The sequence below is a fragment of the Actinoplanes italicus genome, assembly GCF_003001815.1.
GTDB lineage: Bacteria > Actinomycetota > Actinomycetes > Mycobacteriales > Micromonosporaceae > Actinoplanes > Actinoplanes italicus.
The window spans coordinates 1-56,158 of record NZ_PVMZ01000024.1; the positions used below are offsets into that span (position 1 = coordinate 1).

Annotated in this window: 54 protein-coding genes and 1 pseudogene (1 of these 55 cut by a window edge); 27 read left to right on the plus strand and 28 right to left on the minus strand. The window is 71.6% G+C overall.

Annotated features, from left to right (window positions below):
• The coding region (locus CLV67_RS53915) for an ATP-binding protein (protein WP_249037983.1) at window positions 1–287 on the minus strand (287 nt) is incomplete at its 3' end.
• 275 nt (window positions 288–562) lie between these two features.
• On the opposite strand from CLV67_RS53915, the gene CLV67_RS41105 reads away from it, so the two are divergent.
• From CLV67_RS41105 to CLV67_RS41120, 4 genes are read left to right on the plus strand one after another with little or no spacing between them, the layout of a single operon-like run.
• The gene (locus tag CLV67_RS41105) at window positions 563–1,354 is read left to right on the plus strand and encodes a 2-amino-3,7-dideoxy-D-threo-hept-6-ulosonate synthase (protein WP_106328628.1); all 792 of its coding nucleotides are present in this window, start codon (window positions 563–565) and stop codon (window positions 1,352–1,354) included.
• Complete coding sequence (locus tag CLV67_RS41110) at window positions 1,351–2,472, plus strand: 3-dehydroquinate synthase II family protein (protein ID WP_239166972.1); 1,122 nt, start codon at window positions 1,351–1,353, stop codon at window positions 2,470–2,472. The genes CLV67_RS41105 and CLV67_RS41110 overlap by 4 nt, the downstream gene beginning before the upstream one ends.
• On the plus strand, window positions 2,457–3,755 hold the full coding sequence (locus CLV67_RS41115) for an AMP-binding protein (protein WP_239166973.1): 1,299 nt from the start codon (window positions 2,457–2,459) through the stop codon (window positions 3,753–3,755). The genes CLV67_RS41110 and CLV67_RS41115 overlap by 16 nt, the downstream gene beginning before the upstream one ends.
• A gap of 12 nt (window positions 3,756–3,767) precedes the next feature.
• Window positions 3,768–4,871, plus strand: coding sequence for an FAD-dependent monooxygenase (locus tag CLV67_RS41120; protein WP_106328632.1), 1,104 nt, complete (start codon window positions 3,768–3,770; stop codon window positions 4,869–4,871).
• Here the strand turns inward: CLV67_RS41120 and CLV67_RS52910 are convergent.
• Window positions 4,796–5,890 (minus strand): helix-turn-helix domain-containing protein, encoded by a 1,095-nt coding sequence (locus tag CLV67_RS52910; protein ID WP_203737891.1) that lies wholly within the window; start codon window positions 5,888–5,890, stop codon window positions 4,796–4,798. The genes CLV67_RS41120 and CLV67_RS52910 overlap by 76 nt on opposite strands.
• A 190-nt stretch (window positions 5,891–6,080) precedes the next feature.
• Here CLV67_RS52910 and CLV67_RS41130 point away from each other — a divergent pair, with 190 nt between their 5' ends.
• On the plus strand, window positions 6,081–7,229 hold the full coding sequence (locus tag CLV67_RS41130) for a cytochrome P450 family protein (RefSeq protein ID WP_106328634.1): 1,149 nt from the start codon (window positions 6,081–6,083) through the stop codon (window positions 7,227–7,229).
• Between the two features lie 10 nt (window positions 7,230–7,239).
• Here the strand turns inward: CLV67_RS41130 and CLV67_RS41135 are convergent, their stop codons facing one another.
• On the minus strand, window positions 7,240–7,686 hold the full coding sequence (locus CLV67_RS41135; RefSeq protein WP_106328636.1) for a nucleoside triphosphate pyrophosphohydrolase family protein: 447 nt from the start codon (window positions 7,684–7,686) through the stop codon (window positions 7,240–7,242).
• 808 nt (window positions 7,687–8,494) lie between these two features.
• Between CLV67_RS41135 and CLV67_RS41140 the strand changes: the two genes are divergently transcribed.
• On the plus strand, window positions 8,495–9,547 hold the full coding sequence (locus tag CLV67_RS41140; protein ID WP_239166974.1) for an LCP family protein: 1,053 nt from the start codon (window positions 8,495–8,497) through the stop codon (window positions 9,545–9,547).
• 68 nt (window positions 9,548–9,615) lie between these two features.
• Here CLV67_RS41140 and CLV67_RS41145 read toward each other — a convergent pair whose 3' ends face one another.
• Window positions 9,616–10,095, minus strand: coding sequence for a hypothetical protein (locus CLV67_RS41145; RefSeq protein ID WP_106328640.1), 480 nt, complete (start codon window positions 10,093–10,095; stop codon window positions 9,616–9,618).
• Between the two features lie 22 nt (window positions 10,096–10,117).
• Entirely contained in the window at window positions 10,118–10,531 is a 414-nt protein-coding gene (locus CLV67_RS41150) for an iron chaperone (RefSeq protein WP_106328865.1), read from the minus strand.
• Between the two features lie 508 nt (window positions 10,532–11,039).
• Here CLV67_RS41150 and CLV67_RS41155 point away from each other — a divergent pair.
• From CLV67_RS41155 to CLV67_RS41190, 8 genes are all read left to right on the plus strand, one after another.
• Window positions 11,040–13,082, plus strand: coding sequence for an ATP-binding protein (locus tag CLV67_RS41155; RefSeq protein ID WP_239166975.1), 2,043 nt, complete (start codon window positions 11,040–11,042; stop codon window positions 13,080–13,082).
• 43 nt (window positions 13,083–13,125) lie between these two features.
• A complete protein-coding gene (locus CLV67_RS41160; protein ID WP_106328644.1) occupies window positions 13,126–13,623 on the plus strand; it encodes a hypothetical protein in 498 nt (165 codons plus the stop codon).
• 108 nt (window positions 13,624–13,731) lie between these two features.
• On the plus strand, window positions 13,732–15,348 hold the full coding sequence (locus CLV67_RS41165; RefSeq protein ID WP_106328646.1) for an RICIN domain-containing protein: 1,617 nt from the start codon (window positions 13,732–13,734) through the stop codon (window positions 15,346–15,348).
• 108 nt (window positions 15,349–15,456) lie between these two features.
• Complete coding sequence (locus CLV67_RS41170) at window positions 15,457–15,930, plus strand: hypothetical protein (protein WP_106328648.1); 474 nt, start codon at window positions 15,457–15,459, stop codon at window positions 15,928–15,930.
• Window positions 15,931–16,117: 187 nt separating this feature from the next.
• Window positions 16,118–16,753: a hypothetical protein gene (locus CLV67_RS41175; RefSeq protein ID WP_106328650.1), complete on the plus strand. Its 636-nt coding sequence runs from the start codon at window positions 16,118–16,120 to the stop codon at window positions 16,751–16,753.
• Window positions 16,750–19,770 carry a helicase HerA domain-containing protein gene (locus CLV67_RS41180; protein WP_203737894.1) on the plus strand — a complete coding sequence of 1,007 codons (3,021 nt, stop codon included), beginning with the start codon at window positions 16,750–16,752 and terminating at the stop codon, window positions 19,768–19,770. The genes CLV67_RS41175 and CLV67_RS41180 overlap by 4 nt, the downstream gene beginning before the upstream one ends.
• Window positions 19,771–19,829: 59 nt before the next feature.
• Window positions 19,830–20,699, plus strand: a complete 870-nt coding sequence (locus CLV67_RS41185) for an ion transporter (protein WP_239166976.1) — start codon at window positions 19,830–19,832, stop codon at window positions 20,697–20,699.
• Window positions 20,700–20,787: 88 nt separating this feature from the next.
• The gene (locus tag CLV67_RS41190; RefSeq protein ID WP_106328652.1) at window positions 20,788–22,050 is read left to right on the plus strand and encodes an alkaline phosphatase; all 1,263 of its coding nucleotides are present in this window, start codon (window positions 20,788–20,790) and stop codon (window positions 22,048–22,050) included.
• A 172-nt stretch (window positions 22,051–22,222) separates the two neighbouring features.
• Here the strand turns inward: CLV67_RS41190 and CLV67_RS41195 are convergent, their stop codons facing one another.
• The gene (locus CLV67_RS41195) at window positions 22,223–23,242 is read right to left on the minus strand and encodes an arabinan endo-1,5-alpha-L-arabinosidase (protein WP_170154206.1); all 1,020 of its coding nucleotides are present in this window, start codon (window positions 23,240–23,242) and stop codon (window positions 22,223–22,225) included.
• A 68-nt stretch (window positions 23,243–23,310) separates the two neighbouring features.
• On the opposite strand from CLV67_RS41195, the gene CLV67_RS41200 reads away from it, so the two are divergent.
• A complete protein-coding gene (locus CLV67_RS41200) occupies window positions 23,311–23,787 on the plus strand; it encodes a hypothetical protein (protein WP_146169503.1) in 477 nt (158 codons plus the stop codon).
• Between the two features lie 119 nt (window positions 23,788–23,906).
• Here CLV67_RS41200 and CLV67_RS41205 read toward each other — a convergent pair whose 3' ends face one another.
• From CLV67_RS41205 to CLV67_RS41230, 6 genes are read right to left on the minus strand one after another with little or no spacing between them, the layout of a single operon-like run.
• Window positions 23,907–26,714 carry a fumarate reductase/succinate dehydrogenase flavoprotein subunit gene (locus CLV67_RS41205; protein WP_106328656.1) on the minus strand — a complete coding sequence of 936 codons (2,808 nt, stop codon included), beginning with the start codon at window positions 26,712–26,714 and terminating at the stop codon, window positions 23,907–23,909.
• On the minus strand, window positions 26,711–27,454 hold the full coding sequence (locus tag CLV67_RS41210; RefSeq protein WP_106328658.1) for an ABC transporter ATP-binding protein: 744 nt from the start codon (window positions 27,452–27,454) through the stop codon (window positions 26,711–26,713). The genes CLV67_RS41205 and CLV67_RS41210 overlap by 4 nt, the downstream gene beginning before the upstream one ends.
• Window positions 27,451–28,275, minus strand: a complete 825-nt coding sequence (locus CLV67_RS41215; protein ID WP_106328660.1) for an ABC transporter permease — start codon at window positions 28,273–28,275, stop codon at window positions 27,451–27,453. The genes CLV67_RS41210 and CLV67_RS41215 overlap by 4 nt, the downstream gene beginning before the upstream one ends.
• Window positions 28,272–29,621, minus strand: coding sequence for an ABC transporter substrate-binding protein (locus CLV67_RS41220; RefSeq protein ID WP_106328662.1), 1,350 nt, complete (start codon window positions 29,619–29,621; stop codon window positions 28,272–28,274). Before CLV67_RS41220 ends, CLV67_RS41215 begins: the two co-directional genes overlap by 4 nt.
• Complete coding sequence (locus tag CLV67_RS41225; RefSeq protein ID WP_106328664.1) at window positions 29,618–29,845, minus strand: 4Fe-4S dicluster domain-containing protein; 228 nt, start codon at window positions 29,843–29,845, stop codon at window positions 29,618–29,620. The genes CLV67_RS41220 and CLV67_RS41225 overlap by 4 nt, the downstream gene beginning before the upstream one ends.
• A gap of 35 nt (window positions 29,846–29,880) precedes the next feature.
• Complete coding sequence (locus tag CLV67_RS41230; protein WP_239166977.1) at window positions 29,881–30,618, minus strand: GntR family transcriptional regulator; 738 nt, start codon at window positions 30,616–30,618, stop codon at window positions 29,881–29,883.
• Window positions 30,619–30,835: 217 nt separating this feature from the next.
• Here CLV67_RS41230 and CLV67_RS41235 point away from each other — a divergent pair, with 217 nt between their 5' ends.
• On the plus strand, window positions 30,836–31,471 hold the full coding sequence (locus CLV67_RS41235) for a TetR/AcrR family transcriptional regulator (RefSeq protein ID WP_106328668.1): 636 nt from the start codon (window positions 30,836–30,838) through the stop codon (window positions 31,469–31,471).
• Window positions 31,468–31,905 carry an acyl-CoA thioesterase gene (locus tag CLV67_RS41240; protein WP_106328670.1) on the plus strand — a complete coding sequence of 146 codons (438 nt, stop codon included), beginning with the start codon at window positions 31,468–31,470 and terminating at the stop codon, window positions 31,903–31,905. The genes CLV67_RS41235 and CLV67_RS41240 overlap by 4 nt, the downstream gene beginning before the upstream one ends.
• A gap of 356 nt (window positions 31,906–32,261) precedes the next feature.
• Here CLV67_RS41240 and CLV67_RS41245 read toward each other — a convergent pair whose 3' ends face one another.
• The 3 genes from CLV67_RS41245 to CLV67_RS41255 are packed head-to-tail and all read right to left on the minus strand — an operon-like array spanning window position 32,262 to window position 35,613.
• Window positions 32,262–33,107 (minus strand): geranyl diphosphate 2-C-methyltransferase, encoded by an 846-nt coding sequence (locus CLV67_RS41245; protein WP_106328672.1) that lies wholly within the window; start codon window positions 33,105–33,107, stop codon window positions 32,262–32,264.
• A complete protein-coding gene (locus CLV67_RS41250; RefSeq protein WP_106328673.1) occupies window positions 33,104–34,180 on the minus strand; it encodes a family 2 encapsulin nanocompartment cargo protein terpene cyclase in 1,077 nt (358 codons plus the stop codon). The genes CLV67_RS41245 and CLV67_RS41250 overlap by 4 nt, the downstream gene beginning before the upstream one ends.
• Window positions 34,180–35,613, minus strand: coding sequence for a family 2B encapsulin nanocompartment shell protein (locus tag CLV67_RS41255; RefSeq protein ID WP_106328675.1), 1,434 nt, complete (start codon window positions 35,611–35,613; stop codon window positions 34,180–34,182). The genes CLV67_RS41250 and CLV67_RS41255 overlap by 1 nt, the downstream gene beginning before the upstream one ends.
• Window positions 35,614–35,786: 173 nt before the next feature.
• Between CLV67_RS41255 and CLV67_RS41260 the strand changes: the two genes are divergently transcribed.
• Window positions 35,787–36,398 (plus strand): VOC family protein, encoded by a 612-nt coding sequence (locus CLV67_RS41260; RefSeq protein WP_106328677.1) that lies wholly within the window; start codon window positions 35,787–35,789, stop codon window positions 36,396–36,398.
• Between the two features lie 60 nt (window positions 36,399–36,458).
• Here CLV67_RS41260 and CLV67_RS41265 read toward each other — a convergent pair whose 3' ends face one another.
• A complete protein-coding gene (locus tag CLV67_RS41265) occupies window positions 36,459–36,905 on the minus strand; it encodes a hypothetical protein (protein ID WP_106328679.1) in 447 nt (148 codons plus the stop codon).
• 118 nt (window positions 36,906–37,023) lie between these two features.
• Here CLV67_RS41265 and CLV67_RS41270 point away from each other — a divergent pair, with 118 nt between their 5' ends.
• The gene (locus tag CLV67_RS41270) at window positions 37,024–39,717 is read left to right on the plus strand and encodes a helix-turn-helix transcriptional regulator (protein WP_106328681.1); all 2,694 of its coding nucleotides are present in this window, start codon (window positions 37,024–37,026) and stop codon (window positions 39,715–39,717) included.
• Here the strand turns inward: CLV67_RS41270 and CLV67_RS41275 are convergent.
• Complete coding sequence (locus CLV67_RS41275; RefSeq protein ID WP_106328683.1) at window positions 39,706–40,497, minus strand: alpha/beta fold hydrolase; 792 nt, start codon at window positions 40,495–40,497, stop codon at window positions 39,706–39,708. The two genes, CLV67_RS41270 and CLV67_RS41275, sit on opposite strands and share 12 nt — an antisense overlap.
• Before the next feature lie 54 nt (window positions 40,498–40,551).
• Between CLV67_RS41275 and CLV67_RS41280 the strand changes: the two genes are divergently transcribed.
• From CLV67_RS41280 to CLV67_RS41290, 3 genes are all read left to right on the plus strand, one after another.
• The gene (locus CLV67_RS41280; protein ID WP_106328685.1) at window positions 40,552–40,869 is read left to right on the plus strand and encodes a hypothetical protein; all 318 of its coding nucleotides are present in this window, start codon (window positions 40,552–40,554) and stop codon (window positions 40,867–40,869) included.
• A 37-nt stretch (window positions 40,870–40,906) separates the two neighbouring features.
• Complete coding sequence (locus CLV67_RS41285; RefSeq protein ID WP_106328687.1) at window positions 40,907–43,162, plus strand: putative bifunctional diguanylate cyclase/phosphodiesterase; 2,256 nt, start codon at window positions 40,907–40,909, stop codon at window positions 43,160–43,162.
• A 97-nt stretch (window positions 43,163–43,259) separates the two neighbouring features.
• Complete coding sequence (locus CLV67_RS41290) at window positions 43,260–43,601, plus strand: STAS domain-containing protein (RefSeq protein ID WP_106328689.1); 342 nt, start codon at window positions 43,260–43,262, stop codon at window positions 43,599–43,601.
• On the opposite strand, the gene CLV67_RS41295 is transcribed toward CLV67_RS41290, so the two are convergent.
• From CLV67_RS41295 to CLV67_RS52915, 6 genes and pseudogenes are all read right to left on the minus strand, one after another.
• Window positions 43,598–44,377 (minus strand): GAF and ANTAR domain-containing protein, encoded by a 780-nt coding sequence (locus CLV67_RS41295; protein ID WP_203737896.1) that lies wholly within the window; start codon window positions 44,375–44,377, stop codon window positions 43,598–43,600. The two genes, CLV67_RS41290 and CLV67_RS41295, sit on opposite strands and share 4 nt — an antisense overlap.
• Before the next feature lie 55 nt (window positions 44,378–44,432).
• Window positions 44,433–44,993 carry a hypothetical protein gene (locus tag CLV67_RS41300; RefSeq protein WP_146169504.1) on the minus strand — a complete coding sequence of 187 codons (561 nt, stop codon included), beginning with the start codon at window positions 44,991–44,993 and terminating at the stop codon, window positions 44,433–44,435.
• 355 nt (window positions 44,994–45,348) lie between these two features.
• Window positions 45,349–46,335, minus strand: coding sequence for a permease prefix domain 1-containing protein (locus CLV67_RS41305; RefSeq protein WP_106328695.1), 987 nt, complete (start codon window positions 46,333–46,335; stop codon window positions 45,349–45,351).
• A 154-nt stretch (window positions 46,336–46,489) separates the two neighbouring features.
• Window positions 46,490–46,742: pseudogene (locus tag CLV67_RS41310) on the minus strand (PadR family transcriptional regulator); the annotation flags it as partial.
• A gap of 847 nt (window positions 46,743–47,589) precedes the next feature.
• Window positions 47,590–47,850, minus strand: coding sequence for a hypothetical protein (locus tag CLV67_RS51420; protein WP_146169505.1), 261 nt, complete (start codon window positions 47,848–47,850; stop codon window positions 47,590–47,592).
• Window positions 47,851–47,973: 123 nt separating this feature from the next.
• On the minus strand, window positions 47,974–48,567 hold the full coding sequence (locus CLV67_RS52915; RefSeq protein WP_203737722.1) for a restriction endonuclease: 594 nt from the start codon (window positions 48,565–48,567) through the stop codon (window positions 47,974–47,976).
• A 154-nt stretch (window positions 48,568–48,721) separates the two neighbouring features.
• On the opposite strand from CLV67_RS52915, the gene CLV67_RS41320 reads away from it, so the two are divergent.
• Window positions 48,722–49,186 (plus strand): Asp23/Gls24 family envelope stress response protein, encoded by a 465-nt coding sequence (locus CLV67_RS41320; protein WP_106328697.1) that lies wholly within the window; start codon window positions 48,722–48,724, stop codon window positions 49,184–49,186.
• Between the two features lie 77 nt (window positions 49,187–49,263).
• Window positions 49,264–49,854 (plus strand): hypothetical protein, encoded by a 591-nt coding sequence (locus tag CLV67_RS41325; RefSeq protein WP_106328875.1) that lies wholly within the window; start codon window positions 49,264–49,266, stop codon window positions 49,852–49,854.
• Here CLV67_RS41325 and CLV67_RS41330 read toward each other — a convergent pair.
• The 4 genes from CLV67_RS41330 to CLV67_RS41340 all read right to left on the minus strand — a co-directional run bounded on the left by CLV67_RS41330 (window position 49,829) and on the right by CLV67_RS41340 (window position 51,299).
• A complete protein-coding gene (locus tag CLV67_RS41330) occupies window positions 49,829–50,041 on the minus strand; it encodes a PfkB family carbohydrate kinase (protein ID WP_203737724.1) in 213 nt (70 codons plus the stop codon). The two genes, CLV67_RS41325 and CLV67_RS41330, sit on opposite strands and share 26 nt — an antisense overlap.
• 67 nt (window positions 50,042–50,108) lie before the next feature.
• On the minus strand, window positions 50,109–50,282 hold the full coding sequence (locus tag CLV67_RS52340) for a hypothetical protein (protein WP_170154207.1): 174 nt from the start codon (window positions 50,280–50,282) through the stop codon (window positions 50,109–50,111).
• A 102-nt stretch (window positions 50,283–50,384) separates the two neighbouring features.
• Window positions 50,385–50,882, minus strand: coding sequence for an RDD family protein (locus CLV67_RS41335; RefSeq protein WP_106328701.1), 498 nt, complete (start codon window positions 50,880–50,882; stop codon window positions 50,385–50,387).
• A gap of 9 nt (window positions 50,883–50,891) precedes the next feature.
• Complete coding sequence (locus CLV67_RS41340) at window positions 50,892–51,299, minus strand: DUF2752 domain-containing protein (RefSeq protein ID WP_106328703.1); 408 nt, start codon at window positions 51,297–51,299, stop codon at window positions 50,892–50,894.
• 161 nt (window positions 51,300–51,460) lie between these two features.
• Here CLV67_RS41340 and CLV67_RS41345 point away from each other — a divergent pair, with 161 nt between their 5' ends.
• Both CLV67_RS41345 and CLV67_RS41350 read left to right on the plus strand, forming a co-directional pair.
• Complete coding sequence (locus CLV67_RS41345) at window positions 51,461–52,267, plus strand: protein kinase family protein (RefSeq protein ID WP_146169506.1); 807 nt, start codon at window positions 51,461–51,463, stop codon at window positions 52,265–52,267.
• Between the two features lie 21 nt (window positions 52,268–52,288).
• Entirely contained in the window at window positions 52,289–53,932 is a 1,644-nt protein-coding gene (locus tag CLV67_RS41350; protein WP_106328707.1) for a protein adenylyltransferase SelO family protein, read from the plus strand.
• Between the two features lie 393 nt (window positions 53,933–54,325).
• Here the strand turns inward: CLV67_RS41350 and CLV67_RS53920 are convergent, their stop codons facing one another.
• Window positions 54,326–55,858: an aminotransferase-like domain-containing protein gene (locus CLV67_RS53920; RefSeq protein ID WP_106328709.1), complete on the minus strand. Its 1,533-nt coding sequence runs from the start codon at window positions 55,856–55,858 to the stop codon at window positions 54,326–54,328.
• Here CLV67_RS53920 and CLV67_RS41360 point away from each other — a divergent pair.
• Window positions 55,857–56,158: the start of a DMT family transporter gene (locus tag CLV67_RS41360; protein WP_106328711.1), read on the plus strand. Its footprint extends 715 nt past the window's final position; 302 of the gene's 1,017 nt are visible here — the first part of the coding sequence; it begins with the start codon at window positions 55,857–55,859; its stop codon lies off the right edge, out of view. The two genes, CLV67_RS53920 and CLV67_RS41360, sit on opposite strands and share 2 nt — an antisense overlap.

The following is a 56,158-nucleotide window of genomic DNA, read 5'->3' on the forward strand; positions in this document are numbered from 1 at the left end:
TCACGCTGTGTGAGCCAGCCGAACGCCGCCGTCGGCGGCGTGCAGTCACGCAGCGCCCCGGCCAGCGTCACCAGCGGCGCCGCCTGATCCAGCAGGAACGCCTCCCGGGTCGCGACCGCGATGTCACGTTCGGCAGCGAGGCCGATCACGACACGCAGCAACCGCGACTTGCCGATGCCCGGAGATCCGGTCAGCGTGTGCCAGCCGCCGGCGCCGGCGGCGGTGTCGTCCAGGATGCGGGTGAGCAGATCGACCTCGGCGTCACGGCCGAAGTGTCCCCCGCTCACGAGCGCCGACCCAGAGAGATCATCATGCCGCCCCCGTCGAGGTGTCGGACGTGATGGCCAGATTTCCCCCGTGATGGCCGGTCCCGAATATCTATCACAGGCGATCGGACGATGCACCGCCGACGCGCGCCGGCAACTACCCGTTTCATCAGTGCGGCTGACCGCAGCGTCCTGAACTGCGTAAATGCATCCGGCCACCCACTCGGGCAGTGGGCCCGCCGCAGGCGTCGTCATTAGCTTCGCCCTCACGACATTCCGAACAGGAGGGTGAGGCGATGTACCGCAACGAAACCTTCGGTAGGCGGCTGCGCCTGGGGCACCTCGGCCGCCGCGGCGGCTCGGGACTGCTCCTGGTGCCGCTGGACCACGCGGTGGGCGCGGGCCCGCTGCGCGCCGCCGGTGACCTGGACGCCCTGGTCGCCTCGCTGACCGAGCACGGCGCCGACGGTGTCGTGCTGCACAAGGGAGCGGCACGCCGGATCCGCCCGGCCCGGTTCCGTGACCTGTCCCTGACGATCCACCTGAACGCGAGCACCGCGATGGCCGCCGACCCGGACGCCAAGTACCCGGTCACCACCGTCGAGGAGGCCCTGCGGCTCGGCGCCGACGCGGTCAGTGTGCACGTCAACGCCGCCTCGCGTACCGAGGCCGCCCAGATCGCGCACCTGGCCCGTGTCGCCGACGACTGCGACCGCTGGTCGGTACCGCTGATGGCGATGATGTACGTGCGTGGCCCCGCCGTCCGCGACGGCCTCGCCCCCGACCTGGTCGCCCACGCCGTGGCCATCGCCGCCGAGCTGGGCGCCGACCTGGTCAAGACCGCCCTGCCCGACGACGAGGCCGCCACCCGCCGGATCATCACCGGCGCGGGGGTGCCGGTACTGGCCGCCGGCGGGGCGCCCGGATCCGACCCGGACGCCGTCCTCAGCCGGATGGCGGCCGCCATGCGGGCCGGCGCCGCCGGGGTCGCCGTCGGCCGGCGGGTGTTCACCGCCTCCGACCCGGGCGCCGCGGTACGGCAGCTCTCCGCCGTCGTGCACGACCGCACCCCGGCGATCGTCCGATGAGCGCCGCGATGCGTGACCGGGACTGCTGGCTGGACCTGCGCCGGACCGGCGAATGGCGGCGCGAGGCCGTCGAGGAGGCACTGCACCTGCGGTTCGAGGCGGTCGTCACCGACGACCCGGCCGACCTGGCCGGGCTGCCGCCGACCGTGACACGGGTGCTCGTGGTGACCGGCGACGACCTGCCCGCCGACACCGGCGAGGCCGACCTGCTGCTGGTCGACCCGGTCCGGCACGGCGACCCGGCACGGCTCGCCGCCGGGCACGAGGGCCTGCGGTTCGGCAGCCGGATCGACGTCACCGACGCCGAGACCCTGGAACTGGCCTGCGAACGGGTCCGCCGCGACGAACTGACGGTGATCCGCTTCCACGACCCCACGCACATCCCCCTCGAGATCGTGCTGGCCGCCGCCGACGGCGCGCCGGGCCGGATCATCACCGAGGTGAACGACGTCGAGGAGGCGTCCGTGCACCTCACCGTGCTGGAACGCGGCCCTGACGGCATCCTGCTGCGCCCCTCCGGACCCGGTGACGCCACCAAACTCACCGAGGTGGTCCGGCAGGGCTCACCCGACCTCGAACTGGTCACCCTCACCGTCACCGGGATCAGGCACTGCGGATCCGGCGAACGGGCCTGCGTGGACACGTGCTCCCACCTGGGGCAGGACGAGGGCATCCTGGTGGGGTCACGGTCGCGGGGACTGCTGCTCTGTGTGAGCGAGACCCACCCGCTGCCGTACATGCCGATGCGGCCGTTCCGGGTCAACGCCGGGGCGATCATGTCGTACACGCTGGCCGGCCACGAACGCACCCGTTACCTGTGCGAACTCGAGGCGGGCAGCACCGTCCTGGCGGTCCGCGCCGACGGCCGCACCCGGCCCGTCACGGTCGGCCGCGTCAAGATCGAGACGCGGCCGCTGCTGGCGATCGACGCGGTCGCGCCCACCGGCGAACGTCTCAACCTCATCGTGCAGGACGACTGGCACGTGCGGGTTCTCGGCCCCGGCGGAGTGGTGCACAACTCCACCGAGCTGAAACCCGGCGACGAGGTGCTCGGCCACCTGCCCGGACGGGAACGCCACGTCGGCTATCCCATCGACGAACTGTGCCACGAGCTGTGAGCGGCCGGCTGCCCCGGATCGGGGACTGGACCGACTTAGACGGCCTCGCGAAGGTGCAGGATTCGCTGCTGCCGGGCACCCTGGCGGCCGCGGCCGCGTCGCCGTTCTACCGGACCCGGCGAGCCGGGGTGCCGGCGGACCGGGCCGGGCTGGCGGAGTATCCGCTGACCACCAAGGACGATCTGCGCGACGCGTACCCGTTCGGAATGCTCGCGGTGGACCGGTCACGGCTCGCCACCTACCACGAGTCGAGCGGCAGCACCGGCACGCCGACGGCGTCGTACTACACCGACGCCGACTGGGTCGATCTCGTCGACCGATACGCGCGGATGCGGGTCGGCATCGACAAAACCGACACCTTCCTCGTGCGTACGCCGTACGCGCTCATGCTGACGGGCCATGTGGCCCACGCCGCGGCCCGGTCGTGCGGGGCGACCGTGGTGCCGGCCGACAACCGGTCGCTCGCCACCCCGTACGCCAAGGTGGTCCGTCTCTTGAAGGACCTGGACGTCACACTCACCTGGTCGCTGCCCACCGACACCCTGGTCTGGGCCGCCGCGGCGCGCCGGGCCGGACTCCGGCCGGACCGTGACTTCCCGGCCCTCCGGGCGCTGCTGGTGGCGGGGGAGCCGTTGAGCCCGGCACGCCGGGACCGGATCGCCAGGGTGTGGGGCGTCCCGGTCGTGCAGGAGTACGGCGCCAGCGAGACCGGCGGCCTGGCCGGCGAGTGCCCGCACGGCGAGATGCACCTGTGGGCGGATCGGGCGATCTTCGAGGTGTACGACCCGGCGACCGGCCGGATCAGCGCCGACGGCGACGGCGAGCTGGTGGTCACACCGCTCTGCCGGGAGGCCATGCCGCTGCTGCGGTACCACATCGGCGACCGCGTCGAGGTGAGCCACCGGGACTGCCCGTGCGGCTGGGCACTGCCGACCGTACGGGTGCTGGGCCGCTTCTCCGCCGGTGCCGGAATCACCCAGCTCGGTCTCGAGGAGCTGGTGTTCCGCCTGCCCGCCGAGTACGGCGTGCTGTTCTGGCGGGCCCGGCACACCGCGTCCGGGCTGCGGGTGCAGATCGAGGTGGACGACCGGCACGCCGCCGTGGCGAGCGCTGGGCTGCTGGCCTCGATCGGCACCGCCCACGGCCTCGACGCGGCCGTCGACGCGGTGCCGCCAGGAACCCTGGTGCCGCCCGGCGTGCTCACCGCGATGCCGGAGGTGATGAAACCGCGGGGCCTGTTCACCGCGGACGAGGACTGGGACCGGGCCCTGCGCTACTACTGAGAGGAGGCGTCCGTGCGGCGGATCGCCATCGTGGGTGCGGGGATCGGCGGGCTGACCGCGGCGATCGCCCTCACCCGCCGGGACGCCGAGTGCGTGGTCGTCGAGCAGCGGCCCGCACTCGGCGACGAGGGAACCGGCATCCAGATCTCCCCGAACGCGGCCGCCGAGCTGCTCGACCTCGGCGTCCGCCTGGACTTCGCCGTCCCGGTGGCTCAGCGGGAACTGCGCCGCTGGCAGGACGACCGGGTGCTCGGCCGCACCGACCTGGGCCGGTACGACGTGCCGTACCTGACGATGCCGCGCGGCGCGCTGATCGGGGCGCTGCGGGAGGCCGCCGGAGGATCCCGGATCGTTCTCGGCCGCCGCTGTGTGGCGGTCCGCGACGACCGTACGAGTGCGGTCCTCGGCTTCGACGACGGTACGGCCGGCCGGTTCGACGCGGTGATCGGCGCGGACGGGCTCCGGTCGGTCGTGCGTGGACTGACCTGCTCAGCGACGCCGGCCCACAGCGGTCTGGCGGCCGGCCGCGCGGTACTGCCGCGGGCCGCCGCCGGCAGATTCGTGGACACGGACCGGGTGGTGGTGTGGCTCGGCCCCGGACGGCACTGCGTCACCTACCCGATCAGCCACGATCACGTGAACCTGGTCGTGGTGGCCCCGTCGGCCCGCTTCGACGGCTGGCACCCGTCGGTCCGCGGCCTGATCGCGCTCGCCGGGCGGATGCGGCCGCGGCCCCTGTACGACATGCCGCCGCTGCCGGTCTGGCATCACGGCCGGGTGGTCCTCCTCGGGGACGCGGCGCACCCGATCCTGCCGTTCATCGCCCAGGGCGCCGCCCAGGCGATCGAGGACGCGGTGACGCTGGCGGACCGCCTGGACTTCGCCGGGTTCCAGGCGTCGAGACAGGAGCGGGTCCGGCAGGTGTTCGCGATGTCCCGGGCCGGGCTGCGCGTGCATCACCTGCCGGACGGTCCCGAGCAGCGGATCCGGGACCGGGCGCTGGCGGCGGCCCGGCCGGACGCGCACGACTGGCTCTACGGTCACCGCATCGCGGCGGCCTCCCGGCGCCGCAGCGACGACACCAGCTCCACCCGGGACGCGAGACCCAGCTTCTGAAAGATCTGCCGCAGGTGGTAGTTGACGGTGTGCGGCGACAGGCCGACCCGGTCGGCGATCTGCCGATTCGTCAGGGCCTGCCCGACCAGCTCGGCGATCTCCATCTCCCGGCCGCTGAGCGCGCTCCAGTCGGCCTCACGGGAGACGGCCGGGCGGGGCCCGCGGCGGGCGGCGGCGGGGCGCGGGCGGGCGCCCCGCTCGCTGCGCAGCGCGGCCACCACGGCGCACGGCATGGCCGCCTCGACGACCGGCCGGACGAGGTCGTGACTGAACGACAGCGCCTCGCCGGCGGCCGTCAGCAGCCCGGAGTCCAGGGCCTCCTCGATGGCCGGCAGCAGGCCGAGCACGGTGCTGCCGAGCAGCGCGGCCAGCCGGGCCGGCGGGAACGGCGACGGCAGCGCGGTGGCCGCCTGCACCAGGTGCCGGGCGGCGGGGGAGAGCGCCGCGAACCGCCCGGCGAGCCGGGCCCGGGTGCGATCCGGCAGACGGCCCGGCAGCGGTACGGCCGACCCGTCCACGATCCGCAGCAGCCCCTCCTCACGCAGCCCGGCGATCAGCCGTACCACCGCTCCGGGCCGCCCGGCCGCCACCCGGGTCAGGTCGAGCAGCCGCGGTCCGGGCCGTGTTCCCGGCAGCGCGTGTGCCAGCAGGCGGCGTACGTCGGCGGGGGAGAGCGGGCCGAGCCGGATCCGGTGCACCTCGGCCGGGACGTTCTCCAGCCCGGCCGCCGAGGTGGCGACGATCAGGACCGGCGCCGACGCCACGAGACCGCCCGGGGCGTACGCGTCGACCGGCCCCGCATGGTCGCGGACCACCACGACCCGCTCCCGGGTGACGGCCACGGCAGCGCCGAGCCGGCGGCCCTCGGCGGCGCACTCCCGCAGCAGACGGGCCCGTCCGCTGTCCGGCGGCCCGTCGACGAGGAGCACGGCGGCCCGGTCCGGTGCGACCCAGCCGAGCAGGGTGGTGAAGCATCGCATCTCGGCATCCCGGCCGATCAGGGGAAGTGACGTCTCCATCGGTCCTCCTGGACTGTCGGATTCCGATGGTGTGGGCGGCCGCCCGCGAAGACCCGCTAGAAGTAGCGCATTCGCAAGGACCGGGCCTCTCGGGTAGCGCAACGGGTGATGGATGTGGTTCGATTTGCAGCGAAAGGCCGGGCATCTTCCCCCGTGGATGCCCGGCCCTTCTTCGTCACCGGGGGAGACGATGTCGCTACCTGTCTCTGAGGCCTTCTTCACCGACCCGCACGCGGTGTACGCGCGCCTGCGCGACAGCGCTCCGGCCGTCCGGGCGGACCTGCCGGACGGCTCGCCGGTCTGGCTGGTGACCCGCTACGCCGACGTCCGCGCGCTGCTCGCCGATCCGCGCCTGTCGGTGGACAAGGCCAACGGCGACGGCAGCTGGCGCGGCTTCTCGCTGCCGCCGGCCCTGGACGCGAACCTGCTGAACACCGACCCGCCGAACCACACCAGACTGCGCAGGCTCGTGTCGCAGGCGTTCACCCCGCGCCGGGTCGATGAGTTGCGCCCGAAGATCCAGCGAACCGCCGACGACCTGCTCGACCGGCTCGCCGCCCGGGGTCTTGCCGAGGCCGACCTGATCCGCGACTACGCCGGCCCGCTGCCGGTGGCGGTCATCTCCGACCTGCTCGGGGTTCCCGAGGCCGACCGCGGCGACTTCCGTACCTGGACCGACACGATGCTCGTGCCGCCCGGCGGCGACCGGGCCGCCGCTGCCCGTGCCGTCGGCGCCATCCACGCCTACCTCGAGTCGCTGCTCGGCGCGAAACGCGCCCAGCCCGCCGACGACCTGCTCTCGGCGCTGATCGCGGCCCGCGAGGAGGGCGACCGGCTCACCGAGGACGAGCTGACGTCGCTGGCGTTCCTGCTGCTGTTCGCGGGCTACGAGAACAGCGTGCACGCCATCGGCACCGGCATCCTGACCCTGCTGACCACGCCCGGACTGCCGCTCGACGTCGAGGAGCTGCTGCGCCTCGAAGCGCCCGCGCCGGTGTTGCTGCGCCGCTTCCCCACCGAGGACGTCGACCTGGACGGCGTGGTGCTGCCGCGCGGCGAGACGGTGCTGCTCGTGGTGGGCGCGGCCAACCGCGATCCGCACGCGTTCCCGGAGCCCGGCGCGATGCGGCCGGGCCGGGGTGCCGCCCATCTCACATTCGGACACGGCATCCACTACTGCGTGGCCGCGCCGCTGGCCCGCATCGAGCTGGACATCGCCATCCGTACGGCGATGCGGCGTTTCCCCGCCCTGCGCCTTGCCGTGCCACCCGCCGACCTCCGTTGGCGGCCCTCCTTCCGAGCGCGGGGCCTGGTCGCCCTCCCGGTCCGTCTCACTTAGCCGGAGGTGATCAGAACCGGACGCCACCGTGCCGGTATCCGCCCAGCGTGTCCGCGGTCTTGGCCACCAGGGCGGCACCCAGATCGACGCCCAGGTACTCGGACAGCTCCAGCAGCCGGATCATGACGTCGGCGAGTTCGAGGCTCAGCGCGTCGTCCGGCCGGCGGGCCGCCGGATCCAGATCCAGATCCCGGCTGCGGATCTCCTGCAGCGCCTCGCTCACCTCACTCTGCAGCAGCGCCATCCGCGTCGCCGCCACATAGGCGCGCCCACTCGGATGCGCCGACTCGACATCGTCCGAGCCGGAGAAGAGATCAATGCCGCGGGCGTACGCATGCGCGGCGCGCTGCGCCTCCGGCAGCAACGCCGCCAGCACCTCGATGTGGCGCAGTGCCTCAACGTGGCGCAGTGCCTCAACGTGGCGCAGTGCCTCAACGTGGCGCAGTGCCTCACTCAACGTCCGCCACTCCCTCTCCCGTCTCCTCGGCTGTCCTTGGCGAAAGCGGTCAGCAACTCAATCGTGAAGTCGATCAACTCCTCCACCCTCCCAGACCGACACGCCACCTGCCCACCCGCGTGGTGAGCTGTGGCGCGCCCGTGGTCATAGGTCACCACGTTGCGGCCCGGCCCGGCCCGTGTGGTGATGTGTGGCGCGCGGGTGGGTGTGGGTCGCCACGTTGCGGAGCGGCCCGGCCTGCGTGGTGTTCTGTGGCGCGCGGGTGGGCGTGGGTCGCCACGTTGCGGAGCGGCCCGGCCTGCGTGGTGTTCTGTGGCGCGCGGGTGGGTGTGGGTCACCATGTTGCGGAGCGGCCCGGCCTGCGTGGTGTTCTGTGGCGCGCGGGTGGGTGTGGGTCGCCACGTTGCGGAGCGGCCCGGCCCGCGTGGTGATGTGTGGCGCGCGGGTGGGCGTGGGTCACCACGTTGCGGAGCGGCCCGGCCCGCGTGGTGATCTGTGGCGCGCCCGTGGGCGTAGGTCACCACGTTGCGGAGCGGCCCGGCCCGTGTGGTGATCTGTGGCGCGCCCGTGGGCGTAGGTCACCACGCAGTGGGACCGGCCGGGCCGCGTGGTGATCTGCGGTGTGGATCGGGCTGTGGATCGGGCCACACATCACCACGCGGCGAGGTGGCGTCCGCCGGTCGGCAGCTGCGGTCCGCGGGAGAAAAAGGGGCAAGGGGTGTGATCAGCCCACCGTGCCGGGAGGGTGGCCGGCGGTGACGCTGGTGCGGGTGGTTCGACGGCTTGACCGGCTCGTATGATCGCCGCCATGTCGAGCCAGCCCGACCCCGAGCAGACCGCGCGCATCTCCCTGCCGGGGGAGGAGCCGCAGCCGCCGGCGCCCACCAAGAAACGCCGCGCGCTGCGCTTTGTTCTCATCGCTCTGCTGGCCGGGGCGCTGCTCGGCGGTGGCGGGGCGGTCGCCGGCGGGCTCTACCTCCGCTCGGTGGAGAAAGACATCGTTCGCGTCGACGCCTTCGCCGAGGTGCCCGACGAGGGCCGCCCGGAGAAGGTCGTCCAGAAGGCCCGCAACATCCTGCTTCTCGGCAGCGACTCGCGTGATCCGGACGCCACCGGCGGTTCCCGCAGCGACACGATCATCGTGGCGCACCTGCCGGCCGACCGGTCCAGTGCCCAGCTGATCTCCATCCCGCGCGACACCTGGGTGCACGTGCCGCCCGCCAAGAACTCCAAGAACGGAAACCGGGACGCCAAGATCAACGCGTCGTACGCCTGGGGCGGCATCCCGCTGGTCGTGCAGACCGTCGAGAAGTTCACCGGTGTGCGCATCGACAACGTGGCGATCATCGACTTCGCCGGCTTCCAGGACATCGTCGACGCGCTCGGTGGCATCGATCTCTACATCGAGCAGGACATCACGTCGATCCACGAGCCGTTCCGCAAGTTCAGCCAGGGCGAGCAGCACCTCGACGGTGCCGCCGCCCTGGACTACGCCCGGCAGCGCAAGCAGTTCGCCGACGGCGACTTCGCCCGCATCCGCCACCAGCAGCAGGTGATCAAGGCGATCCTGGACAAGGCCGCCACCGGCGGGACGCTGGCCAACCCCGGCAAGCTCAACAGCTTCCTGCGGGCCACCGCCGACGCCGTCTCGGTCGACAAGACCATGTCGATCTTCGACACCGTGACCGAGATGCGCGACCTGCGCAGCGGCAACCTCACGTTCCTGACCAACCCGTCGAAGGGCACCGGCCGGATCGGCGGCGAGAGCGTGGTTCTCCCCGACAAGGCCAAGGCGAAGGCCCTTTACGACGCGGTACGCGAGGACGCCGTCGACGACATCCTGCGGGCCTCCGGCGAGTGATCGCCATCGTGCGGGCCTCCGATGGGTGATCGCCATCGTGCGGGCCTCCGGCGGGTGACCGCCGCGGGTCACCTCCGCCCGAACCGCCGGACGTCGACGATCTGCAGGGCCAGCGTCGCCGCGAACTCGACCGAGGCCATCCGCACCGCCAGTCCCCGCGTCGGGTGCCGGTGCCCGTTGCGGGTCAGCCGGGCCAGCCAGCGCTTCTCCAGCTGGTGACGGCCCACGTAGGCCGCCGCCGTCAGGCCGACCACCGCGACTCCGAGGATCGCCTTGCGCTTGTCGAAGGCCGGTCCCGGTTCCTCCTCGGCGGCCGGCGGCTCCGTGACCAGGAACGGCTTGTCCGCGACCACCAGCTCCGGCTCGGGTTCCGGTTCGGCCCGCTCCGGGGCCACGGCGTATCCGGCGGCGGCCACGACGGCGACCGTACCGAGACGGGTCAGCCGCCGTCGCCACGGTGGGAGATCCCGGGCGGCGATCCAGGCTCCGCTGAGCCCGGCCTGCAGTGCGGCGGTCGCGACGGCCCGGGGATAGGAGACAGAAGACATGGCAGAACCGTAGCCCCGGAGGTCAACGAGGCCCGGCCGCCCGCTTCACCAGGTCAGCGATCCGGGCCTCGGTCTCGGGGGTCAGCGCGGTCACCGCGAAGTACGTCGCCCACAGGTCACCCTCGTCGAGTCGTGCCTCGTCGCTGAAGCCGAGCATCGCGTAGCGGGACTTGAACTTGGCGGCCGCCTGGAAGAAACAGACGACCTTTCCGTCCCGGGCGTACGCCGGCATGCCGTACCACAGCTTCGGGGTGAGTCCCGGCGCGGCCGCCCGGATCAGCTCGTGCACCCGCGAGCCCAGTACCCGGTCGTCGCCGGTCATCTCGGCGATCTTCGCGAGCACCTCGGACTCCTTGGCGCCCGCCTTCAGCTCCTTGGCGCGCTCCTTCATGGCACCGCGCTCGGCCTCGGTGAAGCCCTCGTACGTCTTCGTCATGATCTCTGTCCTTCCGGTGGGAACGGTGAGCCGGTGACGTCCACCGGCGATGGCGACGGTGAGCAGCAGGGCCGCCAGTTCCTTCTGGTCGAAGTGGGTGGCGGCGGTGTCCCAGAGTCGATCGGGCACCGGATCGAGGCGGGTCACCGCGTCGGTCAGGGCCAGCGCGGCCCGTTCCTCGGTGGTGGCCGCCACGGCCGGGCCGCCACCGCAGCCGTGGATCTCGGCCACCCGCCGCCGGCACAGTGCCAGCAGCGCGTCGCCGGGACCGGCTGCCGCGACCGCACGTTCCAGAGCGGTCAGGGCCTCCCGTGCCCCGGGGATCAGGGTCACCGGGTCCGGCATCCGTTCGATCGGCATCGTCGCTCCCCTCGCTGGAACCAGCTGACCACCGGCCCGTGCCGCCCCGCGCCCGCCGTGGGACACCATGGGACAGTCATCTGGCCTCTCACCAGGGCGGATGTGCTGCCGGAAGGTCGCCGTGGGACGGGACGGTACGGTGTTGCACGTGTCCGGCCCGCACGAGCGACTGGTGTCCCAGCTCGCCCAGATCAAGCAGGTGAGCGGCGTCAGCCTGCGCGCCCTCGCCGGGCAGGCAGGTCTGAGCAGCTCGTCGCTGTCCCGCTACCTGACCGGCCGGCTGATCCCGCCGTGGGAGGCCGTCGTCGCGCTGTGCCGGGCCGTCGGCCGCGACCCCCGGCCGCTGCGCCCGCTCTGGGCAGAGGCCACCAGGGCCGGCGCGACCCCGGCCCCGCGCCGCAACGATCTGCCCGCCGACCTGTTCGACTTCACCGGCCGTGAGACCGAGCGCGACCGCGTCGAGGAGCTGCTGCGTACGGCCGGGGCGGCGGCCGTCGACGGCATGGCCGGTGTCGGCAAGACGAGCCTGGCCGTGCACGTGGCGCACCGGCTGGCCGGCGCCTACCCCGACGGTGGCCTGTACCTGGACCTGCACGGCTTCACGCCCGGTCACGAGCCGCTGGAACCGTCGGCCGCACTGGAACGGCTGCTCGGCGCCCTCGATGTGGCCGTGCCGGCCGGGCTCGACGCCCGGGCGGGGCTGTGGCGTTCGGAGCTGTCCCGGCGACGGGTGCTCGTGGTCCTCGACAACGCCGCCGACGCCGGCCGGGTGCGGCCGCTGCTGCCGGGCGCCGGTCGTTCCGCCGTGCTGCTGACCAGCCGCAATCGCCTCGTCAGCCTGGACGGGGTGCCGCCTGTCTCGCTGGCGCCGCTCGGCGACGACGAGGCGGCGCGCCTGTTCGGCCGGGCCGCGGGCCTCGGCCCCGGTGAGCCGGACGAGGTGACCCCGGTGCTGCGGCAGTGTGGCGGGCTGCCGCTCGCGCTGCGGATGGCCGGCGCCCGGCTGCGTCACCGTCCCGGCTGGACGGTGGCGGTCCTGGCCGAGCGGCTCCGGGACGGCAACGGCCGGTTCGATGCCGCCTTCGGGATGTCGCTGCGCCAGCTCGACGACGGGCAGCGGCGGGTGTTCCGGCTGCTCGGCGTGCTGCCGGGCGCCGGTTGCGACGCCGCCGCGGCGGCCGCGCTGACCGGGCTCCCGGACGGCCGCTGCGCGGAGGTGCTGGACGAACTGGTCGACGCGCACCTGGTGCAGGAGACCGCGCCCGGCCGGTTCCGGATGCACGACCTTATCCGGCAGTACGCGGCCGACCTCGCGGCCGAGGAGGAGCCGGACGCCGAGGCCGCCGTCCGGCGGGTGGTGCGCCACTACCTGGCGGCCGCCCGCTCCGGCGACGAGGCATGGCTCGACCTGGAGTACCCGAACCTGGTGGCCGCCTTCGCCGCGGCGGTGCGCCTCGGCGAGGACGAGGTGGTGGCCGGGTTGCCTCCGGCGATGCGGGTGTGGTTCTTCCGCCGGCGGGGGACCGCGGACCACGTACGCCTCCTCGAAAAAGCCGCCGAGGCCGCCGGGCGTCTCGGCCGGGACCGGCAACGGGCGTCGCTGCTCGCCGACCTCGGGTTCGCGCACGCCGCCGCCGGGCGGCTCCGGGAGGCTCTGGCCGCGTACGAGTCGGTCGAGGCGGCCGACGACGAGCTGGCCGCCACGCTGGCTCTGCGGATAGGGTTCGCCCGCCGGGACGCGGGTGAGCCGGAGACCGCGCAGGCCCGGTTCCGGCAGGCGCGGGAGCTGTTCGAGAAGACCGGCAACCGGGCCGGGCAGTCGCAGGCGCTCGCCTTCGACGGCCTCGTGACGTGCGCGCTCGGGCGGCCGGAGGAGGCCGCCGGGCTGGCCAGGGCCGCGCTCGACCTTGCCGAGGGCCCGGCCCGGATCACCGGTCTGGTCGCGCTGGGCCTGGCCACGTCGTCACTGCCGGAGCTGCACGAGGCGTTGCGGCTGGCCGGGGAGAACCGGCTGCCGCACCAGCAGGCCTGGTGCCACAGTCAGATCGGGGTGGCGCTGCGCGAGTCCGGCGACGCGGCGGCGGCGCTGGAACACCACCGGCAGGCGCTGGAGCTGCTGGAAACGCTCGCCGAGGTGCAGCTGGAGATCGAATGCCGGCGAGAGTACGAGAAAACGCGCACCGTGGCCTGAAAGAGTGAGGTGGCGGCGACTCTCCGTCCACTACGTTACCGGCATGCGTCGGTACCTCGCCCTAGTCCCGCTCCTGTTCCTGACCGCCTGCGGCGCCACTCCGGCCGCCACCTCGCCGGCGGTCACCACTCCTCCTACCGGCTCCACTCCGGAATCCACCGAGGCCGCGCCCTCGCCCTCCCGGGCCGCCGGTTCCGCGGCGCCGGCCGGGCCGCAGTACGCGTTCCTCAAGTCGAGCGATCCGGCCGCCCGGGAGGTCACCTACGACCTGGTCGAGTGGTACGAGGGCAAGGCCGCCGCGAAGGCCTGCGCCGCCGACGGTGAGAAGCCGGCCGAGAACGACTGGTGCGTCGGCTACTACATCCGCAACAACAACACGAAGCTGCGCACCGTGAAGCTGGCCGACGACGCGAAGATCCGGGTCGTGGTGGACGGGGAGCTGAAGCCGGTCGAGCTGGAGACCGTGGGACCGGACATGCTCTTCAAGTTCACGATCAAGAACGGTCAGGCCGTCGAGATGGAGCACATCTACCTGCCCTGATGATATCGACGAACTTGACAGCCTTGGAGCGGGTGCGGAGACTTCTAGGATCCCTGTGAGCGTTCACATTCCCCGATGTGAGCCGAATCTCCCCCATAAGGAATCCCCATGAGCTCCCCCGATCCCCGTCGGCGGTGGCGCGCGGCACTGGCTGCTGTCGTCGTCACCGCCCTGGCCGGCGCGGGCACCGTGTTCGGCCTCCAGCAGGCGAACGCCGCCACGGTCAACACCACGGCCTGGTACGTCCTGGTCAACCGCAACAGCGGCAAGGCCATGGACCTCTACAACCTGGCCACCAACGCCGGTGCCGGCATCAACCAGTACACCCGCAACGACGGTAACTGGCAGCAGTGGCAGTTCACCGACGTCGGAAGCGGCTACTACAAGATCAAGAGTCGGCACAGCGGGCTCGTGCTGGAGATGCCGAACGCCACGGACGGCACCCAGCTGGTCCAGAACGCCGACAACGGTTCCACCCGCCAGCAGTTCACCCTCAAGGACTCCGACAGCGGCTACGTGCGGCTGCTCAACCGGCACACCGGCAAGGCCGTCGAGGTCTGGGAGCACTCCACCGCCGACGGCGCGGTCGTCGCCCAGTACGCCGACCTCGGCAATCCCAACCAGCAGTGGCAGATGGTGCAGGTCGGTACCGGCGGCGGCAGTACCAGCGGCTGTGGCTCCGGCACGTTCCAGTCCGAGGTGACCGTCAGCGGCAGCACCTGGACCGCCCGCAACGCCGCCGGCAGCGCCGTCTACACCGGCACCGACTTCCGCGCCGCCGTCCAGGCCGGCATCGGCAGTCTCACCGCCGGCCGCACCTCGATCCAGCGGGTCGTCGTCCGCGGCAACGGCAGCATCAGCGCCGGCGCCCGCATCTCGCTGGCGAGCTACACGTCCCTGTCGGTCTGCGGCACGATCAATGTGACCGGCTCCGGCAGCGGCGACTACGCCCCGATCTACGCCCGCGGCGTCAGCAACATCGAGGTGCCCTACCTCAACGTCACCGGCGCACCGATCTACGGCATCTTCATGCGCAACGTCACCAACGTGTGGCTCGGCCAGATCGACATGCGGCTCAGCGCCGGCCTCGGCGTCCGCATCGACAACCGCGGCGACACCAGCCAGTGGACCCGCAACGTGCGCATCGACAACGTCTACGTCCAGGGCGCCAGCTCGCACGCGGTGGAGACCTACGGCGTCGACGGCATCACCATCGGCACCGTCACGGCCCGCAGCGTCGGCGAGTCCGGCCTGCTCCTCAACCAGACGATCAACGCCACGGTGGGTACGGTCGACGCCGACAACGCCGGTGCGGGCACGGGTTACGCCGCCTTCCGGATGGCCAACCGCAACGGCCGGATCGGCAGTTCCTACACCAACAACATCAAGGTGGGTACGGTCAAGGCGCGCGGCGGCGGACGCGGCATCTTCTGCGTCTCGGAGAGCGGCGGAGCCACCATCGACCGGATCGACATCGCCAACACCGGCAACAACTCGATCCTGCTCGAGAACTGCTACAACGTGACCATCGCAGCGGTCTCCGGCACGGTCAGCGGCGGTGGTGAGGTCCGCATCGCGGCCCGCACCGAGTTCGCGCCGTCCTCGGGCATCCGGTTCCAGAACCTGACGGTCAGCAACACCAACATCACCTGGAGCCCGTGCACGGGCAGCAACAACACGATCAGCAACGTCACCCGATCGAACTCCACATTGACCTGGTGCTGAATTACGGGGCCGTTCCCGCACCCGGGAACGGCCCCGCTCCACGCCCCGCGCACGACTCGCGAGATCGTCGATCATCGGTAGAGTGCGAGGCGAGGGGAGGCATATCCGGTGGGCAAACTCCTGGTGTGGCTCGGCGCGGCGATCATTTTCGCGCTTTTCGTCAAATTCGTCACCGGAGTGATCGGCGACGTCTACGACAACGCCGTCGGTTACGTCTTCCACAGGGAGGAATGGACCCTTCGCGCTGAGATCGAGAAATTTTACGCCGACCTCGACAAGCAGGACCACGCCGGTCAATTCGATCTGCTCGCCGCCCAGCTGGATCCCGCGGTCCTCCAGGTGTGGTCGCTCGACGAGTGCCGCGAGCGTATCGAGAGCCGGCCCGGCGCCAACGTCGACTCCAACTACGAGATCACCGCGGTGTCCGGTCCCGAGGCGCTGTCGATCACCTTCGGGGACAAGGGCGTGGAGAGCGGCACCGTCTACACGATCGACTGGAGGATCGCCGCCGGAACCCGGACCATGCAGACCTTCGCGGGACGGACCGAGGCCGGCTACACCTGGTTCACCTCCTGCGACTGACCGCCTCTTCCCCGCGCTGAGGGAGGGCAGGGTCGGGTCTTCGTCGGCTGTCAATTGACTGACAGGCGGGTGTGTGAATCGGATAGCGGACATGCGCCGGGCGGCGACCGTTCCATCGATTCCGGCAATGATTCATCGGACGCGCGTCCGCGCGGTTTCGCCGAATCGTCATCCGGAGATCGCATTCATGCCCGCTGACCTCAGTACCCCCGCGCGCCAGGCCCTGATCGCCCTGATGGTGCGTGCCGAGAGGGTGTCGAATCCGGATCTTCGCCGCGATTACCGCATGGAGATCACCAAATCGGCGCGTGAGGAGTTGTCGGCCGCGAAACTGATCGTTTTCGAGAAGGGTCCGCGAAATGCGATCTTTCACGAATTGACCGACCTGGGGTGGGCACGGGCGCGGCAGGAGTTCCGCTCCCCACCGCCGGAGAAGGTCGCCGGAGCCTGGCTGCTGCACTACGCCACCCTGCGTCACCTGGCCGGGTACCTGGACCGCACCGACCAGCAGGCCGCCGACGTGTTCGCCGAGCCCGACCGCGGGCCGGCGCCGGCCGAGGGATCGGTCGAGCAGCGCCTGCGCGAGGCGTACCACGACCTCGCCGGGAACCCCGGCGACCTGGTCCCCCTCGCCGCCGTCCGGCAGCGGCTGGCCGGCGTCGACCGCGCCGAACAGGACCGGATCCTCAAAGACCTGGATCGCCGCCGGGAGATCCACCTGGACCCGGACCCGGCGCGCGGCGAGCTGACCCGGGAGGCCCACGACGCGGCGATCCTCATCGGCGGCGAGGCCAAGCATCTGATCACGATCGGTCGGGCGTGATCGAGCAGGACCAGCGGCGCGCGCTGACCGAGCTGCGGCGCCTGGACTGGGCGCCGACACCCGAGGACGTGTGGACCGACCTCGACGTGCACCTCGACGAGCTGAACGGTGCGGCCGGGGAGGCCGTCCTGCACGCCTTCGAGGAGGCCGCGGCCCGCCGCACCGGCAGTCCGCTGGGCCTGGTCGTCGAGGGGCAGCACGGTTCCGGCAAGACCCACCTGCTGCGCTGGGCACGGGAGAAGGTCCAGCAGCAGGAGGGCTACTTCTTCCTGATGGGCATGGCCGACGGCCGTACCTTCTGGCCGAACATCGTGCACACCCTGCTGCGCGGGTTGCGCCGCTCCGGTTACTACCGGCACACCCAGCTCGCCATGTTCCTGGAACGGCTCAGCGAACGCGCCGAGCTGCCGAGCACGCTGCGCCGCCAGATCCGCGGACAGGCGCCGCTCACCGCCGCCGCGCTCGACGCGTTCGTGGCCGGGGTCCGGATCGCCGACCCCGAGACGGGCCGCGACTGCCGGTTCACGCTGCGCGCGCTGGTCCTGCTGGCCGCGGCCGACACCGACGTCGCCGACCTGGGGGAGTCCTGGCTGCTGTCGCTGCCGGACACCGGTGACGGGGAACAATGGGGCCTGCCGCGGATGGGCCGGTCCGAACAGGACGTCGCCGTGGAGATCTCGCGCCTGCTGGCCCTGACCGGGCCCAGCATGCTGGCGGTCGACCAGATCGACGTCATCTTCGCCCAGAGCGATCCGGGTCGTACCGACGCCATCGCCACCGACCTGGGCCACGGGCTGATGGACCTGCGGGAGAAGCTCTTCCGGACCGTGACCGTGGTCGCCTGCCTGCCGACGTCCTGGCAGCGGATCCGGCACGGAGCCCCCGGCGGCCGGTTCCGGCAGGAGACCCGGCTGCAGCGGCTGCCGTCCCGCGAGGTCGCCGAGAAACTGATCGCCGCACGGTTCGCGCCACTGTTCGAGGCGGCCGAGTTCAAGCCGCCCTACTACACGTGGCCGATCCTCCCGGAGGCCTTCGACCAGGCACTCGACCACACCCCACGGCAGCTGATCGAACGCGCCGACGAACACGTCCGGTACTGCCTCGGCCGCGACGAGATCATCCCGCTGGCGAACCTGGGCGAGCACCGGGAGAGCTCCGCGCCCGCGCCGCCGACGGCCGGCGACGACCAGCTGGCCCGGCTTCAGGAGCGCTTCGACCGGCTCGCGGCCGAGGCCGACGTCGCCGCCGCCGTGCTCCCGGCGACCGAGGACACCGTGATGTCCCGGCTGCTGGAGGCCGGGCTGCGCGCGTGGGCGGTCGAGCAGGGCGACGGACGGTTCCGGGTGCTGCCGGTCGAGCAGGGCAACCCGTCGGCGCACGCCGGGCTCTGCGAGACCCTCGACTCCGAGATCGAGGACGAGGCGCACTGGTACTTCCGCGGCCTTTCGCACACCAACGCCCGCGCGGTCCAGGCGCGGCTGGCCCGGCTGCGCAGCCTGGCCGGGCTCGACCCGCGGGTCACCAAGCGCCGGGCCGTGCTGCTGCGCGACTCGGACTGGCCGACCGGACCGGTCAGCACGCGGGTCCGCCAGGAGTTCCTCGACCTCGGCGGCGTCATCACCGCTGTCGCGCCGGGCGACCTGCGGGCGTTCGCCGCCCTGGCCGTGCTGCTGGAGGAGAACGATCCCGCCCTGCCCGACTTCCTGCGCGATCGCCGTCCGGCGGGCCGGACCGCCCTGTTCACGGCGATCCTCGGGACGCCGGTCACAGCGCGGCCGCAGCCGCCGGACGAGGCCGGCATCGTGGCCGGGACCGTTGTCGAGAACAGTTCACCCGTACAGCTGGATCTCGAATCTCTCCGGAAGCACACGGTGATCTTCGCCGGATCCGGGTCCGGCAAGACCGTCCTTCTCCGGCGGATCGTGGAGGAGTGCGCGCTGCGGGGTGTCTCGGCGATCGTCCTGGACCCCAACAACGACCTGGCCCGCCTCGGCGACGGCTGGCCGCAGCCGCCGGACGGCTGGAGCGACGGCGATCCGGCCCGCGCCGCCGACTACCTGGCCGCCGTCGACGTCGTGGTGTGGACGCCGCGCCGCGAGTCCGGACGCCCGCTGACCCTGCGGCCGCTGCCCGACTTCGCCGCGGTCCTCGACGAGCCGGACGAGTTCGCGCTGGCCCTGGACGCGGCCGTGGCCACCCTCGCGCCGCGCGCCCGGATGGCGGCGAGCACCGCGAAAGCCGATCGGGGGCGGGCCGTCCTGCGTAAGACCCTGGAACATTTCGGCCGTACGGGCGGCAGTGGGCTGGGTGACTTCGTCGACCTGCTCGCCGACCTGCCCGACGAGGTCACCAGCCTGGGCCGGGCCCGCGAACTGGCCGCCGAGATGGGCGAGACCCTGAAGGCCGCGATGGTCAACGACCCACTCCTGGGCGGTGCGGGGACCCCGCTCGACCCCGGCGTGCTGTTCACCCCGGCGCACGGCAAGCGGTCAAGGATCTCGGTGATCAGCCTGATCGGCCTGCCCGGCGACGAGCAGCGGCAGAGCTTCGTCAACCAGCTGCAGATGGCGCTCTTCTCCTGGATCAAGCAGAACCCGGCCGGCGACCGCCCGCTCGGCGGGCTGTTCGTCATGGACGAGGCGCAGACGTTCGCCCCGTCCGGCGCGATGACCGCCTGCACCGAGAGCACGCTGGCGCTGGCCGGGCAGGCCCGCAAGTACGGCCTCGGCCTGATCTTCGCGACCCAGGCGCCGCGCGGCATCCACAACCGGATCGTCGGCAACGCGGCCACCCAGTTCTTCGGTTTCCTCAACAGCCCGGCCCAGATCGCGGCGGCCAGGGAGGTGGCCGCCGCCAAGGGCAGCACCGTCCTGGACATCTCGCGGCTGCGCACCGGCCAGTTCTACGCGGTCACCGAGGGCCGCCCGTTCCGGAAGATCGCCACCGCGATGTGCCTGAGCCACCACCCGAAGAGCGCCCTGACCGCCGAGGAGGTCCTGAACCGCGCCCGCCGCTGACCTTTAGGCTGGCTCGATGCGCCCTGTGATCCTGATAGGACCCGTCCCACTTCCTCGCCGTGATTGAGCGGTACGCGTCGCGGCTGGACCGGGTGGCCCACCGCTGCGCCGTCATCTCCGACTCGCGGGCGTTCGAGGTGCTGATCGTCGTCATGATCGGCGCCAACGCGATCCTGCTGGCCGTCGAGACCTACCCCTATCCCGAGGCGGCCGGACCGCTGCTGCACGCGCTGGAGTGGTTCTTCCGGATCGTGTTCGTCGCCGAGATCACGGTGCGGATCCTGGCGTACGGCCGCCATCCTCGCGAGTTCTTCCGGCACGGCTGGAACGTCTTCGACTTCGTGGTGATCGCCGCCGTCTTCATCCCCGGCCTGCACGGCGACTCGGCCGCGCTGCGGGTGATCCGGATCGCCCGGGTGGTGCGGCTGGTCCGGTTCTCGCCGGGCCTGCGGACCATCGTGTCGGCGCTGCTGCGCAGCCTGCCCGGCGTCGGCGGCTTCCTGGCGCTGGCCCTCGTGACGCTCTACGTCTACGGGATGGCCGGCTGGCTGATCTTCGGCGAGTCCGATCCCGATCAGTACGGCACTCTCGGCCGGGCGGTGCTCACGCTGTTCGTGCTGCTGTCGCTGGAGACGCTGCCCGACCTGATCGAGCAGGGCCTCGCACTGTCGCCGTGGACGCTCGTCTACTACGTCAGCTACGTCCTGATCACGGTCAACCTGCTGGTCAACATCCTGATCGCGGTCATCGTCAACTCGATGGAGGAGGCCCGCCGCCTGGAGATGACCGAGCATATGGCCACCGACGACGACAACGACGGCATCCCCGACGAGATCGACCGGATCATGATCAGTCAGCGGCTCGACGATCTGCGTACCGTGATCGCCGAACTGGAGCGGGAATTGCGGATCGATCGCACCGAAAGGTGACATCCGAGGCGTCCGGCGTGCGATCGTGAGCCCGGAGGGCGTTCACTGGCATCGATACCCGTGCATCGCTGAAGCTGTAGGGGGAGACATGTCCGTTCGATCCATTCCCGCCGCGGCACTGTTGGCCGCCGCTCTGATCACGGTCATACCGCTGAACGACGCCGGAGCCCAGGCACCCGACCGGTCTCGCCCGGCCGTCCGCAACGTCATCTTCATCAACGGTGACGGCATGTCGGCCGCGCACCGGGAGGCCGCCCGCCTCTTCCACGCGGGGCTCGACGGCCGGCTCACGATGGACACACTTCCGGTCTCCGGCCAGCTGACCACCAGCCCCGACGACCCGGAGTCGGCGATCACCGACTCGGCCGCCGGCGCGAGCGCCTGGGCCACCGGGGTGCGCACCTACAACGGCGCGATCAGCGTCGACCCCGACGGCAACCCGCTCCCGACGCTGGGCGCCCTGGCCAAGGCCGCCGGAAAGTCGACCGGCCTGGTCACCACCGCGCAGGTGACCGACGCCAGCCCGGCCGCGTTCTTCAGCAACGCCGTCGACCGCGACGCACAGGACGACATCGCCCGCCAATACCTCGAGAAGACGAAACCCGACGTGATCCTGGGCGGCGGCGAGGACTGGTGGCTGCCGGCCGGCACACCCGGCGCGTACCCCGACCAGCCCGCCGAAGACCCGGAGGAGGGCAGCCGCGGCACCGAGGGAAACCTGATCGAGCAGGCCCGCCGGTCCGGCTACCAGTACGTCTCCACCCCCGCCCAGCTGGCCGCCGCCGGCAAGGGCAGGCTGCTCGGCCTCTTCGCCAACGAGGAGATGTTCCAGCAGCGCGCCGAGGGCCAGGGCGACATCTACGCCCCGGTGGTCAGCCTTGCCGCGATGACCGAGAAAGCCCTCACCAATCTCTCCACCGACCGCGACGGCTTCTTCCTGCTGATCGAGGAGGAGGGCGTCGACGAGTTCGCCCACCGCAACAACGGTCAGCGAACCCTGCAGACGATGGGCTCGCTGGACCGCGCGGTGGCGGTCGCTCTCGGCTACGCGCAGCGCCACCGCGACACTCTGATCGTGGTCACCGGCGACCACGAGACCGGTGGCCTCGCCGTGGAGGACGTCGATCCCGACGACGAGTCCGGCGACGCCGGCTCCGCCTCCGTCGAGGACGGCCCGTTCCCGGTCAAGGGCAGCGGCTTCAGCTTCGTCATCGACTGGACCACGACCGGCCACACCGGCCAGGACGTGCCGGTCACCGCTTACGGTCCGTTCGCCGACCGTTTCACCGGCAAGCACCCCAACACCCACGTCTTCAAGGTCCTCAGGCCCCTGCTCCAGGAACGCCTGTAGCGGAGCGGCGGCGGTCGGCCTTGCCGCTCGCGGTCCGGCATCGCCCGGGTTCTCGACGCGGCGGGCCTGACCACGCCCGCCTGCTCGCCTGTCGCCCTGCAAGGGGAAGGCGATCATGGGAGGTTCCGTCGATCCAGCAGCCGTGAACGCACAAGATCGCGCGGACGGTGGGTCAGTGGGCGAAGGGCCAGCCGTCGGCGTCGTAGCCGATGCTGTTGATGCCCAGGTGCGGCGTGCCGGTGTCGGCGTAGTAGTGGTAGATCAGCAGCTCGCCGCCGGCGGTGTCGAGGACTGCCGGGTGGCCGGGGCCGTGGACGCTTCCGTGTCCGGAAAGGATCTCGGTGCCGCCTCCGGCTGTCAGCGGTGTGCCGTTGCGGTCGGTGAACGGGCCGTCCGGGCGGTCCGAGCGGCCGACGAGGGTGCGGTACGTGCTCGCCGCTCCCTTGCAGCAGGCGTCGAACGACAGCCACAGGTAGTAGTGGTCACCGTGCTTGGACAGGTACGGCGCTTCGACGGCGGTGTCGCCCCGGGTGGCCAGTGCGGTCATGGCCGCGCCGGAGCGCAGGCCTGTCGCCGGGTCGAGGCTGATCTGTTGAATGCCACTCCAGAACGAGCCGAACGTCAGCCACCAACGGCCGCCGTCATCCACGTACAGATGAGGGTCGATGGCATTGAAGTTTGATCCTTGGCTGCTTCCGATCACCATGCCGTGGTGTGTCCACGTGCCGGACTCGCCCGTCGTGCTGGTGGCCAGGAAGATCGCCGAGTGGTTCGAGCCGAAAGTCGACGCCGAATAATAAAGATAGAAACGATCTTTGTGGTACGAGATGTCCGGCGCCCAGAGAGCCGTGCTGCCCTTGGTGTAACCGGTGGTCCAGGCGGCGCCTCCCGGGAAGGCCGGCCCGGCGTCGGTGAACGTCTCCAAGTCGGCCGAGGTTCGGAGGCGCAGGTTGTCGCCGGTGTGCGCGAGCAGATAGCCGCCGCCCGGCTTCTCGACGATCGTCGGGTCGTGCACGCCGTCGTCGCCGAGCAGGAACCGTGGCTCCGGATAGACGCTGGGCGCGACGGCGGTCGGTGCTGCGGGCATGCCCCCGTTGTATGCCCGCAGCACCGCGATGCCCGTCACCAGGGCGGCGACCAGAACGGCGGCGACCAGGGTGGTACGGCGGACTAGCCGCGGAGTCACGGACATTGCCAAGATGTTAACGATCACAATGGTTGCGTCAAGAGCAGCCGGGGACGGACTGCCACACTGGGCCGGTGAGTTGGTGGATGCACGTCATGCCGCTGCACCGGCTGGCCGGTGCTGACGACTGGGCCTGGGTCACCTCGGCCGACGAGTCGCGGGGAGTGCCCGACGTGCCACCGCCACCCGTCCTGTTGCCCACGGCCGCGCAGGTCGTCGACGCGCTGAGGACCGGCGGAGGCCATGGTTCGGCCTGGTTCCGGGTGCCCGGCCTCGAACTGCCGGACTGCCCGCCGCAGTGCACCCGCGTGGGTTGCCTGGGCGAGGTCACCCTCCACACCGCCGACCGTCCCGCAGCGGTGACGACCAGCGACGACCGGGTGGCGAGCGTCGGGTTCCGCGGACCGGAGCCCGCCACTGTCCTGTGCGTCGTCCGAGAGCTGACCGTGGTCGGCGGCGCGCAGCTGATCTGCGACGACGCCGCCGACACGGTCTTCGTGGTGTGGCCCGGCGAGCCGCTCGACGACCTGACCACTTCCTGGCCCTGGTGACCGGAGGCCGGACCGGGACGATCCGGGCCCGGACGAGCGGCTTGGGGGCCTGATCGGGCCCTGGCCGGGCGGCCAGGGGTGAGCGACTGGGGGCTGATCGGCTCTGGGGCCGGCGGTGGTCAGGCGGGGACGGCCCGGGCTCGGCGGGCCCACGCCCGGACGTCGGCGTCGGGGTCGTCGGTGGCCGCGGTGGCCAGGGCGTTCACCACGTCCGGATGGTCCGGCCAGCCGGCGAGAGCGCGGATCGCGGCGCGGCGTACGTCGAGGTTTGGGTCGGTGGCGGCGGCCAGCAGCGGTGGGACAGCCACCTCGGGCGGGGCCGCGGCCAGGGCCTTCGCGGCGCCCTCGCGAACCTGCCAGGCCGCCTCTCCCAGTGCCTCCACGGCCAGTGACGGCAGCGGGCCGGGGCAGCCGATCGGCGCGGCGGCCTGCCAGGCGGCAGCCCGCACCAGCGGGTCGTCGTCGCTGATCAGGCGGTGCACCGCGGACGCGGCCGCCGGGTCGCCGACCGTGCCGAAGCCGTGTGCCGCGGCGACCCGCACCTCACGGGCCGGGTCCATGGCGGCGGCGGCCAGGCCCGCGACATCGTCCCGGCGCACCAGGCCGCGGACCGCCTGCAGCCGGACCGTCACCTCGACGTCCTCGGCGCCGGCCCGGAAGTCCTCGATCGTGCCGAGCCCGATGACCCGCAGCAGCTCGATGACGACCTCACGGACTCCGGCGTCGGTGCTGCCGTAGGCGGTCCGCAGCCGGGCCGCCAGCGCGTCGTCGGCGGGAAGTACGTCGGCCAGCTCGCGCAGTCCGGCCGCGGCTGCCGCGCGCACCGACGAGTCGGCGTCGGCGAGCGCGTCGACCAGGGCGCCGGCCGCACCGGGTGGCGCTACCTCGGTGAGCGTCATGACCGCGGTCCGGCGCACGGCGGCGTCATCATCCGTCAGATACGTCGCGAACGCGGCGAGCCCCGAATCCAGCCCGCCCGGAGCCGCCCCGGAGCCCGGCGCCCCGACAGCCGGGCCGCTGCCGGCCGCCCCGGGGAGAGAGGGCGCCCCCACGGTGCCCGGCGATTCAGCGGGACGATCGGAATCGGACCCGCCGGCGGTGAGCTGGTCGGCCAGAGCAAGGACGGCGACGATACGCGCAGCCGCGCCGGTCGATGTGCCTCCGGACGTACGATCGCCGGATCTTCGATGTGACGCCGTGGTGAACCGGCGCGGTTCCGGGACCGCGATGGGTGCGTCCCCGGCCGGAGGCCGGTAGTCGTCGACGGGAAACAGGTATTCGGCGACCGGTCGTTTGATGAACTCCATCTCCCCGTCGGCGCCCTTGCGCAGGTTCAGGTGATAGAGCCAGGATTCGTCGTCACGCTCCGGATGGTCGGTGCGGTCGTGATAGAGACCCCAACGGCTCTCGGTGCGTACGAGCGAGGCCCGCGCCGCCATTTCGGCGCAGTCGCGGATGAAGGTGACCTCGACGCAGCGCATCAGTTCGTGCGGGGTGCGCCCGCCCATGCCGTCGATCTCACCGTTCATCCGCTGGAACGTCTCGACCGCGATCTCCAGTTTGGCCGCCGATTTGGGCGGCGCGACGTAGTCGTTGACGAACCGGCGCAGTTTGTACTCGACCTGCTGCTGGGGCGGACCGTCCGGATTCTGTTGCGGCCGGTGGATGAGCTCGCGCGCGGCCTCGATCTGGTCCTCGGGCAGCGGCGCGGACGGGCGGCCCGGCAGCCCGGCGGCGTGTGTGCCGGCCAGATCACCGAAGACGAACGCGCCGATCATGTAGTTGTGCGGAACGCAGGCCAGATCGCCGGCCGCGTAGAGCCCGGGAACCGTCGTCGCCCCGTTCTCGTCGACCCACACACCGGACGCCGAATGGCCACCGCACAACCCGATCTCGGAGATGTGCATCTCGATGTCGTGGGTGCGGTAATCGTGCCCGCGACCGGAGTGGAAGGTGCCGCGCGACGGCCGTTCGGTGGTGTGCAGAATCCCCTCGACCGCCGAGATGGTCTCGTCCGGCAGGTGGCTGAGTTTGAGGTAGATGGGTCCGCGGTCGGATTCGAGTTCGCGCGCCACCTCGGACATCATCTGCCCGGACCAGTAGTCGCAGTCGACGAACCGTTCCCCGCGATTGTTGACCTGATAGCCGCCGAAGGGGTTGGCCACATAGGCGCAGGCCGGGCCGTTGTAGTCCTTGATCAGCGGGTTGATCTGGAAACATTCGATTCCGGACAGTTCCGCCCCGGCGTGGTACGCCATCGCGTACCCGTCGCCCGCGTTCGTCGGATTCTCGTACGTCCCGTAGAGGTAGCCGCTGGCCGGCAGCCCGAGCCGCCCGCACGCTCCGGTCGCCAGGACGACCGCGTTGGCGGCGACCGTGACGAACTCGCCGCTGCGGGTGTCGAAACCGGCCGCACCGACCGCCCGGCCGGCGTCGGTGAGTACCCGTACCGGCATCACGCGGTTCTCGATCTGGATCTTCTCCCGCATGTCACGCCGCCGCAGCACGCGGTAGAGGACCTTCTTGATGTCACGGCCCTCGGGCATCGGCAGCACGTACCGGCCGGACCGGTGGACCTGCCGGACCGCGTACTCGCCGTACTCGTCCTTCTCGAACTTGACCCCGTAACTCTCCAGCCGCTGCACCATGGCGTGCCCACGGGTGGCGGTCTGGTGGACGGTGCGCTGGTCGACGATGCCGTCGTTGGCGCGCGTGATCTCCCGTACGTAATCCTCGGGGGTCGCCTTGCCCGGAATGACCGCGTTGTTGACGCCGTCCATGCCCATGGCGAGCGCGCCGGAGTGCCGCACGTGGGCCTTCTCCAGCAGCAGCACGTTCGCTCCGGCGGTCGCGGCCGACAGTGCGGCCATCGTCCCGGCGGTGCCGCCGCCGATCACGAGGACGTCGGTCTCCAGATGACGGGTCATGCGGGGCTCCGTTGGAACAGGGCGGCGAGCAGCGACTCCCGGGCCGCGCGGACCAGGGGAGTGCCGCGGGTCGCGGGGTCACGGGGTTCGGGTACGTCGACGATCGTGCGGATGCCGCCGGGCGCGAGGACCGCCACCCGGTCGCCGATGAACAGTGCCTCGTCGACGTCGTGGGTGACGAAGACGACGGTCGCCGGGGTGTTCTTCAGTACATCGACGAGCAAGCGCTGCATGGCGCCGCGGGTCTGCGCGTCCAGGGCTCCGAACGGCTCGTCCATGAGGACGGCACGAGGTTCTCCGGCGAGGGTACGGGCCAGCTGCACCCGCTGGCGCATGCCGCCGGAGAGTTGCCGCGGCCGCCGGTGGGCCTGGTCACCGAGTCCGACCTGGCCCAGCCATTGCTCGGCCGTGGCGCGGCGTTGCGGGCGCGGGATCCGGCGGATCGCGAGCGGCAGTTCGACGTTGCGGCGCGCGCTGCGCCACGGCAGCAGCGCGTCGTCCTGGAACACCATGGCGCGGTCCGGGGACGGGCCGGTGATCGGGGCGCCGTCGGCGAGCACGCTGCCACCGAGAGACGGCAGCAGTCCGGCGAGGGTGCGCAACAGGGTCGACTTGCCGCAGCCGGAGGCGCCGACCACGACCAGCACCTCACCGGGCCGGACGTCCAGGTCGAGCCCACGGACCGCGATCTCCGAGCCGTGCCCGAGGCTGACGTCCTCGAGGTGAAAGGCGAGACTCATCGCTCACCCACGATCCGCCGGCCGAGCAGTTCGACCAGTCCGGCGGTCAGCCAGCCCAGCACCCCGATGGTGATCATGCCGACCAGTACGGCCGGGTAGTCGACGATCGTGTACGCGTGCCAGGTGCGGTAGCCGACGCCGAAGTCGCCGGAGATCATCTCGGCGGAGATCACGCAGATCCACGAGACGCCCATCCCGACCGACAGGCCGCTGAACACGCCCGGTAGCGCCCCGGGCAGCACCACGCTGATCAGAACTCGCCACCGGCCGCCGCCCATGGTGCGGACCGCGTCCTCCCAGACGGCCGGCAGCGCACGGACCGCGTGCCGGGTGCTGACCAGGATCGGGAAGAACGCCGCGGTGAACGTGATGAACACGATGCCCTGCTCGTTGCGCGGGAACAGCAGGATCGCGACCGGGACCAGGGCGATCGCCGGGATCGGGCGGACCACCTCGAACAGCGGCTGCAGGATGTCGGACAGCAGCCACGAGCGGGCCACCGCGATCCCGGCCGCGATCCCGAAGACGGCCGCAAGGGCGAAACCGGTCAGGATGCGGACAAGGCTCTGCGCGATGTCCAGGTAGTACAGCGGATCACCCAGCAGCGTCCACAGCTGACCGGCCACCTCGACCGGCGTCGGCAGCCGATCGAAACGGATCCAGGCGGTCACGTCGGTCACGGTCAGCCACTCCCAGAGCAGCAGGGCGGTGACCAGGGAGGCGATCCGGATCAGCCAGCGTCTCGCCTGGCGGCCCGGCGGCCGCTTCGGGCTCGGGGTGGTCCGGGTGCGGCCGGGCGGCGCGGCGACGGCGGTGGTCATGATTCGTTCACCAATTGGTCGTACGAGAGAACGCGCGACCCCGGGTGGCCGGTGCTGAACGTCTTCGCGGCCGCCTCGGTGACGAACGGCAGGAACCGGGCGCCGTCCTGGACCCAGGTGCTCTTGTCGGCGAACCATCGCGTGCCGGTGGTCGCGTCCGGAACGTACGCCGCCCTGATCTGTCTGCCTGACGCCTTGGCCGCCCGGACCGCCTTGACCAGGCACGTCGGGTCCGTCGTCGCGATCGTGGTGTTCTCCCCGGCGAGCCACAGCTCCCCGGCCAGCGCCGGATCGGTCACCGCGGTCCCGCAGATCGCGTCGGTGCCGCTCAGCACGGCTCCCGGCGTGCCGCCGCCGGCCGGCACCAGGCTGTCGTCGACGAACGCGTCCAGATCGATGCCCTGCAGCACACCGATCGACTTGAGGAACGGCACGTCCTGTTCGAGCGCGGCCCGGAACTCGGGCCGGATCGGCAGGTCGAAGGTGGCGATGCCGTTCGCGCCGTTGTAGAGGTAGACCACCTCGGCGGGCAGCCCGGTCGCCTTCGCCACGATCTCGGCGGCCTCCAGCGGGTGTCTCCAGAGGAAGTCGGTGGCGTCCTGCTGAGCCGCGAGGAACGCCTTCACCACATCGGGACGCTGGTCGGCGTACTGCTGCCGGACGACCGTGCCGTGCAGGGTCGGCACCTCGAGCGCGCCACCGTCGTAGAGCACCTTCGCCTCACCGCGATGCACGAGCAGACCCGGCCAGGCGACGAACTGCGACAACGCGTCGACGTTGCCGGACTGCAGCGCCGACGCTCCGACCTGCGGCTGCTGGTTCTCCACCTTGACGTCGGTGTCGGTCAGCCCCGCCTTGCGCAGCGCCTGCACGAACAGGCCGTGCGCGGCCGAGCCGACGCTGGTCGAGACCACCTTGCCGCGCAGGCCGGACAGCGTGGCCACGGGGGAGTCCCTGGCGACCACCACGGTGTTGAGCGCCCCGCGCCGGTTGTAGCCGGTGACCGCGATCATCCTCGTCCGGGTCTGCTCCGACTGCTGGCCGCGAGCACCGTTGATGAGCAGCGGATAGTCGCCCATCGACCCGATGTCGATCTTCCCGGCCATCATCTGCGCGGTGATCGGGGCGCCGGTGTCGTAGTCCTGCCAGACCACGTCGTACTTCCCGCCGAGCCGCTGTTCGAGGAAGCCCTTGGCCCGCAGCAGCGTGCCCGCGGTGACCGTGTTGATCGTCTTGGACTGGTAGCCGACGACGACCTGTTCGACGCCGGCCTCGGCCCGGTCGCCGGCCACGGTGCAGCCGCTCAGAGCGAGCAGGAGTGTGCCCGCCAGTGCCGCCCGCCTCATCGGATCAGTACCGGCATGTCGACGGTCACCGCGCCGGTGGGGCAGCGGGCCGCGCAGGGGCCGCAGTACCAGCACTCGTCCACGTGCATGTACGCCTTGCTGGTGTCCGGGTCGATGGCCAGCGAGTCGAGCGGGCACATGTCCACGCAGAGGGTGCACTCGTCGATGCAGAGGTTCGGGTCGATCGTCACCGGTACGTCGACACGCTGATTGACCAGAGGCATGGGGGTCTCCCGGAATAGCGGTGCTGTGTGGGGAATCAGAAACGGTGCAGGCGGCTGAGCAGGGTCAGCCGGTCGCCGCGGAACCGGATCCACTCCAGGTCGACTGGGCGGCCGTCGGCGAGATGGGTGAGCCGGTCGACCATGAGCAGGGCGGCCCGGTCGGCGACACCGAGCAGGTCGGCGCTGTGCGAGTCGGCGTTGACGGCCTCGATGCTGATGTCGGCGTGGCCCAGGCTCTGCCCGGTCAGCTCCTCGATCAGCACGAAGACGTCCCGCCCGGCCAGGTCCTCGGCGAGCAGCGGGACGCCGATGTCCTGCGGCAGGTAGGTGAGGTCGAGCGAGACCGGCGTGCCGTCGAGGCTGCGGACCCGCTCCAGGTAGACGACCTGTTCGCCGTCCGGAACCCGGAGCCGGCGCGCCACCACGGCCGGCGGGTCGACGAGCCCGACGGTGCGGACCCGGTTGGTGATGCTGCCCTGGTGGTGCAGCGTCTCGGCCAGTCCGGCGAGCCGGTCGAGGCCGTGGGCGTACTTGGCCGAGCACACCAGCGTGCCGACGCCCGGGAGCCGTTCGACCAGCCCTTCGGCGGCGAGCAGGCCGAGGGCCTCGCGGACGGTGTTGCGGGAGGCGGCGAAGTCGTGGCAGAGCTGCGACTCGGCGGGCAGCGTCCCGGCCGGGAACGCGCCGGAGAGCACCTGGTGACGCAGCACGTCAGCGACCTGCCGGGCCCGGTCGGCCCGGCGCCTGCGCGGTTCTGTCATCTGCGTCCTCACCGCCTCACCTCCCTCGGCGCTTAACCTATTTACTTCATAGGAGATGGGGGAAGTGATGGGCGGCTGCGCCACCTGCGCCGGACTCCGTGTGCCTGTTGAGCTGCGTCTCCTTTTCCTGAACCGGTAGTTGCGCCGGGGAAGAGTCCCACATGCTGGATCGGACGGTGTGACCCGACTTATATTTACGAACGGTCGGTCGTTTTGTAGGTTGGCTGTCATGACGCAGGACGGCAGACTCATCCGCGGGGAGCGGACCCGCAGCGCGGTGCTGGAGCAGGCGCTCCTGCTCGCCACCGTGTCCGGCCTCGACGGGCTGTCGCTCAGCCAGGTCGCCGACGCGCTCGGCGTCAGCAAGTCCGGCCTGTTCGCGCACTGGCGCTCCAAGGAGGCCCTGCAGCTCGCCGTCATCGACCAGGCCCGCGTCCAGTGGACCGACCGGGTGATCCGCCCCGCGCTGAGCGCCCCCGCCGGAGTCCGGCGGCTCTGGGCGGTGCACGAGCGGCGGATCGCGTTCTACGAGGCGAAGGTGCTGCCCGGTGGCTGTTTCTTCGCCAATGCCCACTTCGAGTTCAACGCCCGCCCCGGCACCGTCCGCGACCGTCTGGCCGCCGAGCAGACCGACTGGATGACGTTCCTGACGGGCCTGGCCACCGACGCCGTCACCCTCGGCGACCTGCGCGACGACACCGACCCGGCGGCGCTGGCCTACCAGACCGAGGCCCTCGGCGTCTGCGCCGTCATGCAGGCACCCGTCCTGGGTGCCGACACCACGTACCGCCAGGCACGCCGCGCCCTGCTCGGCCACCTGCGCGCCATCAGCACCGACCCGACGATCCTTCCGGAGCTCTCATGACCACCGCGACCATCTCCTACGGCGTCGTCGAGCACACCCCCGTGCACTTCGACGACCTCGACGCCATGGGCATCCTGCACAACTCGCGGTACGCCGTACTCGTCGAGCGGGCCGTCACCAAGTGGTGGACCGAGCGGGGCGTCTCCTTCACCGGAGGCCGGCCGACCACGCCGGACGCGTTCAACGTGGTCCGCGAGTACGCGATCACCTTCCACCAGCCGGTGACCGGCGTGGGCGACATCGCCATCCACTTCTGGCTCGACAAACTGGGCAACACCAGTGCGGCGTACGGCTTCCGCGTGACCTCCCTCGACGGCGCGGTCGTCTACGCCGAGGGCCGCCGCGTCAACGTCCGCCTCGACGCCGCCACCATGCGCCCGGCCCCGTGGACCGACCACGCCCGAGAGATCGCCACCCCACTGGTCCGCGCCTGATCTGATCCATCAGCCGGGCGGTCAGCGTCTGCGGGTGTTCCGATGCGACGAGACCTGGGTCGCGATGAACAGCGCGGTCCCGCCACCGAGCACGGTCACCCAGAAGGTGATCGCGGAGGCCGGTCCGCCGAACGTGACGATGGCCGCCGCACAGATCGCGACGTGGGCGAGGATCTCCAGGGCGGCCGTCGTCCGGCGACGCTGTCGGGGCGGCGGGTCGAAGGTGCCGTTCGCGGCCTTCCAGCAGGTCGGTGGCCGGGCTCCCCGGCGTGGTATCTCGGACCGGATTCGGCCGCGCGCCGGAGGAGAGGTGATGAGCCGGGCGTGGCGGCGGCACCGCGCCCGGCCGTGGAGGGTCAGATGCGGTCGGCGGCGATCAGCAGGTAGTGGAAGCTGCCCTCCTGGTAGGCGGTCAGGAACGCCTCCTCGATGCCCGTTGCGACGTCGGACTTCGCGCGCAGCTGCCAGTACGGGATGGTCGCCTCGGTCAGGTCGACCACGTTGATCGGGACCAGACCGTTGGCGGCCAGGGCCTTGAAGTACTGGCTGCGCGGGTGGATGTCGCACGTGTAGTGCTCGTTGATCTTGCTGACGGCCTTGGAACGCAGGCCGGTCACGTCGTTGGCGCAGCCCGTGATGCAGACGTAGCGGCCGCCGAACTTGAGCAGGCGGGCGAACTCCGTGTAGAGGTCGAACAGGTCCACGTACATGGTGGTCTCGTTCGTCCAGATGGCCTGGCGGGTACCGGCCGGCAGCTGGGTCTCGAGCATGTTGCGGAAGTGGAAGCGGACCCGGGCGTTGATCCCGCGGCGGGCGGCCTGCTCGTTGGCGAAGCCGACCTGGTACTCGGAGATCGAGACGCCGTCGACCTCGCAGCCGAACCGCTGGTGGGCCATGATGCTGGTGCCGCCGCGGCCGGAACCGCCGTCCAGGATCATGTCGTCGGCGGTGATCGGGCCCAGGTGGTCCAGCAGCAGGTCGGCCTGGGCACTCTCCAGGCGGTGCAACTCGGCGATGATCCGCTGCTCACGGGTCTCGACCGGGCCGTCCAGCACCGCGGGGTCGTACGGGCCGACGCCATAGTGGTGGTGGTAGAGGTCGTCGACCTCGCCGAGGCGCAGGTTCACCGGGTCGTCCTGGTTGGTGTTCCAGTACGCGGCTACCGACTTCTCGAAGCTCGTACGCAGGATGGTGCTGGTCATGATCGGCTCCCGTTCTTGTTGTATCGGCCGGTGGTGGCGTGCCAGCGGCGGCTGCCGCCGAGCCAGGCCCAGGTGTCGGCGAGGAAGCGCCGCATGTTCGGCGATCCGGTCGCGCTGAGCTGGGCGGCCAGCCCCACGAAGGTGTGCATGAGCTCGTTGTGGATCTCGACGGTCCGGGCGACGGCCTGCTTCTTCGGCAGGCCCTCGTTGAGTTCGAGCACGCGCGGCAGGTTGAAGTCGTTCTCCGACTCGCGTGAACCCGAGTGCAGGTCGTTGACGAGCACCGCCGCGTTGCCGGCGGTGGTGAAGGCGCGGCGCACGTCCGGGTGGTAGAACTCGTGCGGCGACAGCTCGTAGCCGGCCAGCACGTCGATCAGGATCATCGGCGGCAGGTAGCTGTTGAGATGCCGCTGGACGAGGTACTCCCAGACCGGCGGGGTGCGCTTGTTGACGTGCCAGTCCGCCTCCTGCGTCCACGCCAGGAAGAGGATCGCCATCTGGTGCTGGAAGCGGCCCATCTGGGCCGAGGTGGCGTAGCGGGCCAGGTGCTCCATGGCGGTGCGGAACGCCTCCGAGATCGGCTCCAGCCGGTGGTACCCGGCCATGTCGGTGGCGTAGCGCGGGACCAGCTGCGCCGGGTCGACGATCGACAGCAGCCTGGCCATCCGGGAGCCGACCACCGCCGGGTCGGCGCCGAGCTCCACCTCGTCGACGTAGTAGTCGTCGGCGGCCCACTCGGCGACCAGGCATTTCGTGGCCATGAGCAGGCGGTCCGGGTCGTTGACGGCGGGGTGGGCGAGCATCATGTATCGGCCGAAGCCGTACGACCTCAGCTTGTCCAGGTTGCCGTCGTAGATACCTACACTTCTCGCCCAATCGACGAGCATGTCGTCGACGAGGTCTCCCAGGGCCGGGTCGTCCCTGATCGCGTCGGGGCAGAACAACTGGTCGTCCCGGGGCGGCGCGACCAGGGGTCCGGCGAAGGCGCGCATCGCGGACATGCCGAGCGGTGGCGGCAGGAGGCGGGCGAGGTCCGGAGGCGGTGAGCCCGAGATGTCGGAGATTACGGACATCAGTGGGACAGCTCGACGTGGTCGAGGATGCCGAGCGCGTCCGGCACCAGCACCGCCGCCGAATAGTAGGCGCTCACCAGGTACGACATGATCGCCTGCTCGCTGATCCCCATGAACCGTGCGTTGAGTCCCGGCTGGTACTCGTCCGGCAGCCCGGTCTGGTGCAGGCCGACCACACCCTGGTCCGCCTCCCCGGTCCGCATCGCCAGGATCGACGTGGTGTGGGTGTGGCTGATCGGGATCTTGCCGGACGGCAGGATCGGCACACCGCGCCAGGACGGGACCGTGTGGCCGTCCATCTCCACCGGCGGCGGGTAGATGCCCCGCTTGCTGCACTCGCGCCCGAACGCGGCGATCGCCTGCGGGTGCGCCAGGAAGAACTTCGTGCTGCGCCGCATCGACAGCAGCTCGTCGAGGTCGTCCGGGGTCGGCGGGCCGCTGCGGGTGTGGATGCGCTGCCGCAGGTCGGCGTTGTGCAGCAGGCCGAACTCGCGGTTGTTGACCAGTTCGTACTCCTGGCGCTCGCGCAGTGCCTCGACGGTCAGGCGCAGCTGCTGCTCCAGCTGGTTCATCGGCTCGTTGTAGAGATCCGCGACACGGGTGTGGATGCGCAGGACCGTCTGGGCGACGCTCAGCTCGTACTCGCGGGGGTTGGTCTCGTAGTCGACATAGGTCCCGGCCAGCGTGGGCTCGCCGGTGTGGCCGGCGGCGACCGCGATCTCGGCCTCACCGTGCTTGTTCTGCGGGCGGCGGCTGTTGGCCCGGAACCCCTCGACGTGATCGCGCAGCATCTCGCTGCGAGCGATCAGCTCGGCGAACGCGGAGCGGGGCAGCGCCAGGATGGTGACGGCGGTCATCGCCTTGGCGGTGTACCCCCAGATCGGCTCGTCCTCGACGAGCACCCGCTCGCCGAACTTCTCGCCGTCGGCCAGCACGCCGATGCTGAGCGGGTCGCCGTAGGTGCCGACGCCGACCTTGTCCACCTTGCCGTGCGCGATCAGGTACAGGTTGTCGGCGACCGAGCCGAACTCGACGATCACCTGACCGGGCTGGTACTCCTGCTGGACGAACCGGTCGGCGATGGCGCTCAGCAGCTCCTCGTCGTCGATGCCGCCGAGGACCGCGATCTCGCGCAGCTCCGTCGGGACCACCTGGACCACTGCGCCGGTGTTGGTGAAGGTGAGCCGGCCGTCCCCGAGCCGGTAGGTCATCCGCCGGTTCACCCGGTAGGTGCCGCCGGCCACCTCGACCCAGGGCAGCTTCCGCAGCAGCCACCGGGAGGAGATCTCCTGCATCTGCGGGACGGACTTGGTGGTGTGGGTCAGGTTCCGTGCGGCAGTGGTGCTGAGACTCTGCCGATACTTCTGGTCCTGTTCCTCACGGGTTTCCGCCGGTTTCACTGAACTGGTCACGGTGGTTACGCCCCGTTTCATCCGGAATAAGGCTTACGTCTAGCCCGTTTTATCCCAGCTCAGAGGCCTTTTTCCAGTGTTTGCCGATACCGGTGAGCCGCCCGGGGCCGGACCAGGGATTCACCCTGGGGCGACCCGGGGGTCCGCCGAGCGAGAGTCGTTGCTGTCACCGAAACGCTGTGAGGAGCAAGACGATGGTGGACTTCAAGATCGAGGTCGTGGTGCTGCCGGTCTCGGACGTGGACCGGTCCCGCGAGTTCTACAAGAACATCGGCTTCCGCGAGGACGTCGACTTCTCCGGCCCCGGCGGCTTCCGGGTCGTGCACCTCACCCCGCCCGGATCGGCCGCGTCGATCATCATCGGCTCGGGTGTCACCGACGCCGGGCCCGGCACGTCCAAGGGCGTCCACATCGTCGTGGACGACATCCTCGCCGCCCACGAGCACCTGACCGCCCACGGGGTCGAGGTGAGCGAGGTCTTCCACGACACGGGCGGCGTCTTCCACCATGCGGGAACCGCTGCCCGGGCCGGTGGCCCGCACCCCGACCGGCAGTCCTACGGCTCGTTCCTGTCCTTCACCGACCCGGACGGCAACGAGTTCTTCCTGCAGGAGGTCACCCAGCGCGGCCCGGGCCGGATCAGCCACGTCGTCTACGGCTCGGTCGCCGAGGTCGAGCAGGCCCTCCGCGACGCCGCGACCGCCCACGGCGAGTACGAGGCCGGCGAGCTCGGCGGACGCCACGACGAGAACTGGCCCGCCTGGTACGCCGCCCACATGGCCCGGGCCGCCGGCCTCGGCTCCTGAACCCCTCCGATCCGGCCCGTGCCCCACGTCACCGCGCGTGGGGCACGGGCCGTTGGTGCGTCACGCGTGCGTACGCTCCTCGACCGCCCTGATGGTCCGGTCGAGGGCCTTGCCCAGGAACGGCTTCGCGACCGTGCCCAGCAGGAAGCCGACCACCCTGCCCTTGAGGTTCCGGCCGTCCCGGACCACCACCGCGTCGAGGATCGTGGTGCCGTCCGGCCGGCGGGTCAGGGTGTAGGTGTGCCCCGACGCGCCACCCCACACGTTGGAGTCGGTCGTCGTCATCACGATCCGGTCCGGGTCCGACCAGTCGTAGCTGAGCCGCTCCCAGACACCGCCGCCGCCCTCGGTCACGTCCGCGTACGTCGGACCCAGCTCGTGCACCCGCAGCGCCTCGTCCGCGCTGTTGCCGAAGATCTTCGACCGGCCCGGGCCGAAATCGGTGATCGCGGCGAGGAACTGCTCGGGGGTCACCCTCATGGTTTTGTGGAAGCGAATCGTCGACATGAGGAGAGCCTCGCCGCCGGACGGACCGCGTCGAACCCGGGTATGACCCTGGCGGACACCCGGGCCCGGTAGTGTGCCGACGCCGGGGACCGGCACCGGGCGAAGGGGGCAGCGGGCTGTGGAACTGCGAGGACGCCACCGCGAGCGTGACACCCTCGACCGGCTGCTGCGCGACGTACGCGCCGGTCACAGCCGTGTTCTCGTGGTCCGCGGCGAGGCCGGCGTCGGCAAGTCCGCGCTGCTGGACTACCTGACCGGGCACGCGCCGGCCGGCCGGGTGCTGCGCTCCGCGGGCGTCGAACCGGAGACCGAGCTGGCCTACTCTGCGCTGCAGCAGCTCTGCGCGCCCCTGCTGGAGCACCTCGGCAAGCTGCCCGAGCCGCAGCGCGAGGCGCTGTCGACCGCGTTCGGCCTGAGCAGCGGCCGCCCGCCGGAGGGACTGATCGTCGGTCTCGCGGTGCTCGGCCTGCTCGCCGAGGCCGCCGCCGGGCAGCCGCTGATCTGCGTGGTCGACGACGCCCAGTGGCTGGACCGGATGTCCGAGGTCATCCTCACCTTCGTGGCCCGGAGGCTGGACTCCGAGTCGGTGGCCCTGATCTTCGGGGTCCGCGGCGCTCAGCTCGCGGGCCTGCCCGAGCTGGTGGTGGAGGGCCTGCCGGAGGCCGAGGCCCGGCTGCTGCTCGACTCGGTGCTGCCCGGCCTGGTCGACGCCCATGTCCGCGACCGGATCATCGCCGAGACCCGCGGCAACCCGCTGGCCCTGCTCGAACTGCCCCGCGATCTGTCCCCGGCCGAACTGGCCTTCGGGTACGGCGGCCAGCGAGCCGCCCAGGACGGCAGCGTCGCCGATCGGGTGGAGGCGACCTTCCAGCGCCGCGTCGAGGCCCTGCCCGCCGACTCCCGCCGCCTGCTGCTGGCCGCCGCCGTCGAACCGGTCGGCGACGTGCCGCTGCTCTGGCGCGCGGCCGCCCGGCTGGAGATCGGCCCGGCGGCGGCCGCGCCCCTGGAGACGGCCGGCCTCGTCGAACTCGGTGCGCGGGTCCGGTTCCGGCACCCGCTCGTCCGGTCGGCCGTCTGGCGCTCGGCCGCGGCCGGCGACCTGCGGGCCGTCCACCACGCGCTCGCCGAGGTCACCGACGGCGACCGCGACCCGGACCGGCGCGCCTGGCACCGCGCGCACGCCGCGATCGGCCCCGACGAGGACGTCGCCGCGGAACTGGAACGCTCCGCCGGCCGCGCCCTGGCCCGGGGCGGACGGGCCGCGGCCGCCTCGTTCCTGGAACGGGCCGCCGAACTCACCCTCGACCCGGAGGCCCGCGCCGCCCGTACCCTGGCCGCCGCCCGCGCCCGATTCGCCTCCGGTGCCGTCGCCGCCGTGCCGGAGCTGCTCGCCGCCGCCGAACTCGGCCCGTACGACCCGGTGCGCCAGGCCGGGATCGAGCGCCTCCGGGCGCGGGTGGCGTTCACCGTCAACGCCGGCCGGTCGGCCGTGAACCCGCTGCTCGAGGCGGCCGGGAAGCTGGCCGTCCTGGACCCTGCCGCGTCCCGGGCCACCTACCTTTCGGCGCTCGGCGCGGCCGCGAACGCCGGCCGGTTCGCGCCCGGCGACCTACGCCGGGCCGCCGAGGCCGCCCGGAACGTGCCGCCCGGCGACGAGCCGGCCGGACGCCTGCTGGCCGCCTTCACGGCGTGGAGCCTGGACGGGCACGCGGCCGCCGCGCCGCTGTTCACCCGGGCGCTGGCCTCGGTCAGCGCGGAGAGCGACCTGGACCTGCAGTGGATGGCAGGGATGGCCGAGCACGAGGTCTTCGACGACGCCGGGTTCCTGTCACGCACCGAGCGGACGGTGACGGTCGCCCGCCGCGAGGGGCTGCTCGCGTTGCTGCCCAGTGCGCTCACGTTCCGGGCCACGGCGCTGCTCTACGCGGGCCGGTTCGCCGACGCGTCCGACCTGCTCGACGAGGCGGAGGCGCTGGCGTACGCGACCGGCCCGTCCCCGCATCCGGCGACCGCCGCGATCCTGGCCGCCCACCGGGGCCGCTCCGGTCCGGCGCTGGAACGAATCGAGTCGCTGCGCTCGGAGGCCGAGGAGGGTGGGGTGGGCTGGCTGCTCGGGGTGGCCGGATACGCGCGGGCGGTGCTGCACAACGGGCTCGGCGACTACCCGGCCGCGCTGGCGGCGGCCCGGGAGGCCACCGGGCACGAGGACCTGGCCGTGTTCCGGTGGGGTCTCGGTGAGCTCGTCGAGGCGGCTGCCCGTACCCACGAAATGGATCTTGCCGAAGAGGCCCGGGACCGCCTCGCCGCGCGTGCCGCCGTCGTCGAAGGCGGATGGGCTCGCGGCACGCGGGCCCTGGCGGACGCGCTCGCCGGACCCGCCGGCCGGGCGGAGGAGCACTACCGGGAGGCGATCGAGCAGCTCGCGACCACCCGGCTGGACCTGCAGACCGCGCGGGCGCGGCTGCTGTACGGCGAGTGGCTGCGGCGCGAGAACCGGCGGGCCGACGCGCGGCTCCAGCTGCGCCCGGCATACGACGCGTTCGCGGCGATGGGTGCCGAGGGCTTCGCCGAACGGGCCGGGCGTGAGTTGCTGGCCACCGGGGAGACTGTCCGGAAAAGATCAACGGGGGTACGGGCGGAGCTCACCTCTCAGGAGTCGCAGATCGCCAGGCTGGCCGCCGCGGGACGGACGAACCCGGAGATCGGGGCGGTCCTGTTCCTCAGCCCGCGCACGGTCGAGTGGCACCTCCGCAAGGTCTTCACCAAGCTCGGCGTCACCTCCCGCCGCGAACTGGCCAATTCAGGCTCCTAGGAAGTCCTCGACGAGCTTGACGAACTGTTCGGGCTGCTCCACCCACGGCCGGTGACCGGATTCGGTCATGACTTCAAGATGGGCGTACGGGTGAGCGCCCGCCACCAGCCGCGCCGGCGCCGTGCCGATCATCCCGTCCGAGGCCCCGGCCAGCACCAGCGCCGGCGCGAGCACCGGCCCCGGCGTGGCCGTACCCGCATAGAACGCCTCCCGGAACCACGGCAGCGCGTTGGCGTGCCCCGGCACGTACTCGCGCCGCCGCGCGGGCGTCCACCGGTGCCAGTGGAACGGCGCCATCCGTGCCGCCGCGAACGGCCCCGTCGCGTCCGCGGCCTGCGGATACCAGGGCTCGGCGGCACGGGCGGCCCGGATCGCGGCCACCTCGGCCCGGTCGATGTCCCGCCCCGCCCGCCCGATCGGCGTCACCAGCACAAGGCGCCGCACCCGGCCGGGACGCCGCACCGCGTACTCCTGGGCGGTCAGCGATCCCGCCGAGTGCGCCAGGATGTCCACCCGGTCCAGCCCCAGATGCTCCCGCAGCGCGTCCAGGTCGTCGGCCTGCGCCGTGAACGAGACCGTCGACCGGTCCTCGGGAACCTCCGAACGGCCACCGGCCCGGGCATCGGCCAGGACCAGCCCGCGAACCGCCGACAGGCCGCCCAGATCGCCGAGGTAGCGCACGTCCATGCCGGGTCCGCCGGGCAGCACCAGGAGCGGCGGTCCGTCCCCGGCCACCTCATACCACAGGCGCAGACCGTCGGCGGCGGAGTAGTACGGCATCCGGCGATCCTGCCACGACGATTGGAACGCACGGTCTCGGGCAATCTTGACAGGGTGAACTGGCTCGAATTCGCTCTGCTCCACGTCGACGAGGCCTGCACCGTCCAGGTGGCGGCGCCCGGCCGGAGCCCGGTGCCCGTCGGCCCCTGCGTCATCGCCCGGCGCCCGGACGGCGCCACCGTGCTCTGTCCTCCGGACACCGTAGCCCCGCCGGGTACGCGGATCACCCTGCCCGCCGGCGAGACCGTCGAGGTGGTCGCCACGGTGCATCTGGCCGCTCTCGGCACCCGGCTGCCCGAGCACCAGCAGCTCGACGTGGCCGGCCGCGGTCCGGCTCGTCAGCCCTGCCGGGCGACCGGGAGACGCTGGTAACACTCAAGATCCCCCTCCGGGGTCCGATAGTTGGGACGTGCGGCCCGCATCCCTGTTCTCGGAGATGACACGGCGTGAGCGAGCGGCGTGGTGGGGCCTCGGCGTCCTGCTGCTGCTCCACGTGGTCGTCGTCACGTACGGGAACGGCTTCTCCGGCGGCGCCGCCGCGGGCCTCGTGCAGAACGCCCTGCACTTCGCGCCCGGCCTGCTCGTGGCGGTGCACGCCCGCCGTACCGGCCCCGCCTGGCCCTTCCTCGCCGCGGGCCTGCTCGCCTACGCCACCGGGAACCTGTACTGGTGGCTGTTCGTCCGGGAACTGGACCCGGAGCCCCTGGTGACCCCGGCCGACCCGCTGTGGCTGGCCTTCTACCCGTGTTTCGGGACCGCCCTGGTACTGCTGCTGCGGCGCCGGCTGCCCCGGGTCAGCGGCACGGCCTGGATGGACGGGGTGATCGCCGCCGCCGCGGTGTCGTCGCTGACCTCGGTGCCGATCCTGGCCGCGGTCGAACCCGCCCCGCACTCGACGATGCTCGGCGTCGTCGTGAACGCCGCCTACCCGCTCGCCGACATCGCCGTCACCGGCTGCCTGCTCGGCGCTTGGGCGCTGTGCGGCTGGCGGGCCGACCGGGTGCTCGGACTGCTGATCGCCGGGATGGGTCTGTTCGCCACCGCCGACGCGGTCAGCATGGTGCTGCTGTGGCAGGGCGCGGACGTACCCCCCTGGGTCGATCTGATGTGGATCTTGGGGTTGATCGTGCTGGCACTGGCCGCCCGGCAGCCGGACGGGCGGATCCGGGCGAGCCGGCCCAGCGTGCTGCTGAGCACCGTGGTCCCGTCCGTCCTGGCCGTGTTCTGCCTCGGTCTGCTGCTGTACGCGGCGCTGACCGACCACACCGTGGACGCGGTCAGCAGTGTGCTCGCCGGGACCGCGATCGCCGCCGGCATCATCCGGATGCTGGCCAGCGTCCGCACCGCTGAGGCCCTCGGTGCCGCCCGCCGCCTGGCCCGCACCGACGAGCTGACCGGGCTGGCCAACCGGCGGTTCTTCGTCGAACGTCTCGACTCCGAACTCGACCGGCCCGGCCCCGAGCTGGCCGTCGCCTACGTCGACCTCGACCGGTTCAAGGAGGTCAACGACAGCTTCGGCCACGACGTCGGTGACAACCTGCTGCGCCTGGTCGGCGCCCGGATGCGCGAGTCGCTCGGCGGTGACGTGCTGCTGGCCCGCCTGGGCGGTGACGAGTTCGGGCTGATCATGCCGGGCACCGGCCGGGAGCGGGCCGCCGAGATCGTCGACGGGGTGCTGCGCACGCTGCGCGAGCCGTTCGTACTGCCGGAGGTGGACCTGCACGTCGACGCCAGTGTCGGCATCGCCCTCTGCCCCGACGACGGCGCCGACCGTTCCACGCTGCTGCGCCGGGCCGACGTCGCCATGTACGCCGCCAAGTCCGGGCACGGCGGCGGCCCGGTCTTCGCCACCGGCCTCGACGACCACGCCCGGGCCCGGCTCACCATGCTCGAGGAGTTGCGGACCGGCCTGGAACGCGGCGAACTGGTGCTGCACTACCAGCCGAAGGTGACCGTCGACGCGGACGCCCGGGTGACCGGCGTCGAGGCGCTGGTCCGCTGGCAGCACCCCACCCGCGGGCTGGTCTATCCGGACGCGTTCCTCTACACGGCGGAGAGCGCCGACCTGATGGGCCGGATCACCGCCGTCGTGCTCGACCTCGCCTGCCGGCAGAGCCGCGCCTGGCTCGACGCCGGCCTCTCGGTGCCGGTGGCGGTCAACCTGTCCGTCTCCGACCTGCGCGACCCGGCGTTCCCCGAGCAGGTCGGCGAGCTGCTGCGCCGGTACGGCCTGCCGATCACCGCCCTCGAACTCGAGGTCACCGAGAGCGTCCTGATGACCGACGCCGACGAGGCGCTCGCCCAGCTGGGACGACTCGGCGAGATGGGTATCCGGCTCGCCGTCGACGACTACGGCACCGGCTACTCCAGCCTCAGCTACCTGCGGGTGCTGCCGGTCGACGACCTCAAACTGGACCGGACGTTCGTCAGCCGCTGCGTCTCCGATCCGCGCAGCGCCGCGATCGTGCACAGCACCGTGCAACTCGCGCACTCCCTCGGTATGCACATCGTCGCCGAGGGCGTGGAGGACGCCGACATCTTCGAGCGGCTGCGCGGCTTCGGGTGCGACCTGGCCCAGGGGTACGGCATCGCCCGCCCGCAGAGCGCCGACCGGATCACGGCCTGGCTCCTGGGAAGGGAAATCACCCAGAAGACGGCGGCATGATGTCCGCGCGCTGGCCCACAGGGGTAGCGTGGAGCCTGCGGCGTCGGCGACTTTCAGAAGTGAGGGGACACGGACGCCGGCAACAGGGAGCGATCCGATGAACCCTGACCCCTTCATCTCACGCCTCCGCATCGCCGTCCAGCCGCCCAACCTGGTGCTTTCCGGCGAACTCGACGGCGTCGAGAGCGCCCGTCTGCTCCAAGCGGTCATTTCGGTGATGCACGCCGACCCCGGCTGTCCGATCGGCGTCGACGCCACCGATGTCACGTTCCTCGACTCCGGCGGTCTGCGGGCCCTGCTCATCTGCCGTGACCACGCGGCGGATGCCGGCAGCGGCTTCGCCGTCGTGGCCGCGGGCCCCATCGTGGATCAGGTGCTGGAGATCACCGGCCTGCGGGACATCCTCGGGCCGCCCCGCGCCGGAGCAGCGGCGGCCTAGTTCTGCGCCGGGCCCGGCAGCTCGCCGGTCTCGGCCAGGTCCCGGGCCACTTCCGCGAGCTTCCGGTTCGTGTCCTGGCTGGACTGCACCAGCATCCGGAAGGCCTCGTCCGCGGACAGCTTGTGCCGCTCCATGAGGATGCCCTTGGCCTGGCCGATCAGGTCACGGGCGGCCAGCGCCAGGTCGAGTTCCAGCTCGGTCCGGGCGCCGGCCATCGCGACCGCCGCGTGTGTCGCCAGCAGCAGGCCCACCTGTTCCGACACGTCGTCGAACGCGTACGGCAGCGGGGAGTACAGATTGAGCGCGCCCAGGTTGCCGTCCCGGATGTAGAGCTGGAACGACAGCATGCTGGCGATGCCGAGGTCTCGCGCCGCCCTCGTGAACGCCGGCCAACGGGTCTCGGCCGCCATGTCCGACAGCCGGACGGTCCGCTGCTCCCACACCGAGTCCAGGCAGGGACCCTCGCCCGACTCGTACTGCGCCCGGTCGATCGTGTGCACCACGTCGCTGGTCGCGACCCGGGTGATGATCCGCCGCTGCCGCTCGATCGTCGACAGTCCGGCGTACCGGGCTCCCGGCACCGTCAGGGCCGCGGCGCCGACGATGCCCAGCAGGGTCTGTTCCAGGCCTGCCTCGGCCCACAGCGATCGGGCCATCAGGCCCAGCCGCTCCGCCAGCAGATTCTCCGGGACCTGCCCCGCGAACTGCCCGGACGGCTGCCCGCGCTTGTCCGGACGGTCACCGGGCCGTACCATCTCGCCTCCCCACAACGTCACCTGCCACCATAGCGACGCGCCCCCGGCATCTGCCGGGGGCGCGTCGTCACTCGTTTCAGGCGGCCGCTCGGGCGACCTTACGGACCTGCTCGTCGATCAGGTGGGCGGCGAACCTGACCACCTCGGCCTCCCGCCCCTCCGGGCTGAAGTCCTTGCCCGGCTTGACGTCGGCGACCCAGCGCTCGGACCGCTCCACCAGGCGCAGCAGGTCGGTCACCGCGCCCGGATGCTTGCGGCACAGCTCGACGGCCATCCGCATGCGGCGCTCCGGGACACCCTTCACGTACTCCGGCAGGCCGGCCTTCCACGCGAGCGGGTGAACCAGATAGCCGGCGGGCAGGTTGCCCGCACCGCCCATCGGCGCCAGGATCTGCAACGGATCGAGCTTCAGCGGCGGCGCCTTCACCCCGGTCCAGGCGAGCCCGGCGAGCGCCAGCACGATCATCACGAAGATCGCCAGAATCGGGTTGCCGGTGCCGATCGACAGGACGATGCCGAAGGCGACCAGCACGAGCCCGCCACCGGTCAGCGTCCCGGTGTTCCCGGTGGTGTCGCATGCGTCACGCCGGGCCTCGTCGATGTACTTCTGGATCACGCTGTCCAGCATGGGGTTCACCGGTCTCCATCGGTCACCCCGAACTGGAACAGCGTGTTCGGTCAACTGGGTCATGGGGGATTTCGAGTCCTTCCCGCTCGTCCGTGTGCGGGTTCCCGGCCGTCCGTGGCCGAGCCCTCTCCGGTCGTGCCGCGAGAATCGGCATCCCCCACTCCCACTTGAGGCTTCTCCTCAGGCAGCCCCCCGGGCGGTCGGGACGGTGCTTCCCAGGCGGCCCCTCCGGGTGGTCGGGACGGTGCTTCCCAGGCGGCCCCCCGGGTGGTCGGGACGGTGCTTCCCAGGCGGCCCCCCGGGTGGTCGGGACGGTGCTTCTCAGGCGGCCCTCCGGGTGGTCGGGACGGTGCTTCCCAGGCGGTCAGGACAGCGGCGCGGTGAACTCCCGGCCGGTGCCCGGAACGGGGGTCGCCAGCCCGCGGCGGGCCCGCTCGGCGCGCACCGCCACCTCGGCGATGTCGTAGATCGCCCCGGCCACCGCGATGGTGATGGTGATGCCGGTCAGCCACCGCAGCGGATCCTGGGTGCCCCAGTCCACGCCGGCGATCCACTCCGGGTTGAAGAACTGCTCGGTCGCGGCCAGCCACACCACCGGAGCGGTGAACAGCACGGCCAGGAGCGCGTTCACCGCGGTCACCGTGTGGGACCAGGCGCCACGCCGGAAGACCCAGACCCCATAGAGACCTTCGAGGATCAGGACCACGATGAGGTACGGCCACCAGAACGACCAGTTGGCCGGGTCCAGCACGGGCTCCTCGGTGAACGCGAATTGCTGCAGCACCAGCGCCGCGATCATCAGAACCGGCCACAGCACGGTCGCCCACAGCTGCGCCGGGGTCAGGAACCCGGGCTCGTAACGCGGCAGATCATCCGGCGTCCACGCCCGTCGCCGCAGATCCGCCTTCTCCACACCGGCCCGATCCAGCAGCGCGAACGTCAGCGTCACCCAGAACACCATGTGCGCGCCGACGGTGAGGGTCGTGCCGACCACCGTGCCGATCACGTCGCCGAACGTGGCGTCCTGCAGCACCCGGATCACCACCGCGATCGTCACCACCGCCGGCAGCACGATCGACAGCAGCGTGGTGAGCAGACGCTTCCACAGCGGGTAGAAGATCGGGCCGATCAGGTACTGCGGCCGGCCCGCATAGCCGTCGGCCAGCCGGTCCGGGTCGCCCAGCTCCAGCAGGGCCGCCTCGACGGCGGCCTCCCTGGCCTCGCCCCCGCCGACCCGGGCGTCGACCGCGTCGTCGATGGAGGTGCGCAGCTCGCGCTCGATGTCGGTGCGCTGCTGCTCGGGAACCCGGCGCAGCACGGTGAAGACGTAACGGTCGATGAGGGTGGTCATCACTCGCTCCCTGAAGAGGTGCCGCCGGGGGTGTGGTCACGGGTGCCGTCGGCCGCGTCGCCGCCGGGCCCGCTGTCGGGGGTGTCGAGGTCGCCGATCGCCTTGTCCAGCCGCATCCACTCGCCGCGCAGAGCCGCCGCGATGGCGTCGCCCTGCTCGGTGGTGCGGTAGAACTTGCGCGGCCGTGCCTCGTCGGTGTTCCACGAACTGGTCAGCAGTCCCTGTGACTCCAGGCGTCGCAGCAGCGGGTAGAGCGTGTTCGCCTCCACCTCGAACCCGGCCGCGCTCAGCGTCTCGAGCAGCGAATATCCATACCCCGGCTCGCGGAGCACGGTGAGACTCGCAACGACGACCGTGCCACGCCGCAGCTCCTGCAGATGCCCGGAGAGCGTCGCATCCATTGTCATGCCAGAAACTATACTGTGTCTCACACACCATTGCAACACACGCAGCATTGTCTCTGCCGCTGGCCGACCGCCGGCCCGTCTCTCCGCCCTGGAATGCCGGTGCTAGACACCTTTTACGGCCAGGGTCTGAGGCTGGTGGGGATAGCCCTTCCCAGGCCGCGCGATCGTCCAGCCGTGCCCGGCGAACCTTCCCGGGCTCTTGATCGCCCAGCCCTGGGCGGCAAACCCCTTCTCCAGGCCGCCTGGATCGCCCAGCCGTGCCTGGCGAACCCTTCCTCGGGCCGCCTGATCGCCCAGCCGTGCCCGGCGAACCTTCCCGGGCTCTTGATCGCCCAGCCCTGGGCGGCAAACCCCTTCTCCAGGCCGCCTGGATCGCCCAGCCGTGCCTGGCGAACCCTTCCTCGGGCCGCCTGATCGCCCAGCCGTGCCCGGCGAACCTTCCCGGGCTCTTGATCGCCCAGCCCTGGGCGGCAACCCCTTCTCCAGGCCGCCTGGATCGCCCAGCCATGCCCGGCGAACCCTTCCCCGGGCTGTTGATCGCCCAGCCGTGCCTGGCGAACCCTTCCTCGGGCTGTTGATCGTCCAGCCGTGCCTGGCGAACCCTTCCCCAGGCCGCTTGATCGCCCAGCCGTGCCCGGCGAACCCTTCACCGGGCCGGAGGCAGCGATATCCCGGAGCCCGGCTCCGAAAACAGCCGTAGTTGATCGTCCAGCACCGGGTCGCGGCGGTAACCGACCCCGCGATTCCGGAGCCCACGACGGTGACGCCAGGCCGTCAGCCGGCCGAGCGCCATCACGGCTCAGACGGATGCGGCTGACGGGCCGGCAACCCCGACTGCGAAAGCTCCCTAGCCCTGGAGTCCCGGTGCTGTTTTATGGCTACGGCTACGGCAGTTCGTCACGAGCGGGCCGGGGGTTGTTCGAAGGCCGAGGAAAGCCACCTGTCGATGTTTGATCGACCAGCCCCAACTCGTGCACACTTCCCCGGCCCCGGAAGCAGCCATCGGGCACAGCCGGCCTTCAAAACCGGCCACGATGATCATCCAGCTCAGCGATGCTGCGGTCATCGAAGCGCCTGACGTGTCCATCTCTTCGATCCGCCCCTTCATGGAGCCGAGCCTTTCGCCGGGCTCGGCGACGGGCCGCGCGCGGTGAAGGATCGGAGTCCTGCAGCCCGTAGCGCAAGCTCGGCTAGCCACTGCGGACCCTGATCGAGGAGGGTGTCCGGCAAGTCATGGCAGGGGTGGGACGCCGGTGGCGGCCCAGCGGGCAAGGGCGGCCCGGTCGACGAGGGTGATACGGCAGCGGCGGGCGACGTCGCGTGCCTGGCGGGTGGGGTGGCCGGTGGTGACGAGCAGGGCGATGTCGGCGCCGTGGATGTCGCGGGCGGTGCCGGCGAACCGCTGGACGTGCGGACTGCCGAGCGGACCCGTGTAGCGCTTGCACTGGACGACCACCCGGCGGCCGTCGGGGGCCTTGCCGGTCACGTCGGCGCCCATGTCCCCGGCCCCGCCGGACACGCGGACGGCACGGCAGCCGCTGGAGCGCATCAGCCTGGCGACGAAGTGTTCGAACTCGGTGCCGGTCATCGCGTCGGTGAGCGCGATGTCGCGCTCGTGTTCGGCCAGCCGTCGGCCGGCCTCCGAGCGCAGGTAGAACCAGGCGCCGCCGGCCGACAGCACGGTCGCGGCGGCCGCGGCGGCGATCCAGGGGTGCTCCCGGACCGCCTGGACGAGCAGCGAGAGGGCCAGGAAACCGCCGCCCAGGGCGGCCAGCGCGGCGGGCGGGCTGACCCGGCGCCGTCGTCGTCGTCTTCGTCTCGCCACCGTCGAGCTCCTCTCGCCGTGTCGTCGTACGCACACGCAATGTAGGCGGAGGGTGCGACAGAAAATCGCGGCACGAAGTCGTGACCGGGCCGAGAGAGTTTCACTAGTAGGCTCGCTCCTGTTCTGGTTCGGGGCTGGGGTTAAAGGGACGGATATGAGTGACGAGGCCGAGTTCCACGCGGACCGCACGCAGGAGTTCTACGTGTCGGCTGTGGTCCCGGCCGTGCCGCCCAAGCACGGTGGTGCCGAGGTGATCGAGGTCGCGGCGTACCGCGGCGAGACCAAGTTCGAGAACGAGGTCGTCGAGAAGATCGCCTCCAAGGCGGCGCGTTCGGTTCCGGGTGTGGTCGAGCTCGGTGGCGACGTGGCCCGGTTCTTCAACTCGGTTCTGGACAGGATCGGCCTGGACAAGGTCGGCGACGCCACCCGGGGTGTGTGGGCCACGGTGGACGGGACCGATGTGGAGATCAAAGTGATTCTGGTCATCTCCGCCGGTGAGGTGGTGGCCGACGTCACTGCCAAGGTTCGCACCGCGGTGATCGAGGCGGTCGAGCACTACGGGCTGCACGTCAGTGACTGCACGGTCAAGGTCGACGACATCCGGTTGCCGGAGCACTGACTTTCCGGTACGCCCGGAAACGCCGCCGCGCGACCGGTAACGTGCGGTTCGTCGACGGCGTTTCACCGGGGGGAATGATGATCACCGTGCCGGCGGGGAGCAGCCTCACGCTGCGGTGCCCGGGTACGCAGGCCATCGTCCTCGTCTCGCTCGCCGAGGTGCGGGCGCCGTTCCTCGCCGAGCTGCCGCCGATCCCGGTGCTGAGCCTGGACGGTCCGGGCGTGCGCCGGATCGGGGTCCTCGAGCTGGTCACCGCCACCGGGGTGACCTGGGTCGAGGCGGAGCTGCGCAACGATCAGCTCAACGTGATCGGCGACGCACCCACCGATCTGGTGCAGCGGCGGGCTTCGGCGCGCCGCCCGGGCGTCTATCCGGCGACCGGCACCGCCCAGGTCGAGAACGTCGATGGCCGGCACCTGGTCGCGCTGACCGGGCGGGTCGAGGACATCTCCGCCGACGGTCTGCTGCTGAGGGCCACTGCCGAAGATCAACTGCCTTCTCTTCCGTACGGGATCGAACGCGCCCTTCTGCACGTCGCGATGCCGTGGGGTGAGCTGACCGCCGCCGTCGCGGCCGTCGACCAGCGGGCCGACCTGCTGCGCGGCACGTTCGAGTGGATCGATCCGGCCGACTCCGCCGAGCTCACGAAGTTCTGCGGGCCTCGCTGAGGTCGGGGCGTCCGCCCGGGTGACGGACGGCGACGCCGGACGCGGCGACCGCCCGCCGTGCGGCTGCCTCCGGGGTCTCGCCGTTCAGCAGGGCGGCGGTCAGCGCGGCGACGAAGGCGTCACCACCGCCGGTGGTGTCGACCACCTCGTCGCCGGTGAGCGGCAGGAGCGTGTGGCCCGTACTCACCGGGGGTCGTCCCAGGCGAACAGGTTGCCGTCCGGCGGGCCCAGCGCCACCAGGCCCGGCCCGGCCGTCAGCAGCGTGGACTCGGGAGGTCCTGCAGGTGGCGCCAGTGTGCGTGGCTGTCGAGGACCTCGACGATCAGGCCGGTCGCGACATCCGGGCGCCGGAGGACGTACGAGATGTCGATGCCGTCTCGGGCTGCCTGTTCGAGCAGCTCGGCGCCGCTGACCGGCGACCACCGCATCAGGAGTCACGGCCGAGGGCGTACCCGGGGAGATGGGGTGAAAACCGACGGCCCGGCCGGAGCCCTCGCGTGGAGGGCGCCGGCCGGGCCGTCACATCAAGATCAGCGCACGACGAGGGTCTTGACGATCTTGTCGGCGAAGGTCTGCTTCTTCGCGTCCCACAGCGGGAACAGCCAGCCGATGTAGCAGGCCAGGCTGTCGACGATGTGGGCCAGGTCACGGACGAACGCGTTGCCGGCACCGATCGGCTGGCCGGTGGCCTCGCTCACCAGGCGGATGCCCAGCGCCTTGCGGCCCCAGGTCTGACCGGTCTTGCCGGCCAGGAACCAGCGGTTGTAGCCGGACACCACGACGGCACCGAGGATGCCGATGTAGTAGAACGCGTTGATGGTCGGCAGGCCGGCGTCGTCGGTGCCCATGCCGAGGACCACCGCGATGATCACGAACGGAACCGTGATCAGGCCGTCGACCAGGTAGGCGCCGAAGCGGGTGCCCCAGCTGGCGTACGCGGCGGCGGGCTGGCCGTAGGGGGACTGGCCGTAGGGCTGCGGCGGAACCTGGCCCTGGTACGGGTCGTTGGCGGGCGGCGGGTAGCTCATTCTTGATCCTTAATAGGGGAGGCTCGATCGGAGCCGGTGCAGTTGGAAAAGCCAGCTCGCGGCGGCGAGCAGCCCAGCGACCCAGCCCATCTGCCGCCGACGTGCGGGCGACCACGGGCTTGGCGGCTCCAGAACGCCCGTGGCGCGCAGTGCCAGGAGCGGACCGGCGGCGACGGTTACCGCCGCGAGGCCGAAGATCAGCGGATTGGCTTGCAGAGCCGTGTCGAACTGGCCGCGGACCAGCGCCACGGCAGCGGTCGTGAGACCGCACGCCGGGCACGGAACCCCGGTCACCGTCCGCAGCGGACACGGCAGAGCCGCGCCGGTACTGGCGGTGACCATCGGCCAGACCGCCGCGCCGGCGGCGACGAGCGCGCCGAAGGCGCCCACCCGCTCGGGCACGGAGAACTCACGCATGCAAACACCTCGAGATCTATAGAGCCCGAGGATCATAAGGGTGCCCCCTGATCTGCGGCGACCCCATAACCAGACAGATTTCAGCAGGTCGATTCGGCGGGACCGTTCGAGGCCCCCGGTTTTCGCGTGACCGTTCCGCTACTTGGCGCTATGGTGACCGGGTGTTGTCGACTGGTGTCGATATGTATTCGGCCCGGCGGGAGATCCGGGCCGGCAGCGAGATCTTCCACCTCCGGGGTCGCGAGGAGACCGTGGCCTCCGACAGGTCGTACCGGGTGCTGCGCGCCGACGCCCGGCAGGCCAGCGCGCGGTCCCGCGATGTCCGCCTGACCAGGCTCGACGTCGTCCGGCCGGGAGTCTGTGCCGAGGAGCGCCGGGCCTTGCTCAAGACCGAGGCGCGGCTCCACGACACGATCCCGGGACTGCCCAGGGTGCTGCTCCGCGTCGATGAGGCCTCGGCGTTCACCTTCGCCACCGCGATGCCGCCCGGGGCGGAGCTTCCGGAGTTGTACGGGCGGCCGCCCTACTCACGTCCCGCGCTGGTGGCGGTGTTGCGTGGGTTGCCGCAGGTGGCCCGTACCCTCGAGGGGTTTCATGCCATCGGGAGAGCGCATCGCGCCCTGCGACCGGAGGTGCTGATCGCCTCGCGTGACCGGCTGTGGCTGCGCGATGCCGGGCTCGCCGCGACGGCGCCGGCCGCGGGTGAGGGCCCGGCCGCCTACCGGGCCCCCGAGCAGGAGTTGGCCCGCGCGGGTCCGGCGACCGATGTTCATCAGCTCGCGGCGATCGTCTACCACCTGGTGACCGGTGAGGCTCCCTGCGCGGACCCGTTGCCGGTGGCCCGGCTGCGACCGGAATGGGCCGCCGCCCTCGATGAACCGCTGATGGCGGCGCTGCACCCGGTTCCCGGACGGCGGCCCGATCTTCGTGATCTGACCCACGCGCTGAGCAGTGCGACCCCGGACTGAGGGCGACGTAACGTTGGTCCGGTGAGCGACGCATCCACTCCCGTCATCGTTCTCGGGCACCGGTTCGCCGACGAGGTGCCGGAGATGGCGGTGCCATGGCAGGCGGCCGAGCCGCCCGCCCCGCGCCTGCTCATCCTCAACGAGCCGCTCGCCGCCGAGCTCGGTCTCGACGCCGACTGGCTGCGCACCGGCGACGGGGTGCGGTTCCTCGCCGGTGTCGACGTGCCCGACGGGGCGAAACCGGTCGCGCAGGCCTACGCGGGGCACCAGTTCGGTGGCTACTCCCCACGTCTCGGTGACGGCCGGGCGCTGTTGCTCGGCGAGATCGGTGATCGTGACCTGCACCTCAAGGGCTCCGGCCGCACCCCGTTCGCCCGCGGCGGCGACGGGCTCGCGGCGGTCGGCCCCATGCTGCGTGAATATGTGATCAGCGAGGCCATGCACGCCCTCGGCATCCCCACCACACGGTCACTCGCCGTGATCGCCACCGGGAAGTCGATCGTCCGGGAGAATCTTGCGCCCGGCGCCGTCCTGGTCCGCGTCGCGGCGAGCCACCTGCGGGTCGGCAGCTTCCAGTTCGCCCGTGCCACCGGCGACGAGAGCCTGCTGCGCCGCCTCGTCGGCCTCGCGATCGACCGCCACCACCCGGACGCGGGCGACGCCCTCGGCCTCTACCGCGCGGTCGTCCGGGCACAGGCCGACCTGATCGCGCGATGGATGCTCACCGGCTTCATCCACGGTGTGATGAACACCGACAACATGACGATCTCGGGCGAGACCATCGACTACGGTCCGTGCGCTTTCATGGACGGGTTCGACCCGGCGACCGTCTTCAGCTCCATCGACGAGGGCGGGCGGTATGCGTATGGCAACCAGCCCGCCATCGCCCAGTGGAACCTGGCACGGCTCGCGGAGGCGCTGCTCCCGCTCTTCGACGACGACCAGGAACGCGCCATCGAGAAGGCGACCGAGGCCCTCGGCGAGTTCCGCGGTCACTACGCGGCGGCCACGCTCACCGGCTTCCGGGCCAAGCTCGGTCTCACCGGGCGTGACGATGTCGACGACGCCACCCTGACCTCGCTCTCCGAGGATCTGCTCACCCTGCTCAAGTCCGAGAAAGCCGACTTCACCTCGTTCTTCCGCACCCTGGCAGCCGCTGGCGACCTGGCGTTCTCCCAGACCCCGGCGGCTGGCGATCTGGCGTTCTCCCAGACCCCGGCGGCTGGCGATCTGGCGTTCTCCCGGACCCCGACGGCCGGCGACCTGGCGGCCTCCCGGACCCCGACGGCCGGCGACCTGGCGGCCTCCGGGGCCCCGGCCGCCGACGACCTGGCGTTCTCCCGGAGCCCGACGGCGGCTGACGGCCCGGCGCTCTCCCGGACCCCGGAGGCGGCTGACGGCCTGGGCGCCTTCGAGGACTGGGGCAAACGGTGGCGCGCCCTCGGGCCGGACACCGATGCGATGAACCGGGTCAACCCCGTCTACATCCCACGCAACCACCTCGTCGAGGAGGCCCTGGCCGCAGCCACCGACGGCGACCTCGGCCCACTCCAGCGTCTCCTCGACGCGATCACCGCACCGTTCACCGAACGACCAGGTCTCGCCCGGTTTGCGGAGCCCGCTCCGGCCGACTTCGGCGTCTACCGCACCTTCTGCGGGACCTGAGCCGTTCGCCTGTCACCGGCGGTAGCGCTCGCTCTAGTCGGCAGCGACCGCCGCTAGCCCGGCCTTATCGTCTTGGGCCTCGTGGCCATGGGCCGCATCGTCCCGGGCCGCATCGTCTTTGGGTGTCGTCCTGGGTCTCATGGTCTTGGGCCTCGTCGTCCTCGGCGAAAAAGATCTTGTCTCCAGTCAGTAACGGCATATGAACGCCTCGAACGACTCGGCGCATAACTCGATCTCGCCCGGATGCGTGGGCGGATCCCGCTCGTGGCCGAAGCGGCCCGCCTGGCCGGCCCGGCTCCCTTCCCAGCTCGCCGGCTCGGCCCTCTGGCCCGGTTTGGTTCTTTGGCCCGGCTCGGCCCTCCGGCCCGGCTCGGTTCTGCTGGGCTGTCCGGGTTAGAGGCTGGTCGGTGGCAGGACGGTGCTGAGGCGGCGGACGGCCTCGTCCATCGCGGCGGGTGGGGCCGCGGCGTAGGTGAGTCGCAGGTATGGGGCGGGCGGCTCGGCGGCGTGCCACGGGCGGCCCGGGAAGACGACCACGCCGGCGGCGGCTGCGGCGGTGGCCACCGCTACGTCGTCGGTGCCGTCCGGCAGCGGTGCCCACAGGTGCAGGCCGCCGGAGGGGATCGCGGGCGGGACCAGCGCCGGCAGATGCCTGTGCAGGGCGGCGAGCAGGGCGTTGCGGCGGGTACGTAGTTCGGTGGCCAGTCGGCGGCGGTGGCGCGGCCAGGCCGGGCTCGTCACGAACTCTACGGTGGCCTGCTGCAGCGGGCCGGACACGAAGAAGTCGTCGAGCAGGCGGGCGGCGCGGAGCCGGGCACCGGCCGGTCCCCGGGCTCCGAGAGCGGCCACGCGCAGGCCCGGTGCCGCTGATTTGGTGAGTGACCGCAGATAGATGACGTGCCCGTCGGGGTCGGTGGCGGCCAGCGGGTGCGGCGCGTCGCCGTCGATGGTCAGGTCGCGGGCGTAGTCGTCCTCGATCAGGAACGCTCCGGCGTCACGGAGCGCGGCAAGCACGGCGGGGCGGCGGGCCGCGGCCAGAGTGGCGCCGGTCGGGTTGGCGTACAGGGGCTGGCAGTAGAAGAGCCGGGCGCCGGTACGGGCGAACGCCGCCGCCAGCTGGTCGGGCAGCACACCGTCCCGGTCAGCCGGTACCGGAACCACCCGCAGGCCCGCGGCGTGCGCGGTGGCCAGCGCCCCCAGGTAGGTGGGCGACTCGACGAGCAGAGTGTCGCCCGGCTCGGTGAGCGCCCGCAGCGCCGACGACAGCGCCGCCTGCCCACCCGGACAGATCACCATGTCCTCCGGCCGGAGCCCACCATCGGCGATGGTCCGGAGTCCGTCATCGGCGATGGCCCGGGGCCCACTGTCGGCGGTGGCTCGGAGTCCGTCATCGGCGATGGCCCGGGGCCCACTGTCGGCGGTGGCCCGGATCCCACCGTCGGCGCGGGTTTCGCGGGCGAACCACGCGCGCAGGTCCTCGCGGCCCTCGACCGGGCCCCGCTGCCACGACGCCGGCTGACGGGCGGCCCGGGCCAGCGCGGCACCAAGCGCATCGGCGGGCTGCAGGTCAGGATCAAGATAACCGCCGGACAACGGAATCGCGCCGGATGGCGGTAACGCCAGTAACGCCTGCATCTCCTCCTCGCCGAACCTGCGGGGCCCGAGCGCCACCGTCTGCCAGGACAGGTCGGGCGGGGGCGCGGACGTGGCCTCGGGCCGGGCAGCGACGAAAGTGCCGCGTCCCGATCTGGTCTCCACCAGCCCGTCCACTACGAGCTGCCGGATCGCGGCGGCGACGGTCACTGGCGACGCCTGGTGTCGGTCGGTCAGTTCACGCACCGACGGCAGCCGGGTGCCGGGCGGGGCGGCAGTTGCCAGGGCACGCAATTCTTGGACGACCCTAGCGGCTGCGTTACTGTAGAACATGAGAGATAAGAGTAGCGCTACCGCTGCCGGAGCGATAACACTCGGGGCGCTCGGAGTGCTCGCCTTCAGCATGTCGCTGCCCGCCACGCGGGTCGCCGTGCAGCAGCTCGACCCGTGGTTCGTCGCGTTCGGCCGGGCCGTCGGCGCGGCGGCACTGGCCGCGGCCTACCTGTGGGTCAGCCGGGCGCCTCGGCCGAGCGGGGCACAGTGGCGGCGGCTGGCGATCGTGGCGCTCGGTGTGGTCGCCGGGTTCCCGCTGTTCACCTCGCTCGCCCTGATCCACTCCACGTCCTCGCACGG

What these genes read in the sequence shown, in the direction of transcription:
- CLV67_RS41160 (WP_106328644.1), top strand. Translation starts at nt 13,126, where the DNA reads ATGCGTCGGTACCTCGCCCTAGTCCCGCTCCTGTTCCTGACCGCCTGC.
- CLV67_RS41150 (WP_106328865.1), bottom strand. Translation starts at nt 10,531, where the DNA reads ATGACGAAGACGTACGAGGGCTTCACCGAGGCCGAGCGCGGTGCCATG.
- CLV67_RS53920 (WP_106328709.1), bottom strand. Translation starts at nt 55,858, where the DNA reads ATGTTCTACAGTAACGCAGCCGCTAGGGTCGTCCAAGAATTGCGTGCC.
- CLV67_RS41260 (WP_106328677.1), top strand. Translation starts at nt 35,787, where the DNA reads ATGGTGGACTTCAAGATCGAGGTCGTGGTGCTGCCGGTCTCGGACGTG.
- CLV67_RS52910 (WP_203737891.1), bottom strand. Translation starts at nt 5,890, where the DNA reads ATGGAGACGTCACTTCCCCTGATCGGCCGGGATGCCGAGATGCGATGC.
- CLV67_RS41205 (WP_106328656.1), bottom strand. Translation starts at nt 26,714, where the DNA reads ATGACCCGTCATCTGGAGACCGACGTCCTCGTGATCGGCGGCGGCACC.
- CLV67_RS41305 (WP_106328695.1), bottom strand. Translation starts at nt 46,335, where the DNA reads ATGACCACCCTCATCGACCGTTACGTCTTCACCGTGCTGCGCCGGGTT.
- CLV67_RS41215 (WP_106328660.1), bottom strand. Translation starts at nt 28,275, where the DNA reads ATGACCACCGCCGTCGCCGCGCCGCCCGGCCGCACCCGGACCACCCCG.
- CLV67_RS51420 (WP_146169505.1), bottom strand. Translation starts at nt 47,850, where the DNA reads ATGAAGGGGCGGATCGAAGAGATGGACACGTCAGGCGCTTCGATGACC.
- CLV67_RS41190 (WP_106328652.1), top strand. Translation starts at nt 20,788, where the DNA reads ATGTCCGTTCGATCCATTCCCGCCGCGGCACTGTTGGCCGCCGCTCTG.
- CLV67_RS41145 (WP_106328640.1), bottom strand. Translation starts at nt 10,095, where the DNA reads ATGTCTTCTGTCTCCTATCCCCGGGCCGTCGCGACCGCCGCACTGCAG.
- CLV67_RS52340 (WP_170154207.1), bottom strand. Translation starts at nt 50,282, where the DNA reads ATGCGGTGGTCGCCGGTCAGCGGCGCCGAGCTGCTCGAACAGGCAGCC.
- CLV67_RS41220 (WP_106328662.1), bottom strand. Translation starts at nt 29,621, where the DNA reads ATGAGGCGGGCGGCACTGGCGGGCACACTCCTGCTCGCTCTGAGCGGC.
- CLV67_RS41265 (WP_106328679.1), bottom strand. Translation starts at nt 36,905, where the DNA reads ATGTCGACGATTCGCTTCCACAAAACCATGAGGGTGACCCCCGAGCAG.
- CLV67_RS41140 (WP_239166974.1), top strand. Translation starts at nt 8,495, where the DNA reads ATGTCGAGCCAGCCCGACCCCGAGCAGACCGCGCGCATCTCCCTGCCG.
- CLV67_RS41130 (WP_106328634.1), top strand. Translation starts at nt 6,081, where the DNA reads ATGTCGCTACCTGTCTCTGAGGCCTTCTTCACCGACCCGCACGCGGTG.
- CLV67_RS41165 (WP_106328646.1), top strand. Translation starts at nt 13,732, where the DNA reads ATGAGCTCCCCCGATCCCCGTCGGCGGTGGCGCGCGGCACTGGCTGCT.
- CLV67_RS41210 (WP_106328658.1), bottom strand. Translation starts at nt 27,454, where the DNA reads ATGAGTCTCGCCTTTCACCTCGAGGACGTCAGCCTCGGGCACGGCTCG.
- CLV67_RS41250 (WP_106328673.1), bottom strand. Translation starts at nt 34,180, where the DNA reads ATGTCCGTAATCTCCGACATCTCGGGCTCACCGCCTCCGGACCTCGCC.
- CLV67_RS41325 (WP_106328875.1), top strand. Translation starts at nt 49,264, where the DNA reads ATGATCACCGTGCCGGCGGGGAGCAGCCTCACGCTGCGGTGCCCGGGT.
- CLV67_RS41225 (WP_106328664.1), bottom strand. Translation starts at nt 29,845, where the DNA reads ATGCCTCTGGTCAATCAGCGTGTCGACGTACCGGTGACGATCGACCCG.
- CLV67_RS41290 (WP_106328689.1), top strand. Translation starts at nt 43,260, where the DNA reads ATGAACCCTGACCCCTTCATCTCACGCCTCCGCATCGCCGTCCAGCCG.
- CLV67_RS41275 (WP_106328683.1), bottom strand. Translation starts at nt 40,497, where the DNA reads ATGCCGTACTACTCCGCCGCCGACGGTCTGCGCCTGTGGTATGAGGTG.
- CLV67_RS41235 (WP_106328668.1), top strand. Translation starts at nt 30,836, where the DNA reads ATGACGCAGGACGGCAGACTCATCCGCGGGGAGCGGACCCGCAGCGCG.
- CLV67_RS41110 (WP_239166972.1), top strand. Translation starts at nt 1,351, where the DNA reads ATGAGCGCCGCGATGCGTGACCGGGACTGCTGGCTGGACCTGCGCCGG.
- CLV67_RS41240 (WP_106328670.1), top strand. Translation starts at nt 31,468, where the DNA reads ATGACCACCGCGACCATCTCCTACGGCGTCGTCGAGCACACCCCCGTG.
- CLV67_RS41340 (WP_106328703.1), bottom strand. Translation starts at nt 51,299, where the DNA reads ATGCGTGAGTTCTCCGTGCCCGAGCGGGTGGGCGCCTTCGGCGCGCTC.
- CLV67_RS41335 (WP_106328701.1), bottom strand. Translation starts at nt 50,882, where the DNA reads ATGAGCTACCCGCCGCCCGCCAACGACCCGTACCAGGGCCAGGTTCCG.
- CLV67_RS41245 (WP_106328672.1), bottom strand. Translation starts at nt 33,107, where the DNA reads ATGACCAGCACCATCCTGCGTACGAGCTTCGAGAAGTCGGTAGCCGCG.
- CLV67_RS41320 (WP_106328697.1), top strand. Translation starts at nt 48,722, where the DNA reads ATGAGTGACGAGGCCGAGTTCCACGCGGACCGCACGCAGGAGTTCTAC.
- CLV67_RS41255 (WP_106328675.1), bottom strand. Translation starts at nt 35,613, where the DNA reads ATGAAACGGGGCGTAACCACCGTGACCAGTTCAGTGAAACCGGCGGAA.
- CLV67_RS41175 (WP_106328650.1), top strand. Translation starts at nt 16,118, where the DNA reads ATGCCCGCTGACCTCAGTACCCCCGCGCGCCAGGCCCTGATCGCCCTG.
- CLV67_RS41195 (WP_170154206.1), bottom strand. Translation starts at nt 23,242, where the DNA reads ATGTCCGTGACTCCGCGGCTAGTCCGCCGTACCACCCTGGTCGCCGCC.
- CLV67_RS41105 (WP_106328628.1), top strand. Translation starts at nt 563, where the DNA reads ATGTACCGCAACGAAACCTTCGGTAGGCGGCTGCGCCTGGGGCACCTC.